Origin of the sequence: Bacillus sp. A01H (genome assembly GCF_045277205.1) — a bacterium.
Classification (GTDB): domain Bacteria; phylum Bacillota; class Bacilli; order Bacillales; family Bacillaceae_G; genus Bacillus_A; species Bacillus_A paranthracis.
On sequence record NZ_CP117702.1, the window covers coordinates 4228335 to 4286005 of the forward strand.

64 protein-coding genes (2 of these 64 cut by a window edge) are annotated in these 57671 nt (G+C 36.4%); 9 read left to right on the forward strand and 55 right to left on the reverse strand.

What is annotated here, in order from left to right; translation table 11 throughout:
• The 3 genes from PSR14_RS22385 to PSR14_RS22395 all read right to left on the reverse strand — a co-directional run.
• A protein-coding gene (locus PSR14_RS22385; RefSeq protein ID WP_000613823.1) for a metal ABC transporter permease crosses the window boundary here: on the reverse strand, window positions 1-810 show its 5' portion. It extends 24 nt beyond the left edge of the window; the window shows 810 of its 834 coding nt (coding positions 1-810); the start codon lies at window positions 808-810; its stop codon lies off the left edge, out of view.
• Entirely contained in the window at window positions 810-1580 is a 771-nt protein-coding gene (locus PSR14_RS22390) for a metal ABC transporter ATP-binding protein (protein ID WP_001059652.1), read from the reverse strand. The genes PSR14_RS22385 and PSR14_RS22390 overlap by 1 nt, the downstream gene beginning before the upstream one ends.
• A gap of 180 nt (window positions 1581-1760) precedes the next feature.
• Complete coding sequence (locus PSR14_RS22395) at window positions 1761-2639, reverse strand: YitT family protein (RefSeq protein ID WP_000435966.1); 879 nt, start codon at window positions 2637-2639, stop codon at window positions 1761-1763.
• A 150-nt stretch (window positions 2640-2789) separates the two neighbouring features.
• Between PSR14_RS22395 and PSR14_RS22400 the strand changes: the two genes are divergently transcribed.
• Window positions 2790-3044 (forward strand): DUF2624 domain-containing protein, encoded by a 255-nt coding sequence (locus PSR14_RS22400; protein ID WP_001048963.1) that lies wholly within the window; start codon window positions 2790-2792, stop codon window positions 3042-3044.
• Window positions 3045-3070: 26 nt separating this feature from the next.
• Here PSR14_RS22400 and PSR14_RS22405 read toward each other — a convergent pair whose 3' ends face one another.
• Entirely contained in the window at window positions 3071-3967 is an 897-nt protein-coding gene (locus tag PSR14_RS22405) for a deoxyribonuclease IV (RefSeq protein WP_000912469.1), read from the reverse strand.
• Window positions 3968-4197: 230 nt separating this feature from the next.
• The gene (locus PSR14_RS22410; protein ID WP_098487085.1) at window positions 4198-5508 is read right to left on the reverse strand and encodes a DEAD/DEAH box helicase; all 1311 of its coding nucleotides are present in this window, start codon (window positions 5506-5508) and stop codon (window positions 4198-4200) included.
• Window positions 5509-5688: 180 nt separating this feature from the next.
• Here PSR14_RS22410 and vrrA point away from each other — a divergent pair, with 180 nt between their 5' ends.
• Together vrrA and PSR14_RS22420 are read left to right on the forward strand one after the other, a co-directional pair.
• Entirely contained in the window at window positions 5689-6426 is a 738-nt protein-coding gene (gene vrrA / locus PSR14_RS22415; RefSeq protein WP_000484140.1) for a VrrA/YqfQ family protein, read from the forward strand.
• A gap of 89 nt (window positions 6427-6515) precedes the next feature.
• On the forward strand, window positions 6516-7466 hold the full coding sequence (locus PSR14_RS22420; protein ID WP_000706669.1) for a 4-hydroxy-3-methylbut-2-enyl diphosphate reductase: 951 nt from the start codon (window positions 6516-6518) through the stop codon (window positions 7464-7466).
• Between the two features lie 41 nt (window positions 7467-7507).
• Here PSR14_RS22420 and PSR14_RS22425 read toward each other — a convergent pair whose 3' ends face one another.
• The 31 genes from PSR14_RS22425 to gpr all read right to left on the reverse strand — a co-directional run bounded on the left by PSR14_RS22425 (window position 7508) and on the right by gpr (window position 38654).
• Window positions 7508-8629 (reverse strand): Nif3-like dinuclear metal center hexameric protein, encoded by a 1122-nt coding sequence (locus tag PSR14_RS22425; RefSeq protein ID WP_000036211.1) that lies wholly within the window; start codon window positions 8627-8629, stop codon window positions 7508-7510.
• On the reverse strand, window positions 8626-9333 hold the full coding sequence (locus tag PSR14_RS22430) for a tRNA (adenine(22)-N(1))-methyltransferase TrmK (RefSeq protein WP_001006536.1): 708 nt from the start codon (window positions 9331-9333) through the stop codon (window positions 8626-8628). Before PSR14_RS22430 ends, PSR14_RS22425 begins: the two co-directional genes overlap by 4 nt.
• 165 nt (window positions 9334-9498) lie before the next feature.
• Complete coding sequence (cccA, locus tag PSR14_RS22435; protein ID WP_000828145.1) at window positions 9499-9855, reverse strand: cytochrome c550; 357 nt, start codon at window positions 9853-9855, stop codon at window positions 9499-9501.
• Window positions 9856-10240: 385 nt separating this feature from the next.
• Window positions 10241-11368, reverse strand: a complete 1128-nt coding sequence (gene rpoD, locus PSR14_RS22440) for an RNA polymerase sigma factor RpoD (protein ID WP_000764060.1) — start codon at window positions 11366-11368, stop codon at window positions 10241-10243.
• A 59-nt stretch (window positions 11369-11427) separates the two neighbouring features.
• Window positions 11428-13224, reverse strand: a complete 1797-nt coding sequence (dnaG, locus tag PSR14_RS22445; protein ID WP_000528216.1) for a DNA primase — start codon at window positions 13222-13224, stop codon at window positions 11428-11430.
• Window positions 13225-14075: 851 nt separating this feature from the next.
• The gene (locus tag PSR14_RS22450) at window positions 14076-14888 is read right to left on the reverse strand and encodes a pyruvate, water dikinase regulatory protein (RefSeq protein WP_000368943.1); all 813 of its coding nucleotides are present in this window, start codon (window positions 14886-14888) and stop codon (window positions 14076-14078) included.
• A 29-nt stretch (window positions 14889-14917) separates the two neighbouring features.
• The gene (locus PSR14_RS22455) at window positions 14918-15550 is read right to left on the reverse strand and encodes a helix-turn-helix transcriptional regulator (RefSeq protein ID WP_000583759.1); all 633 of its coding nucleotides are present in this window, start codon (window positions 15548-15550) and stop codon (window positions 14918-14920) included.
• Between the two features lie 107 nt (window positions 15551-15657).
• Entirely contained in the window at window positions 15658-16404 is a 747-nt protein-coding gene (recO, locus tag PSR14_RS22460) for a DNA repair protein RecO (protein ID WP_000487010.1), read from the reverse strand.
• A 33-nt stretch (window positions 16405-16437) separates the two neighbouring features.
• Window positions 16438-16581: a YqzL family protein gene (locus PSR14_RS22465; protein WP_000883924.1), complete on the reverse strand. Its 144-nt coding sequence runs from the start codon at window positions 16579-16581 to the stop codon at window positions 16438-16440.
• Between the two features lie 176 nt (window positions 16582-16757).
• On the reverse strand, window positions 16758-17663 hold the full coding sequence (gene era, locus PSR14_RS22470; RefSeq protein ID WP_001080241.1) for a GTPase Era: 906 nt from the start codon (window positions 17661-17663) through the stop codon (window positions 16758-16760).
• A complete protein-coding gene (locus tag PSR14_RS22475; protein WP_001014347.1) occupies window positions 17656-18054 on the reverse strand; it encodes a cytidine deaminase in 399 nt (132 codons plus the stop codon). Before PSR14_RS22475 ends, era begins: the two co-directional genes overlap by 8 nt.
• A gap of 99 nt (window positions 18055-18153) precedes the next feature.
• Window positions 18154-18507 carry a diacylglycerol kinase family protein gene (locus PSR14_RS22480; protein WP_000715482.1) on the reverse strand — a complete coding sequence of 118 codons (354 nt, stop codon included), beginning with the start codon at window positions 18505-18507 and terminating at the stop codon, window positions 18154-18156.
• Complete coding sequence (ybeY, locus tag PSR14_RS22485; protein ID WP_000054692.1) at window positions 18504-18974, reverse strand: rRNA maturation RNase YbeY; 471 nt, start codon at window positions 18972-18974, stop codon at window positions 18504-18506. Before ybeY ends, PSR14_RS22480 begins: the two co-directional genes overlap by 4 nt.
• Entirely contained in the window at window positions 18971-21115 is a 2145-nt protein-coding gene (locus PSR14_RS22490) for an HD family phosphohydrolase (protein ID WP_000946450.1), read from the reverse strand. The genes ybeY and PSR14_RS22490 overlap by 4 nt, the downstream gene beginning before the upstream one ends.
• A gap of 193 nt (window positions 21116-21308) precedes the next feature.
• On the reverse strand, window positions 21309-22268 hold the full coding sequence (locus PSR14_RS22495) for a PhoH family protein (protein ID WP_000840516.1): 960 nt from the start codon (window positions 22266-22268) through the stop codon (window positions 21309-21311).
• Between the two features lie 3 nt (window positions 22269-22271).
• Complete coding sequence (gene yqfD / locus PSR14_RS22500) at window positions 22272-23471, reverse strand: sporulation protein YqfD (protein WP_000792485.1); 1200 nt, start codon at window positions 23469-23471, stop codon at window positions 22272-22274.
• Window positions 23472-23767: 296 nt separating this feature from the next.
• Window positions 23768-24061 carry a sporulation protein YqfC gene (yqfC, locus tag PSR14_RS22505; protein WP_000732266.1) on the reverse strand — a complete coding sequence of 98 codons (294 nt, stop codon included), beginning with the start codon at window positions 24059-24061 and terminating at the stop codon, window positions 23768-23770.
• 107 nt (window positions 24062-24168) lie between these two features.
• Window positions 24169-24612 carry a GatB/YqeY domain-containing protein gene (locus PSR14_RS22510; protein WP_000054571.1) on the reverse strand — a complete coding sequence of 148 codons (444 nt, stop codon included), beginning with the start codon at window positions 24610-24612 and terminating at the stop codon, window positions 24169-24171.
• 15 nt (window positions 24613-24627) lie between these two features.
• Window positions 24628-24801, reverse strand: coding sequence for a 30S ribosomal protein S21 (gene rpsU, locus PSR14_RS22515; RefSeq protein WP_000048061.1), 174 nt, complete (start codon window positions 24799-24801; stop codon window positions 24628-24630).
• Between the two features lie 394 nt (window positions 24802-25195).
• On the reverse strand, window positions 25196-26548 hold the full coding sequence (mtaB, locus tag PSR14_RS22520; protein ID WP_000108677.1) for a tRNA (N(6)-L-threonylcarbamoyladenosine(37)-C(2))-methylthiotransferase MtaB: 1353 nt from the start codon (window positions 26546-26548) through the stop codon (window positions 25196-25198).
• 6 nt (window positions 26549-26554) lie between these two features.
• The gene (locus PSR14_RS22525; RefSeq protein ID WP_074540577.1) at window positions 26555-27304 is read right to left on the reverse strand and encodes a 16S rRNA (uracil(1498)-N(3))-methyltransferase; all 750 of its coding nucleotides are present in this window, start codon (window positions 27302-27304) and stop codon (window positions 26555-26557) included.
• A gap of 144 nt (window positions 27305-27448) precedes the next feature.
• The gene (gene prmA / locus PSR14_RS22530) at window positions 27449-28387 is read right to left on the reverse strand and encodes a 50S ribosomal protein L11 methyltransferase (RefSeq protein ID WP_000872108.1); all 939 of its coding nucleotides are present in this window, start codon (window positions 28385-28387) and stop codon (window positions 27449-27451) included.
• Between the two features lie 28 nt (window positions 28388-28415).
• Window positions 28416-29540, reverse strand: coding sequence for a chaperone protein DnaJ (gene dnaJ, locus PSR14_RS22535; RefSeq protein WP_169509384.1), 1125 nt, complete (start codon window positions 29538-29540; stop codon window positions 28416-28418).
• Between the two features lie 204 nt (window positions 29541-29744).
• Window positions 29745-31580, reverse strand: coding sequence for a chaperone protein DnaK (gene dnaK, locus PSR14_RS22540; protein WP_000034690.1), 1836 nt, complete (start codon window positions 31578-31580; stop codon window positions 29745-29747).
• 26 nt (window positions 31581-31606) lie between these two features.
• The gene (grpE, locus tag PSR14_RS22545; RefSeq protein ID WP_000392720.1) at window positions 31607-32185 is read right to left on the reverse strand and encodes a nucleotide exchange factor GrpE; all 579 of its coding nucleotides are present in this window, start codon (window positions 32183-32185) and stop codon (window positions 31607-31609) included.
• A 121-nt stretch (window positions 32186-32306) separates the two neighbouring features.
• Entirely contained in the window at window positions 32307-33323 is a 1017-nt protein-coding gene (hrcA, locus tag PSR14_RS22550) for a heat-inducible transcriptional repressor HrcA (RefSeq protein ID WP_098487086.1), read from the reverse strand.
• Window positions 33324-33456: 133 nt separating this feature from the next.
• Window positions 33457-34596, reverse strand: a complete 1140-nt coding sequence (hemW, locus tag PSR14_RS22555; RefSeq protein ID WP_025991619.1) for a radical SAM family heme chaperone HemW — start codon at window positions 34594-34596, stop codon at window positions 33457-33459.
• Between the two features lie 52 nt (window positions 34597-34648).
• Entirely contained in the window at window positions 34649-35023 is a 375-nt protein-coding gene (locus PSR14_RS22560) for a helix-turn-helix domain-containing protein (protein WP_001293546.1), read from the reverse strand.
• Window positions 35024-35154: 131 nt separating this feature from the next.
• Entirely contained in the window at window positions 35155-36978 is a 1824-nt protein-coding gene (gene lepA / locus PSR14_RS22565; protein WP_001030957.1) for an elongation factor 4, read from the reverse strand.
• Between the two features lie 210 nt (window positions 36979-37188).
• Window positions 37189-37551, reverse strand: coding sequence for a YqxA family protein (locus PSR14_RS22570; RefSeq protein WP_000534316.1), 363 nt, complete (start codon window positions 37549-37551; stop codon window positions 37189-37191).
• Window positions 37551-38654 (reverse strand): GPR endopeptidase, encoded by a 1104-nt coding sequence (gene gpr / locus PSR14_RS22575; protein ID WP_000662638.1) that lies wholly within the window; start codon window positions 38652-38654, stop codon window positions 37551-37553. Before gpr ends, PSR14_RS22570 begins: the two co-directional genes overlap by 1 nt.
• 181 nt (window positions 38655-38835) lie before the next feature.
• Between gpr and rpsT the strand changes: the two genes are divergently transcribed.
• A complete protein-coding gene (rpsT, locus tag PSR14_RS22580) occupies window positions 38836-39093 on the forward strand; it encodes a 30S ribosomal protein S20 (RefSeq protein WP_001274011.1) in 258 nt (85 codons plus the stop codon).
• 84 nt (window positions 39094-39177) lie between these two features.
• On the opposite strand, the gene holA is transcribed toward rpsT, so the two are convergent.
• Window positions 39178-40188 (reverse strand): DNA polymerase III subunit delta, encoded by a 1011-nt coding sequence (gene holA / locus PSR14_RS22585; RefSeq protein WP_001279919.1) that lies wholly within the window; start codon window positions 40186-40188, stop codon window positions 39178-39180.
• A gap of 345 nt (window positions 40189-40533) precedes the next feature.
• Here holA and PSR14_RS22590 point away from each other — a divergent pair, with 345 nt between their 5' ends.
• On the forward strand, window positions 40534-40668 hold the full coding sequence (locus PSR14_RS22590) for a YqzM family protein (protein ID WP_000997609.1): 135 nt from the start codon (window positions 40534-40536) through the stop codon (window positions 40666-40668).
• A 26-nt stretch (window positions 40669-40694) separates the two neighbouring features.
• Here PSR14_RS22590 and PSR14_RS22595 read toward each other — a convergent pair whose 3' ends face one another.
• The 3 genes from PSR14_RS22595 to PSR14_RS22605 form a co-directional block, all read right to left on the reverse strand.
• Complete coding sequence (locus PSR14_RS22595; protein WP_061185414.1) at window positions 40695-43016, reverse strand: DNA internalization-related competence protein ComEC/Rec2; 2322 nt, start codon at window positions 43014-43016, stop codon at window positions 40695-40697.
• A 14-nt stretch (window positions 43017-43030) separates the two neighbouring features.
• Window positions 43031-43588, reverse strand: a complete 558-nt coding sequence (locus PSR14_RS22600) for a ComE operon protein 2 (RefSeq protein ID WP_000439783.1) — start codon at window positions 43586-43588, stop codon at window positions 43031-43033.
• A gap of 63 nt (window positions 43589-43651) precedes the next feature.
• Window positions 43652-44251 (reverse strand): helix-hairpin-helix domain-containing protein, encoded by a 600-nt coding sequence (locus PSR14_RS22605; RefSeq protein ID WP_000989939.1) that lies wholly within the window; start codon window positions 44249-44251, stop codon window positions 43652-43654.
• Between the two features lie 77 nt (window positions 44252-44328).
• On the opposite strand from PSR14_RS22605, the gene comER reads away from it, so the two are divergent.
• Window positions 44329-45156 carry a late competence protein ComER gene (gene comER, locus PSR14_RS22610; RefSeq protein ID WP_001020541.1) on the forward strand — a complete coding sequence of 276 codons (828 nt, stop codon included), beginning with the start codon at window positions 44329-44331 and terminating at the stop codon, window positions 45154-45156.
• 171 nt (window positions 45157-45327) lie between these two features.
• Here the strand turns inward: comER and PSR14_RS22615 are convergent, their stop codons facing one another.
• From PSR14_RS22615 to PSR14_RS22650, 8 genes are all read right to left on the reverse strand, one after another.
• On the reverse strand, window positions 45328-46077 hold the full coding sequence (locus PSR14_RS22615) for a class I SAM-dependent methyltransferase (protein ID WP_001105567.1): 750 nt from the start codon (window positions 46075-46077) through the stop codon (window positions 45328-45330).
• Entirely contained in the window at window positions 46074-46430 is a 357-nt protein-coding gene (gene rsfS / locus PSR14_RS22620) for a ribosome silencing factor (RefSeq protein ID WP_000653200.1), read from the reverse strand. Before rsfS ends, PSR14_RS22615 begins: the two co-directional genes overlap by 4 nt.
• Window positions 46427-46996, reverse strand: a complete 570-nt coding sequence (gene yqeK / locus PSR14_RS22625; protein WP_001078246.1) for a bis(5'-nucleosyl)-tetraphosphatase (symmetrical) YqeK — start codon at window positions 46994-46996, stop codon at window positions 46427-46429. The genes rsfS and yqeK overlap by 4 nt, the downstream gene beginning before the upstream one ends.
• Complete coding sequence (gene nadD, locus PSR14_RS22630; protein ID WP_001226058.1) at window positions 46986-47555, reverse strand: nicotinate-nucleotide adenylyltransferase; 570 nt, start codon at window positions 47553-47555, stop codon at window positions 46986-46988. Before nadD ends, yqeK begins: the two co-directional genes overlap by 11 nt.
• Window positions 47556-47686: 131 nt before the next feature.
• Complete coding sequence (yhbY, locus tag PSR14_RS22635; RefSeq protein WP_000955224.1) at window positions 47687-47980, reverse strand: ribosome assembly RNA-binding protein YhbY; 294 nt, start codon at window positions 47978-47980, stop codon at window positions 47687-47689.
• Window positions 47981-47985: 5 nt separating this feature from the next.
• Window positions 47986-48819, reverse strand: coding sequence for a shikimate dehydrogenase (gene aroE, locus PSR14_RS22640; protein ID WP_000812102.1), 834 nt, complete (start codon window positions 48817-48819; stop codon window positions 47986-47988).
• A 15-nt stretch (window positions 48820-48834) separates the two neighbouring features.
• Window positions 48835-49941, reverse strand: coding sequence for a ribosome biogenesis GTPase YqeH (gene yqeH / locus PSR14_RS22645; RefSeq protein WP_000140795.1), 1107 nt, complete (start codon window positions 49939-49941; stop codon window positions 48835-48837).
• Between the two features lie 3 nt (window positions 49942-49944).
• Window positions 49945-50457 (reverse strand): YqeG family HAD IIIA-type phosphatase, encoded by a 513-nt coding sequence (locus PSR14_RS22650; RefSeq protein WP_000765311.1) that lies wholly within the window; start codon window positions 50455-50457, stop codon window positions 49945-49947.
• A gap of 247 nt (window positions 50458-50704) precedes the next feature.
• Here PSR14_RS22650 and PSR14_RS22655 point away from each other — a divergent pair, with 247 nt between their 5' ends.
• Window positions 50705-50860: a sporulation histidine kinase inhibitor Sda gene (locus PSR14_RS22655; RefSeq protein ID WP_000850094.1), complete on the forward strand. Its 156-nt coding sequence runs from the start codon at window positions 50705-50707 to the stop codon at window positions 50858-50860.
• Between the two features lie 146 nt (window positions 50861-51006).
• Here the strand turns inward: PSR14_RS22655 and PSR14_RS22660 are convergent, their stop codons facing one another.
• Window positions 51007-51795, reverse strand: coding sequence for a phosphatidylserine decarboxylase (locus PSR14_RS22660; protein ID WP_001254995.1), 789 nt, complete (start codon window positions 51793-51795; stop codon window positions 51007-51009).
• Window positions 51796-52085: 290 nt separating this feature from the next.
• The gene (gene sigK / locus PSR14_RS22665; RefSeq protein ID WP_000051382.1) at window positions 52086-52799 is read right to left on the reverse strand and encodes an RNA polymerase sporulation sigma factor SigK; all 714 of its coding nucleotides are present in this window, start codon (window positions 52797-52799) and stop codon (window positions 52086-52088) included.
• A gap of 258 nt (window positions 52800-53057) precedes the next feature.
• On the opposite strand from sigK, the gene PSR14_RS22670 reads away from it, so the two are divergent.
• Window positions 53058-53288 (forward strand): hypothetical protein, encoded by a 231-nt coding sequence (locus PSR14_RS22670; RefSeq protein ID WP_000667454.1) that lies wholly within the window; start codon window positions 53058-53060, stop codon window positions 53286-53288.
• Between the two features lie 54 nt (window positions 53289-53342).
• On the opposite strand, the gene PSR14_RS22675 is transcribed toward PSR14_RS22670, so the two are convergent.
• From PSR14_RS22675 to PSR14_RS22685, 3 genes are all read right to left on the reverse strand, one after another.
• Window positions 53343-54836, reverse strand: coding sequence for a YcdB/YcdC domain-containing protein (locus PSR14_RS22675; protein ID WP_098487087.1), 1494 nt, complete (start codon window positions 54834-54836; stop codon window positions 53343-53345).
• 87 nt (window positions 54837-54923) lie between these two features.
• On the reverse strand, window positions 54924-55073 hold the full coding sequence (gene rpmG / locus PSR14_RS22680) for a 50S ribosomal protein L33 (RefSeq protein ID WP_001265617.1): 150 nt from the start codon (window positions 55071-55073) through the stop codon (window positions 54924-54926).
• 144 nt (window positions 55074-55217) lie between these two features.
• Window positions 55218-55841, reverse strand: a complete 624-nt coding sequence (locus PSR14_RS22685) for a nitroreductase family protein (RefSeq protein ID WP_001008505.1) — start codon at window positions 55839-55841, stop codon at window positions 55218-55220.
• A gap of 352 nt (window positions 55842-56193) precedes the next feature.
• On the opposite strand from PSR14_RS22685, the gene PSR14_RS22690 reads away from it, so the two are divergent.
• A complete protein-coding gene (locus PSR14_RS22690) occupies window positions 56194-56844 on the forward strand; it encodes a GTP pyrophosphokinase family protein (RefSeq protein ID WP_000456216.1) in 651 nt (216 codons plus the stop codon).
• Between the two features lie 54 nt (window positions 56845-56898).
• Here the strand turns inward: PSR14_RS22690 and PSR14_RS22695 are convergent, their stop codons facing one another.
• Together PSR14_RS22695 and PSR14_RS22700 are read right to left on the reverse strand one after the other, a co-directional pair.
• The gene (locus PSR14_RS22695) at window positions 56899-57363 is read right to left on the reverse strand and encodes a hypothetical protein (RefSeq protein ID WP_048557582.1); all 465 of its coding nucleotides are present in this window, start codon (window positions 57361-57363) and stop codon (window positions 56899-56901) included.
• A 54-nt stretch (window positions 57364-57417) separates the two neighbouring features.
• Window positions 57418-57671, reverse strand: partial view of an alkaline phosphatase gene (locus PSR14_RS22700; protein WP_000714927.1) — the final stretch only. It continues 1132 nt past the right edge of the window; 254 of the gene's 1386 nt are visible here — the last part of the coding sequence; its start codon lies off the right edge, out of view; its stop codon occupies window positions 57418-57420.

Below are 57671 nucleotides of genomic sequence, written 5' to 3' on the forward strand. Positions count from 1 at the left end.
TAAAATCGCACCAATTAAAATAAGAACCGCTATCATAACAATTGTACCACCTGGTGCTAAATCAAGTTGATACGAAGCAAACATTCCACCAATTACTGCAATTTCACCAAATAAAATGGAGAAGAAAATTGTTTGTTTAAATCCATTTGCAATACGAATACTTGCTGCAACTGGTAATGTCATTAATGATGATACGAGAAGAACCCCTACTACACGCATTGATACTGCAATGACAAGCGCAACCAATATAATGAAAATAAAATGAATCCACTTTGCACTCAAACCGGTTGATACAGCGTATTCTTCATCAAACGATAGTAAAAATAACTCTTTGTATAATAAAGTAATCGTTACGATAACAACAATTGCTACAATGCCGATAATTATTAAATCCGTACTTGTTACAGCACTTACACTACCAAATAAATAACTAAATAAATCTGTGTTAAACCCATTTGCAAGTGAAATAAAAATAACGCCAATCCCCATTCCTGCTGAAAGAATAATTGGAATTGCTAATTCTTGATAATGTTTATATACAGTACGTAGTTTTTCAATAAGTAACGCCCCACCAATAGAAAAAATCATCCCCATATATAACGGATTTAAAAATCCCCCTGTGAAAATTGTTTTTTCTAGTAGTAAACTTGCAGCAATACCCGATAATGTCACGTGGCTTAATGCATCCGCAATAAGCGACATGCGGCGAATGACAACAAATACACCGATAAGCGGCGCAACAAGTCCTATTAAAATTCCTGCATATAAAGAGTTACGTAAAAAGTCATATTGTAAAAAATCTTGTATCATTATATCCTCCCGTGATGCTCATGCTCGTGTTCTAAACGATGAACATGGTGTCCATATAAGACGGACATTTCTGCATCTTCTAACTCTCGGAACTTTTCTACATTTCCATGGAAATGTAAATGTTTGTTTAAGCATGCAACATGTGTTACTTTCTCGGTAACAGCTCCCATATCATGCGTAACGAGAATTAATGTGATTCCTAGCCTTTTGTTTAAATCCTCTAATATCTCATAAAAACTTTCTACATTCTTCACATCAATTCCAACAGTGGGCTCGTCCAAAATAAGTAATTCAGGATCACTAACGAGCGCACGAGCAATAAATACGCGCTGTTGTTGTCCACCAGAAAGTTCTCCAATATTACGCCCTTGAAACTCACTCATTCCTACATCAGCAATCGCTTTTTCTACCTTTTTCTTATCGTTTTTCGTAAAAAAGCGAAACAGCCCTTTTTTCGAAACGAGTCCCATTGACACAACTTCAAACACAGTTGCCGGAAAACCAGAATTAAAGCTATTTGCCTTTTGCGACACATAACCAACTTTGTTCCATTCTTTAAACTTCTTACTATCAACACCAAACAAACGAATGCTTCCCTGTTTTGGCTTTAAAACGCCTAATAAACATTTTAGCAAAGTGGATTTCCCTGAACCATTTGGCCCAACTAAACCTAAAAAAGCTCCCTTCGGAACTTGCAAATTTATATCTTCTAACACATTTCGATCTTCATATCGAAATGACAATCCTTCTATTTCTAATATATTGTTCATAGCATCTCACCTATTTTAATTCAGAATGATTCCGATTTATATCTATTTGAATTATAGTACAGCTTATTATAGTTGTAAACCAATCTGCCTAAAATATATCTACTTTTTCAAGAAACCTTACTATTATAACAAAAAGCAGAGAAAAATTCTCTGCTTTCAAAAGATATTATAATTAATTTTTTAGTGAATAGCCGATTTAAACTTACCACCATTTGTCTCTTGTGTACTCATAATCGTAACAAACGCATTCGCATCAATTTCATACACAATTGATTTTAACTTTGTCACTTCTAGACGTGTTACCACTGCATAAATAACTTCTTTTTCTTTATCCGTGTAACCGCCTTTCGCTACAAGCTTTGTAGTTCCACGACCAAGACGATGCAAAATCGCATTTGATACTTCCTCATATTGATCTGATACAATTAAAACAGCTTTCGTTTCATCTAAACCTTGAATGACTGTATCAATTGTTTTGAATGCAATGTAGTACGTCATAACAGAATACATCGCTTGTTCCACACCAAATACAAATGCTGCCCATGCAAAAATGAATAAGTTCACAAACATTACAAATTCGCCTACGGAGAAAGGTAATTTTTTCGTTAATAAAATACCCATAATTTCTGTTCCGTCCATTGATCCACCATGACGAATAACAAGCCCTACACCAAGCCCTAAAATAAGACCACCAAACACTGTCGCTAAAATTGGCTCTGTTGTAAATGGCGGAACAGCATGTAACGTTGATTCAATAAACGCTAAAGCTACAATACCGAACGCCGAAGATAACATGAACGTTTTTCCAATTTGCTTATAACCCGAATACATAAATGGGATATTGAGAATAACGACTAAAGTAGAGAAACTTAACCACCAAATATTAGGAGTAAGATAATCTAATATAAGAGAAATACCAATAATTCCACCATCAATAATTTTATTTGGCATTAAAAATAATTCAATCGCTACCGCTGCGCATGCTGCTCCAAAAATAATCATAACTAAACGATACATAAGATGGATAACACTTTCTTTTCGATGTTGCTTCTGCTCCATAAGTCCTCCCTTATACTCTTTTTCTATAGTTTTGTCCTTATATTATAACATACGCTTCTTTTTCTCATGAAAAAAGAAGCTCTATATGAATATGTACAAGCTACGTACTCATATATTTCGATAGAAGAACGTGTGAAGGAGGATAACTCGATGAACCTCATTAAACAACTTGTAAATAAAAAATTAAATCATATTTCTACAAAGGAATTATTGAAATATAGTAAAGAATATGATGTTCCAATTACGACTGCACAAGCTGATCAAATTGTTGGACTTATGAAAGGAAAGAATATTAACATTTACGATAATGACGAACGACTAGCGCTCTTAAAACAAATAGCTCAAGTAACCTCGCCCGCTACTGCCCAACAAGTAAATACTTTATTTCAACAACTACTAAAATAAGGAGGGGATATTCCCCTCCTTATTGCCTATTGCGCTTTAATTTTCTCAAGAAGTCCTTCATCAAAAGTACCATTTTTCAGCATTTCGATTTCCAATTTATATGGCGGCTTCTTGTCCTTTTTATCTTCACCTACATATGGTGTTTCCAGAATTTTTGGTACGTGCATTAATTGCGGATGATGCACAATATGATGCAATGCTTTATAACCGATATGACCGAAACCGATATTTTCATGACGGTCCTTTCCTGCGCCGCGTACATTTTTACTATCATTAATATGAAGTACTTGTAAACGATCGATACCAACAATCTTATCAAATTCGTTTAATACACCGTCAAAGTCATTTACAATGTCATATCCTGCATCGTGCGTATGACACGTGTCAAAGCATACCGATAGTTTTTCATTATATGTTACACCATCAATAATTTTTGCAATTTCTTCAAAGCTACGGCCGCATTCTGTTCCTTTTCCTGCCATCGTTTCTAACGCAATGTTCACCGTCTGATCTGGCGTTAATACTTCATTCAGCCCTTTAATAATTTGTTGAATACCAGCGTCTGCCCCTGCACCAACGTGCGCACCTGGGTGAAGAACGATTTGTTTTGCCACACCTAATGCTGATGTTCTTTCAATTTCCATACGAAGGAAATCTACACCTAATTGGAATGTTTCTGGCTTCGTCGTATTTCCAACATTAATAATATATGGCGCATGTACGATAATCTCTTCGATACCGTTTTGTTCCATATGTTTTCTTCCTGCTTCTATATTCAATTCTTCAATTGGTTTTCTTCTCGTATTTTGCGGTGCACCTGTATAAATCATAAACGTCGTTGCACCGTATGAAACAGCCTCTTCACTTGCTGCTAATAACATTTTCTTACCACTCATAGAAACATGAGATCCAATCTTTAACATACAATCACCTCTTCAATATACAATAGATATAATGATAGCATAATTTGTAGAAATATGTAGTGAATTGTTTGTTCACAAAAAACGCACTACATAAATTTATACGACTATTTAAACAGACTATACTCTTCATTTACATTATCTAGATGAAGCGAAACTTTAATCAATATTTTCTATCCATATTGATTACGGCTCTCACAAATAGCTGGATAAAAAAAGATAAGGGAAATCCCTTATCTTTTTTTATTGCTATATTTTCTTTTCACTTTGTCACGTTCTGTTGCAAGTTTACGTTTATAGTTTGGTTTTACTTTTTTCGGTTTTTTAACAACTTTCGTTGCCATAACATCAAGTTCATCATTTGGTTTTTTACGGCTCTTACGACGACGACGTTCACCTAAATCCGCCCACTCATCTCCGCGTAAATCTACATGTTTAAACTCGATATGACGTTGTTTTTCTAAACTATCTAACGCTTCTTCGTTTGCTGGATCATAAATCGTCACTGCAATACCTGAATAGCCTGCACGTGCTGTTCTTCCCACTCGGTGAACGAAGAAATCTAAATCTGCTGGAAGTTCGTAGTTAATAACATGACTAATTCCTTCAATATCAATACCACGAGCTGCTAAATCAGTTGCAACAATATATTGGAATTCAAGGTCACGAATTTGTTTCATCATTTTTTTACGATCACGAGGTGATAAATCTCCGTGAATTCGTCCAACTTTTAAGCCGCGTTCCGTTAATCCGTCAGCAACTTGATCTGCCATTTTCTTCGTATTCGTGAAAACAACTGCTAAATACGGCTTAAATTGTAGCAACATTCTTTTCACTAAATCAATTTTGTTACGATGTTTAGAAGGCACTAAATAATGCTCGATATTTCCAGCCGCAACTTGTTTTGGATTGATATGAATATGCTCTGGATTCTCCATGTATTTCTTCAGAAACGGTTTTAGTTTTTGAGGAATTGTTGCAGAGAAAACTAACATTTGCAAGTTTTTAGGCATGCGTGCTGCAATCTTATCTACATCATGAATGAATCCCATATCAAGCATTAAGTCTGCTTCATCGACAATAATTGTATTTGCTTTATGAACAAACAGTGCTTGTTCTTCTACTAAGTCTTTAATACGTCCTGGTGTTCCAACTACAATATGAGGTTGTTTTTTCAACTTTTCAATTGATCGTTGTTTATCAGTTCCACCAATTAAACAACGTGCTGTAATCATTTGATCTTCCGCACAGAACTTTGTTAATTTCACGATTTCTTCGTAAATTTGTTGTGCTAACTCACGAGTAGGCGCTGTAATAACAAGTTGTACTTCTTCACGACCTGGGTTAATTCTGTTCAATGTAGGAAGTAAGTATGCATGTGTTTTCCCAGAACCTGTTTGGGATTGTCCAATTACACTTACACCTTTTTTCACGACCGGGAAAATTTTCTGTTGAATTCCTGTCGGCTCTGTAAAGCGTAGTTCACGAACTGCATCTATTAAAAATGGTTTAAAATCATACTGTGTAAAAGTTTGTTGTGTCATAAGTTACACCTTCTTTCTAAATTTCTACTGCGCGCACAAATCAGTCAAGTCTACATTATATCGAAATCTACAAGTAAAATCCATCTTTAGTTTAGGTTTTTACTTCAAAAACTAACCTTCTTCCCTCTTATTGCATATTGTATGTGTATATACCTAACTGAAGAAAGGAGGATTTCTCACATGTTTCCAAAATCCCCCATGAGGCAAATGTATCCAAATCCAGGGCAGCAACCTTATACACCATATCCAATTCCACAACTACCACCGATGGCACAAAAAAAGAAAGGATTTCTTGCTAAACTCTTTAAAAAACACGATCCAACCGAAGCTTTCATGCAAATGGTTCCGCCTTATCGACAAATGGAAGGACCGCCAATGATGCACCAGCAACCGCCACCTCAATATCGACAGCAATATCAGCAACAATACCAACACCAATACCCGCAACAATATCAACAGCAATATCAACCATACATGCAGCAACATCCCGAGCAAATGATCCCTCCTCAAATGTATGAATCAAACGACACGCGCGGCGGTGCAGCAAATACAGACACATCAAGTAGCGGCATCGGTAGTTTTTTTTCGAATTTAATTTCGAATCCAACTAATATGATAAATAATATCGAAAAAGTATCACAAGTCGTTCAATCTGTAAGCCCTGTCGTCGAACAGTACGGTCCCATTATGCGTAACCTACCAAGCATTGTTAAAATTCTAACCTCTGGAAAAAGTACGGAAGAAAATCCAACCGAAGATCAAACTGAAGACGTAACAGAAAAGGTTGAGGTAGCAACTCCACATCCTCCATCCAAAAAAAGAAAAAGAAAAAAAATGGTGATTGAGCCAGTCATAGAAAAAGAAGTACGAGAGGAGCCTGTTCAAAAAATAGCAACAAAACCAAAACTATATGTGTAACAATCCTTTGTTTTCTATCCACTCCTCCTTTATAATGTAAAAGACTATGCACAAAAGTATCCCTTGTTTAGAAGGAGAGGATTACTCGTATGAAAATTGTTAAAATTTCCCCTCGTGGTTATTGCTACGGTGTTGTGGACGCGATGGTTATTGCACGTAACGCCGCATTAGATACATCATTACCAAGACCTATTTATATTTTAGGTATGATTGTTCACAACAAACATGTAACAGATGCGTTCGAAGAAGATGGCATCATCACACTAGATGGTCCAAGTCGATTAGACATTTTAGATAAAATCGATTCTGGTACTGTTATTTTCACTGCACACGGTGTTTCTCCAGAAGTTAAACAACGTGCAAAAGAAAAAGGTTTAACAACAATCGATGCCACTTGCCCAGATGTTACAAAAACACATGACCTTATTGAAGCAAAGAAAGCTGAAGGTTACCATGTCATTTATATTGGCAAAAAAAATCATCCAGAACCAGAAGGCGCAGTTGGTATCGCACCTGACATCGTTCATCTTATCGAAAGAGCCGATGATTTAAAAACATTAGAAATTCCAACGGATAAAATTTTAGTTACAAATCAAACAACGATGAGTCAATGGGATGTTCAACATTTAATGGAGGACATTCAGAAGAAATTCCCAACAGCAGAGTTCCATAAGGAAATTTGTTTAGCAACTCAAGTTCGCCAAGAAGCGGTTGCCAAACAAGCTGATGTTGCAGACTTAACAATTGTTGTTGGTGACCCGAAAAGTAATAACTCAAACCGTTTAGCACAAGTATCGCAAGAAATCGCTGGTACGAAAGCATACCGCGTTGCGGACGTAAGTGAAATCAAATTAGAATGGCTACAAGGTGTCGAGAACGTAGCTGTTACAGCAGGCGCTTCTACTCCAACACCAATTACAAAAGAGGTTATCGCTTTCTTAGAGCAATATGACCCAATGAATCCTGCTACATGGGAAAGAGTTCGAAAAGTACCGTTACAAAAAATATTACCTCGTGTAAAAGTGAAAAAAGAACAATAATAAAAACCGTTGCCTATATGAGCAACGGTTTTTTATTTTTCTTATACAAATGTAAATGGATCTGTATGTAACTGCGAAGCATGAATATGTACATTCAGTTTCTTTGCATCTGCTTTTTCTTGTAATTGCTTTTGTACACCTTGCTTCATTACCTTTTCAACGTTATGTCCTGGGTCGACGATATTTAAACCGAGCATCATCGCATCATGGGCAACATGATAATACATGTCACCTGTTACATATACATCCGCACCTTTAAATTTAGCTTGATTGATGTATTTGTTACCATCGCCACCAAGTACAGCTACTTTGCGCACTTTATCATCTAATTTCCCAACAACTCGCGCACCCTTTACATCTAACGATTGCTTTACATGTTCCGCAAACTGTCCAAGTGTCATTTCTTCTTGTAAATACCCTATTTTTCCAAGCCCTAACGTTTCACCTTTGTTATCAAGTGGATACACATCATAGGCTACTTCTTCATATGGATGTGCTGTTACCATTGCTTTAATCACTTTTCGTTGTAGTGAAGCTGGAATAATCGTTTCGATCCGCACTTCTTCTACGCGCTCTAACTGTCCAGTTTCCCCGATATAAGGATTTGTCCCCTCTTGAGGTACAAACGTACCTGTACCCTCGCTATTAAACGTACAGTGACTATAATTGCCGATATGACCAGCACCTGCGTCTCCTAATGCTTTTCGTACTTCTTCTGCATGAGTTTCAGGCACAAACACAACAATTTTTTTCATTTCTTCTGCATATGTCGGTGCCAAAACTTCTGTATTTTGCAATCCTAACGCCTCAGCAAGTAAATCATTTACCCCGCCCTTAGCAACATCCACATTTGTATGTGCGGCATAGATTGCAATATCATTTTTAATACACTTTTCAATAATTTTCCCATATGCCTTATCTGTATGAATCGCTTTTAGCGGGTTAAAAATTAAAGGATGATGCGCAATAATGACATTCGCTCCTAATTGAATTGCTTCATCCACAACTTCTTCCGTTACATCTAACGCAATTAATACGTGCTGCACGGGTTTATTAAGCGCTCCAATCTGCAAGCCAATCTTATCTCCTTCCATCGCCAAATGCTTCGGATACATACTTTCAAATAACGAAATAATTTCATGGCCATTTGGAATTTTACTCATGATAAAACCTCCCCTATCATTTTCATTTTCGCTTCTACTTCCGCACGCTTCGCTTTTGTTTCTTCAGAATCAGCCGCACGTTCTAACTGCTTTAAAATATTTTGGAAGTTTTTTAATTCTCCTTCCCACTTTTCAACGAAAGCTTCACTTTTTTCTTTCATTAAAAATGGTCCCATAAATAATTCAGCCTGTTTATTTTCAGAGTAAGGAACCGTGATATTTCCTCGCTCCCCTACTAAAATCTCGTAAATTTTCCCATCTTCTTTTACGATTTTTTCATGGATAAGCTCCCATCCATTCGCAATAAACCATTCACGAATGTGATGCGCTGCAATATTCGGCTGTAAGATTAAACGTGTTACACCTTCTAATTTTTCTTTACCACTTTCTAAAATATCACGAATTAACGCTCCGCCCATTCCGGCAACCGTAATTACATCTACTTCTCCTGGCGCGATAACAGCTAATCCATTCCCTTTACGCACATCTACTTTATCTTGTAAGCCACTTTCAGCTACAGTTGCCTGCGCAGAGCGAAATGGTCCATCTACAACCTCTCCAGCAACTGCTTTAGTAGCAATATTATTTATAATTGTATAACACGGTAAATACGCATGATCCGATCCAATATCGGCAACTGTAGATCCTACTGGTATTTCACGCACAACTTCTTCTAATCGTTTTGAAAGCTTTACTTCATTCATGTATTTCCATTACTCCTTCTCTTGTCAGTCTGTCTCCATGATAATGAATTTATAGTAGTTGTTGCAAGCCTATAACAACAATTCACTTCTCTATCATTCATCGTATTTTAGAAAATATAGAAAAACAAGCCTTTTGCTTAAGCAAAAGGCTTGTCATACGGAACTTTATTTTTTCTTCGATAACCAATCAGCTACTTTAGCGGCTTGATCAGCTGGAACTATATTCGGTGGCATATTTCCTTTTCCTTTCGAAAGAATTTCTTTAATTTCATCCTTTGAAAGTTTCCCACCAATTTTTTGTAAATTAGGTCCTACCGCCCCTTGTAACTGATCACCGTGGCAGCTCGTACAGCTTTGCTTCACAATATCCTCTGGCTTGGATGCTGTTTGTGCTGGCTTCCCGCCATTTTTTGCATCAGCTAACTCTTTAGATTTATTTAGCCCCTGAAATGAAAATACAAACATAACGATAATACCCAATGCTGCAATAAGAGCGAACGGAATCAGCGGATTACGTTTCATATCTCTTCTCCCCCCTCTATACCCCTAAATAGTTAGATGATTCAGTCATTTCCATTGTACTTGAAAACGCTCTATCAGAAAAGAGTAAACTACTAATCGTTAAAAATATTCCATAAATTCAGTTTATTGTTTTTTATTGTTATATCGCTTATTATTTCGATAATTATTAACGTTTCTCATCATATTTTTCACTTTTCTACATATATTTTTGTATAGAATAAACAAAATTAATCGAAAAATCGAAAAATGAGCATTTGCAAATCAAAAGACAATTCTGTAAAATAAATTACAAGAAATTGTAATCGTTGCTGACAGCTAAAGTTTAACAAAAATTAACAAAATAAAAAAGTTTACTTCACAAAAGTGAAGTAAACTTAAAGGTAGCCTATTCTAAGAAATCCTTAAGACGCTTACTACGGCTTGGATGTCTCAATTTACGAAGTGCTTTTGCTTCAATTTGACGGATACGTTCTCTCGTTACGCCGAATACTTTCCCAACTTCTTCAAGCGTACGAGTTCGTCCATCATCTAAACCAAAACGAAGACGTAGAACATTTTCTTCACGATCTGTTAGTGTATCTAACACATCTTCTAATTGTTCTTTTAGCAATTCATACGCTGCATGGTCCGCAGGCGATGTTGCTTCTTGGTCTTCAATGAAATCACCTAAATGGGAGTCATCTTCTTCACCAATCGGTGTTTCAAGAGAAACTGGCTCCTGTGCAATTTTCAAGATTTCACGTACTTTTTCTGGAGCAAGATCCATTTCTTCACCAATCTCTTCAGGAGATGGTTCACGTCCTAAATCTTGTAATAATTGACGTTGTACACGAATTAACTTATTAATCGTTTCAACCATATGAACTGGGATACGAATTGTTCTTGCTTGGTCTGCAATCGCACGTGTAATTGCTTGGCGAATCCACCAAGTTGCATACGTACTAAATTTGAAACCTTTACGATAATCGAACTTTTCAACCGCTTTAATTAGACCCATATTCCCTTCTTGGATTAAGTCTAAGAAAAGCATACCACGGCCCACGTAGCGCTTTGCAATACTTACTACAAGACGTAAGTTTGCTTCTGCAAGACGACGTTTCGCTTCTTCATCGCCTTCTTCAATACGCGTTGCAAGTCGAATTTCTTCTTCTGCAGATAGTAAATCTACACGACCAATTTCTTTTAAATACATACGAACAGGATCGTTGATTTTAACCCCTGGTGGTACACTTAAATCATTGAGGTCGAATTCTTCTTCCGATTTTGCTATTTGGCGATTATTAGGGCCTTCGTCGTTGTCATTGTCGCCAACTAAGTCAATCCCTTGTTCACCTAAATATTCATAGTATTCATCCATTTGATCGGATTCAATTTCAAATCCATTCATGCGTTCTGCAATCTCTTCATATGTAAGAACGCCACGTTTTTTTCCGAGCTCAGTGAGTTGTTCTTTCACTTGCTCAAGGGTCATTTCAGTTTCAATTTGTTTAGAACGAGCTGGTTTGTCAGCCATCTGTTCCCCTCCTTACGCGAGATACAAACATTCATTATACTAAAAATTTATCAAAAAAGCTATTTTCTCGCTTTTTGATTTTGTAAATATGCTACATAATATTTAGCAGCCTCTACAGGATCTGTTTTTTCCATTTGTTTTATCTTGAAGATGATTTCCATCTTTTCAAGTTTTTCTTGATGACGTCTAAGCGTCTCCAAATGGCCTTGTAACACTTCTTCTGTGTATTCTGGATTAATAAATTCATCCGTCGAAATATCAGTAATAATATTTTTCAACTTTTCATCAGAGAGCCAACTTAAAAATGTTCCGACTGAAGGTTCATTTCCCTTTTCATAATATGCGTATAGTTCATATAAAATCCCTTTATGTTCTTCTGTATGAAAATCTTCTATGTGGGATTCCATACGAACGGCCACTTCTGGACTTTGCAACATATGGTAAATAATTTCTCTTTCTGCCCTTTCAAAACCTGTTAACTTCGGTTTTGTTTGAACAATTTGAGACGGCTTAGAAACCTGCTTTACTTGTTTTTGCTGTACCTTTTGTTCTTTGCGATATTGGTGCAATTGATTCAAAAGTGTTTCCATTGAATACGAAAATTCTTGCGATAATGACTTCAAATATGATTCTGCCTGCATCGCATCCTGTAACAACGATAACTCTTTTAAAACACTTTTCACATACTCTTCTTTGCCCGACTCATCTTGCAAATTTTTCCCTAAACGCAAATAATTTATTTTAAAACCAACAAAACTTATACTTGATTTCACAAGATTTTCAAAAGCAGTTGTCCCATATTGTTGCACATATTCATCAGGATCAAGCTTATCTGGCAAGGATGTAACTTTCACTTGGCAACCAACTTGCAACAATAATTGCCCTGCTTTCATCGTCGCTTCTCGCCCTGCTTTATCACCATCATAGCAAAGAACAACAGTTTCAACGTTACGTCGCAGAAGTTTTGCTTGTTCTTCAGTTAAAGCTGTTCCCATTGTCGCAACAGCTTCTTCCACACCACTTTTTACCGCAGCTAGTACGTCAGCATACCCTTCAAAAAGGACCACTTGCCCACGTTTTCTAATAAACGGCCTCGCTTGGTGGAAGTTATACAACAATTTACTTTTGTGAAAAATTGGTGTTTCTGGGCTATTTAAATATTTCGGAGTGTCATCTCCTAATGCCCTTCCACTAAACGCTATCACTTTACCTTGTAACGTATAGATTGGAAACATAACTCTTCCACGGAAGCGATCATAATGACTACCATCCTTCTCGCTTCTTATGAGAAGACCAGCTTGTTCCATACTTGATAGCGATAAACCTCTTTTTTGTAAGATTTTCGTTGCTGCATCCCAAGCAGGTGACGCATAACCAATTTCAAACTTCTCAATCATCTCTTTTGTAATACCACGTTTTAACAAATACGAAAGTGCTTCATTTCCTTCTTCTGTATTTACTAATAAATGATGATAATACTTTTTCAAAAGTTCATGAGCCTGTTGCATGATGACAGTGTCATCAGATATGTCTTCTTGTTGTCCTTGCCCTGATGTATACTCTGCAACCGCAATTCCATTTCTTTCACCTAGCTTTTGAACAGCTTCGGTAAAAGCCAGTCCTTCCATTTTCATTAGAAAGGAAAATACATTTCCACCTTCTCCACATCCGAAGCAATGAAAAATTTGCTTGTCAGATGAAACAGAGAATGAAGGAGAATTCTCACCATGAAACGGACAAAGGCCGAAATAGTTACGTCCCTGTTTTCTAAGTTGAACGTATTCACCAATCACTTCGACAATATCGGATGATGTCCGAATTTGTTCAACAACTTCTTCAGGAATTCTGTTCCCCATAACTCCATCTCCGTGTCGTATTTTGTATTCGATATAAATTAAAAAATTCCTTTATAATTCGACAATATTTTTTCTAAACTTATTAGAAAATGTTGTCGATCACGTTATCAAGCGATTTTGCAGACCCTTTTCTGCGTAACTTCGCAGATACGTACCTACTATATAAAATTGTATCCATTTGCTCATCTATTACAAATGTACCTCATGGAGACAATACATATGCACTTTTTCATAAGAAGACTAGCAAGCATCATATCCTATGTGATCACGAGATCTGTTTTTTGCATGTTGATACATATAAAGAAATCAACTTTTGCTTATTCAGCATCTACATAGATCCAAATTCCCTCGCTACTTCCTTAAACGATGAGCATACGATGTGACAAACAAAATTTTGACATGAACTTTCGTTCCAGCTCGCACAATTGTCAGCCTTCACAGTATATGCATCTGCATCAACTCATACCATATTGATGTTTTGCATATTTCTGTATTCTACATCCCTTCTGCGAATCCTTCCATAATGTGCGTTTTCTTGTATAGATTTTGTCGATTTAACGTAATTACATGTCATTTCTTAAATCCTATCCCTAGTTTATTCTGAAAAATTAAAGTCTAAACGTAAAATATAGGTTTTTATCACAATTTTTTATTATAATATATTTTCTTCAACTACGCTACATATCCCTTTATTTTTTCATCTTCTATTTCAGGATAGCGAAACCCTACCTTTAGCATAATAAAAAGACCGAAAAATATAAGCATAACCACTTCGCTATCATCTATTACGAAATCAGCAGGCACTGTGTTTCTCACGAGCGAAAAAAGCACATTCACCTTTGGTAAATGTGCTAAAACATTTTTTGGTTTTGCACTGCATTCACAATAATGTTAGCTGTTTCTTCAATCGCTTTGTTCGATACATCAATTACTTGACAATTTATTTTACTAACTACATTCTCAAAGTGATCAATCTCTTCTTTAATACGATTAATATTGGCATATGTTGCTCCATCACTTAGTCCAAGTGATTTCAATCGCTCTTTTCGAATATGATTTAACTTCTCTGGCGTAATTTTCAAACCAAAGCATTTTTCTTTAGCCACTTGATATAATTCTTCAGGCGGATCTACTTCTGGTACTAGTGGTACGTTGGCAACTTTCAAACGTTTGTTATGAGCTAAATATTGAGAAAGTGGTGTTTTTGATGTGCGCGAAATCCCAATTAACACGATATCTGCTTTTAAAATACCACGTGCATCTCTACCATCATCATACTTCACAGCAAACTCAATCGCTTCAATCTTTTTAAAGTATTCTTCATCTAACCTACGAACAACACCAGGCTCATATCTAGGCACTTGCCCGGTAATTTCTTCAATTTGATCGATTAGAGGACCAATAATATCATATGCCTCTACACCTTCTTTTGCAGCCTCTGTCACTAAATATTGGCGCATGTCAGGCTTTACTAACGTAAAACAAATAAGTGCTTGATTGCTCTTAGCAATCGAAATCACTTCTTTTAATGTCCCTGTATCTTCTACATACGGCACACGTCTAATATCAGGAGCAAATGGGAATTGCCCCATTGCTGCTCGAACAACCAAATCAGCCGTTTCTCCTACAGAGTCAGATACGACATATACGATTTTATTATCCATTACATTACCTCACTTTAAACAAATTACACTTATTCGTTATTTACTAAGTTTACAAACGCACGTGTAATATTTGTTTTTGTAATTCGTCCAACCACTTCTAAACCTTGTTTCGTATCTTTTACAACTGGCATCGCATCAATCTGTCTTTCTATTAATTCCATCGCAATATCATATAAAGAATCTTCTCTACGACACATCGCAATGTTTGGCATCCTTGTCATGATAATATTAACCGGAAGTGAGGTTAAATCCTGCTTCCCTAAGCTAGCTCGTAATAAATCTTTACGAGATACAACGCCTACTAATAGAGTCGATTGATCTACAACGAATAATGTACCTACATCCTCTAAAAACATAGTACAAATCGCATCGTATACCGATACATTTTTATCAATTACAACCGGTCTAGATTGATAATCTTGTACTTTAATTTTCTTAACAGCTTCAGATAATAACTGCCCCCCAGTTTTACCCGTATAAAAATAACCTACGCGTGGACGTGCTTCTAAATAACCAGCCATCGTTAAAATTGCTAAGTCTGGTCTTAGCGTTGCACGTGTTAATCCCAATTGCGCAGCAATTGACTCCCCTGTAATAGGACCGTGATCTTTTACAATCTGAATGATATGTTCTTGCCGTTTATTCAGCTCTATGATAATCACCACCTTTAATGCACAACGAAAAAAGTTATACTATCTCTTAAATATTATATACTAAATATGCTATTCGAAAAAGAAAGGATGTAAAAAGGACCGTATACGGCCCCAAATTATATTTGAAACTTATCAAGTTGTTCTAAGAAACGTCTTGATTTCAAATAAATCCCGCAATATTCATCATAATATGTATTCAATACTAAACGCATTTGTTTTTTTGTGCTATCCTTCACTGATACATTGCCAAGTCTATGTAAATCGAAGTGGTAGAAAAGACGTAATAATTTATGAACGGCTTCCCCCACTGGTATACGATACTGATCTTGCTCAGCATGACGTGAGCACAGAAAACCGCCCTCCCTAACAGAGAAGGCGACAAAATCTGTTTCTTGATGACAAATCGCACATGTATCAAAGTACGGGCGCATCCCTAATACCGGAAGCATTTTCGTTTGATAAATTAATGATAATACTTCTGGATCAACACCCTCACACATATAATGCAACGTTTGATATAACATTTCAAATAAATATGGATTATGTTTTTTATCTTCTGTTGCTTTATCAGTTAACTCAACAATAAATGATGCATAAGCAGTTAAAAATATATCCTCGCGAATTTCTTTCATAGTTGAAATAATCTCGCCTTGTTGCAAAGTTCCAAGTCCAGATCCCATTTGAATAAGAAAATGACCATGTGTCATAAGTTGCGAAACAGATGCTAACCGGCTTTTCGGTTTTTTCGCTCCTCTTGCCATTGCACTTACCTTACCCAATTCTCTTGAGAATATTGTAACAATCTTGTTCGTTTCTCCGTAATCTGTCGTACGGATAACGATGCCCTCAACTTTTTGAAACATGTTCGTCACCATCCAAGGTTTGAACAAAACGGGTCAAGAAATTGGAGAGTCTAGATGCGCTAGCTCCTCTTCATGTTGATCCATCTCATCGTTTACGTCTTTTTCCATTTCTTTCAAAAGCAAATACGTCTCAATGCTTCCTGTTTTGGAGAAAAACTTCCAGGTAAAATCTAGCATAAGAATCCACCTTTCTCAATAAGCGTAGCCTATAAACCAATTTCCTTTGTTGTTATTAAATTGACCCATTTTGTCCATTTTCATGTGAGAAAAATTTTTCCTAATTTATCAAAACTCGTAAAAACCAATAATCAGCGGATGAACAAAACATCCGCTGATTACAGCTTTACTCTATTTTAATACTCGTCTTCGCGGAAACCAAGGTCACGAAGCTGAGACATTTTATTACGCCAATCTTTTTGCACTTTTACCCATACTTCTAAAAATACTTTAGAACCAAGTAATGCTTCAATATCAAAACGAGCTCGCTTACCGACTTCTTTTAACATCTTCCCTTGTTTTCCGATAATAATCCCTTTTTGCGACGGACGTTCCACAACAATCGTTGCATTAATATAAACTGCCCCGCCCTCACGTTTTTGAATTGCATCGATAACAACAGCTACAGAATGCGGCACTTCTTCACGTGTTAAATGTAGTACTTTCTCACGAATAAGCTCTGCAATAATAAATCTCTCCGGATGATCCGTTACTTGATTATCTGGGTAGTATTGTGGTCCTTCCGGTAAATACTTTTTAATTGTACCAATTAGGGCCTCTACGTTATTACCGTCTAATGCAGAAATTGGTACGATTTCTGCAAAGTCATGTAATTTGCGATATTGATCAATTAGCTCTAATAATTGTTCTGGGTGAACTTGGTCAATTTTATTAATAACTAAAAATACTGGTTGTTTCGTTTCTTTTAACTTCTCGATGATGAATTCTTCACCACGACCAAAGCCTTCAACAGCATTCACCATAAATAGAACGATATCAACTTCTTTTAATGTCGTTTGCGCCATCTTCACCATGAAGTCGCCTAGTTTATGTTTCGGTTTATGTATTCCTGGTGTATCAATAAAAATTACTTGTGAATCATTTTCTGTATATACACCTTGAATTTTATTACGAGTTGTTTGTGGCTTGTCACTCATAATAGCAATTTTTTGACCAATAATACGATTTAAAAATGTAGATTTCCCAACATTCGGTCTGCCAATAATAGAGACAAAACCTGATTTATAACCTTTTCTATTCATGTAAATCCTCCGCTAAAAATGCTCCTGGTAACAATTCCCCGACTGTTGTCTCTTGAACGTCACCATGTAAATTTGATAGGTATACTTTCGTATCCTGTTTACATAATTCTACCATAACTTGTCGACATGCTCCACAAGGAGGTACTGGACGCTTCGTATCCGCCACAATTGCGATAGCTACAAACTCTTTATCTCCTTCAGAAACCGCCTTAAATAAAGCTGTTCTTTCTGCACAGTTACATAAGCCATATGAAGCATTCTCAACATTACATCCACGATATACTTTTCCATCCTGCGTTAATAATGCTGCACCTACTTGAAATTTAGAATATGGTACGTACGCTTGTTTACGCGCTTCGATTGCTTCTTGAATTAATTGTTGACCATTCATATTCCCGCATCCTTCCTGTTCACAGCTGTGAATAGATACACTCTCTTATTAAAGGCCTTTACGGCACCTTCAAAGCTTAAGAAAAGCTTTGGAATGCAACTATACCACATACGGTAAAAAGATAATAGCACCAATTATAACGGCTATTATCGCAAACAATAAAACCGCTCCCGCCGCGACATCCTTTGCGACTTTCGCAAACGGATGTATATCGGTAGTCGCTAAATCTACTGTTTTTTCCACAGCCGTATTTACCATCTCTAAACTCATTACAATTCCTATTACAATAAGTAATACCATCCATTCTACTTTTGTAATATGGAAATAAAAGCCGCAGCATATAACAACAACTGCGGCTAAATAATGAATTTTCATATTTCGTTCATGACGAAGACAAAAGAATATACCGACTATAGCATACCCAAAACTATCTATAAGTTTTCCTTTTTTCATCGTCCTAATCCAAATGCTTCTAAAATTTCTTTTTGTCTTCCGAACATTTCTTTTTCATCCTCTTCTGTCATGTGGTCATAACCAAGTAAATGTAAAAAGCCATGTAACGCTAAAAAGCCAAGTTCACGATCAAAAGAATGTCCATACTCTTCAGCTTGTTCTTTCGCTCTCGGAATAGAAATAATAAGATCACCTAACATACGCGGCATCTCTACACCTACAATTTCCATTTCTCCTTCTCCCATTTCTTCCATAGCAAAAGAAATGACATCAGTAGGCTGATCCTTATCTCGGTAATCACGATTAATCTCGCGAATGCGTTCGTTATCTACAAATGTTACTGATAACTCTGCACCATCCTCTATTTTTTCCATTTGAGCTGCTTTTCCTAATATCTCACGAATTAAATTCACATACTCTTCTTTCACTTCTTCTGTTTCATCAATGAAATCAATTAATAAACTCATTCTTTCTCCTTATCTTCCGGTGGTTCCGGATATGTAATACGCGAATGGAAAATACCATTTAACGTTTCACATAACGTTTTTCCAACGATTTGTAGTTCCTTAAATGTCAAATCACATTCACTAAATTGCCCATCCTGCAGGCGATCTTTAATAATACTTTGTACTAAATTATTAATTTGATCTGGCGTTGGGTGATTCATAGAACGTACCGCTGCCTCAACACTATCCGCAATACCAACGATTGCCGATTCTTTAGAAGTTGCTTTTGATCCCGGATAACGGAACATCTCTTCTGTATATTTTTCTTTATCTTCTTTAATCGCCTTATAATAAAAATATTTCAGGAGCGTTGTACCATGGTGTTGTCCAGCAATATCGATAATTTCTTGCGGAATATGGTATTCTTCGAGCATCTTTACTCCATCGGTTACATGAGCAATGATAATATCTTTACTCGTCACAGGATCTAATTTATCATGCGGATTTTCAATTCCCATCTGGTTTTCAATAAAGAATTGTGGTTGTACTGTTTTTCCTACATCATGATAGTAAGCCCCTACACGCGCTAATACACCATTTGCTCCAACTGCTTCACAAGCCGCCTCAGAAAGATTCGCTACCATTACACTATGGTGATATGTCCCTGGCGCTTCTAATAAAATTCTACGCAACAGCGGATGATTCGGACTTGATAATTCCATAAGCTTCATACTTGATACAATTCCAAGTCCACTTTCTAAATATGGTAATATCCCCATAGCCAAAACGGATGAGATAATTCCTGAAAGGGAAGCCATTAATAATTGGGTACCAATTTCAAGAGGCGAAAAATTCCCATTACGTAATAATAATAACGCCGCCAAGACGACTACATTTAAGATTGAAACGAGTATACCAGCTTGTAAAATCATCGTACGACGATTTTTTTCTCTTAAGAAAATGCTCACTGATAATGAACTTAATAACACATAAATGCCTACACTATAATTTAGTGTACTTGTTACTCCTTCATTAAACATAATACTTCCGCACACAGAAAAAATCATACTTGTTAAAAATACAAATCGATCGCCAATCATTAGTTTTACAAGTATCGTTCCCATCGCAACTGGGACAACATACGCAATTCCTGCATATTCAAGCTTTTGAAACAAACTAATAATTTTCATTAAAACAATCGTGATAGACAAAATTGTAATATACGCTAAAATGTACGGTTTGTCTTCTCTTTTCCGCTGTAAAAATACTTCAAACTGTTTATGCATAAAGTATAGTAACACACCAATGAGCACCGCTAATCCAACATAAGGCTGAAAACTATTACCTTTTTCTAATAAACCGACTAATTTCAACTGATTATACATATCACTTGAAATTGTTTCACCTTCTCTAACAATAACTTGTCCTTGAAGAATATAAACAGGTGGAACTAAATCTTCTTCTGCTTTCTTCTTCTCTTTCGTTACAGCCGGGTCATAGAAATAATTTGCTGTAATCGCATATGATCCTAGCGCATTCACAGCTTCTTTCAATCCGCTATTCACATTCAGGCTTTTCATTTCATTAACAAATCGCTCTTTCGCTGCCATTTCTTCGGACATTTTAATATTTCCACCCATGATAACGCTAACAGACGTTAAAGCCGCATTCTTTGCTAATTCTAATTGATCCGGTTCTGCATTAATAAAGTATAATAAATTCTCATCCGATAATTCCTTCGTTAAATTAGATGGCAACTTCTTCTTCAACTTTTCTAATTTATTCGCATCGGTCATCTTTTTTTGCTCTTCAGGTCCAGCAGCTTTCATCTCCTGAATTACTTCATTCACCTTAGCAAAAACATCATTTACAATATCTACTCTATTTTGTTTATATTCACTTCTATATGTATATTGATCCCCGACTTTTTGAGCGGCCTCTTGTTTTTTTCTTTCCGTTATAACCTTATCTTCAATTTTAATAGGAGAATGAATTGTTTTTTTCGCAATAGAATACATATCAACATCTAATTGCTCTGGTTTCACATTATTCATAAGTGCGAAAAACAGCACTGCTCCTAATAAAACGTAAGAAATCCAACTTAGTTTTTTCGAATGTTGTAAATTACGAAACCACTTAGAAATTTCTTGAGATCTTAACATGATTTCAATACCTTCTCCTCTCTAGAAATAAAGTGAAACTATTTATAGCTTTCATTTCTTCTAGCCAACGATACTTTTAGGTAACATTTTTATACACCAGTACCTATAGTTTATTTCTCTTATCTTTTATGATAGTAAAAAATATGCCGTTCGCCAACCTTAATACAAAAAGAAATGATCCTGACAAATAGGATCATTCCATTTTATCATATGCCTCAATAATACGTTGTACCAGTGGATGCCTTACAACGTCCGTTTGTTCTAACGTAATGAATGAAAGACCTGATACACCAGATAAAATGTTAGCGGCTAGCGTAAGCCCTGATTTTACCCCCTTTGGTAAGTCTACTTGTGAAGGGTCCCCCGTAATAACCATTTTAGAACTAAAACCTAATCTAGTTAAAAACATTTTTATTTGTGCACCCGTTGTATTTTGCGCTTCATCTAAAATAACAAATGAATCATCGAGCGTACGTCCTCTCATATAAGCAAGAGGCGCGATTTCAATTACACCTCTCTCCATCATACGCTGCGTATATTCTTGTCCAAGAATATCGTGCAGAGCATCATACAATGGACGTAAGTACGGATCTACCTTCTCTTTCAAATCACCTGGTAAAAATCCTAAACTTTCTCCAGCTTCTACAGCCGGTCTCGTTAAAATGATTTTCTTTACATACCCTTGCTTTAAAGCTCTTACAGCCATTACTACAGCTAAGTATGTTTTCCCAGTCCCGGCAGGTCCTATTCCAAATACAATATCATTTTTCTTCATTGCATGAATATATCTTCTTTGTCCCATCGTTTTTACACGAATGGATTTACCTTTTGCCGTTTTAAAGATTTCTTCTTCATATAACTCTTCAAATTGAGCAATTTTCCCTTGTTGTGCGAGCTGAATTGCATACGCAACATCTCTTTCTGTAATTGACACACCTTTTCGAATAACAACAAGTAGTTGTTGTAAGATTTTTTCTACGAGTGTCACAGTTTCAACTGCTCCAGATGCATGAACAGTTTCACCTCTAGTTACGATTGATACATTCAGTTCCCGTTCAATTACTTTCAAATGAGCATCATTGACTCCAAAAAGAGCGATTGCTTCGTTAGTATTTTCCAATTGTTGGTTCATTTCTACTAATTGTTCTGCCATTACTCAGTCTCCTTGAATATCGGATTCGGATATTGGTTGTGGCTCTGCAATATTTTCAATCACAGTATAATGCAAAGTGACTTTTAGTTGATCCGCCTCAACCTCTTTACTCAAAATCTTATCACTTACAATCATAGCATGTTCATCCAATTTTTTCTTTAGTTCTTTTTCGGCCATTTCTTTCGCTACTTTCATTGCCTGTTTTTCTGTATATTCTCGGTTCGCCTCTTCCTCTTCTCGCACTACATCTTTTTCATATGCAATCGGCAGTGTAAAACCAAATAATTTCACATCATGTTTTACACTTTCCGTACGAGAACGTTTATACTTATCATGCTGAAATCCCCATATTTTTATTTTTGTACTCCCAAATGTAAGGTAATGCTCATTATACGTATTACCAGTATATACTTGAAATTGCGTCTTGAGTGGTACATTCACCTCAGAGGTGTACCACGTTTCTCCATATACAATACCTTTCGCCGAAACAATGGTTGGACTCTCCTCATTACCGTATATCCCTGATACGAGAAGCTGCCCTTTTTCTACATGATCATTTTTTAAAACGACTGGTTTTCCAACTTCAACAAATGTTTTTGTAACAATCGCTTCTTTTTTTGCCACTAAATTTTGCGGCCTTTGTTCTTTTTCTTTTTTCGGCTCATTTTTTTCAACAATTTTAAAATGGTACGTCGTTCCCCTTACTTCTAGTCCTGCCCAAGTAATCGCATTAATATTGTCCGTCAAATGACGTTGTACATCTTCTACACTAGGCATTTGGAATTGTAATTTTCCTTTTTTAATACCCATTTTGTCCAATTCTTTCATCAATATATATTCTGTTTCAGGTTTCGCTCCCGTAATTTCAATTTTCCAAACCATATTCGATAATGCAATCATACCAAAGAAGAAAATTAAAAAACCAATTAAGAATCCACTATTTTTAATTAAGCGCTTATTCCAAAATGGAAAACCGTAACGCCCAATAAAATATAGTTTACACTCATTTTTTCTATAAATCGGCTTTATTTTTTTCACATCTCGTAATAGCATACAAAAGACTAACGTTTCATCGGCGATTTTCTTAACGTCCCAAACTAATAATTTTCTACGCACACATTCGTTAACAAACCGCTCCGCTCCTCTACCTTCAATTCGTACCTTCACATATCCAAGCCACTTTATAAACCATTTATTTTTCATCTACTACCTTCACTACCTTTCCAAAAGTAGACACACTACTTTTCACTTTAATTAGCAAAATAGCTCGTACGAAAATGAAATAAAGAGTTTTATTTTCCATAAATAGCGGGATAAAGTGAGACTTTAATCAGCCCTCACCAATTGGACTTTAATGGATAGCCCGACCCCCACCTAACTTCTTTGCTTTCGCTGAATTTTGAGGCGGGGGCTTACTGCCCATTAAAGCGGGATAAACTTAAATAGTAGGGACAAATCATTAGAATAAAGAAGAAAAACTTCACATACGGAAGTTTCCCTTACTTCTCTTTCTGTTCGTCTTCTAAAAACGTCACTTGCTCAATTATCCCTTCAAGCAAAAGTTCTTCCGGAAGGATTGTTTTAATAACAAAGGACTGCCCCTTAATTAATAACTGACCATGCTTTAACAACAACCTTACTTCTTTATCTGAAAACACTAATAAACCTCGATGATTTTCTATATAGATATGCACTTGCCCAACAAGCGTGATCCGAGGTAGATCCATTAGCACATCCACTGGTAGGTCTATTTGCTTCGTTAACCAATTCTTCATTTGTTCTAATTTTTTCATCCCAAAAGACCCCCTCTCATCCCATATGTATGAAAAAAGAGCTTGTAATATCACGTCCAAACTGAAAAAAGCATAAAAAAACGTCTCATACGAAATGAGACGTTTTTTTATGCTAATAGCTGGATAACCAGCTTATTCACAAGCGATCCATCTGTTTTACCTTTTACTTTCGGCATAACAGCAGTCATCACCTTACCCATATCTGCTTTAGACGTCGCACCAACCTCAGAAATAACTTGCTTGATTATATCAACTAGCTCTTCTTCCGTTAATTGCTCCGGCAAATATGCGCTTAAAATCTGAATTTCACTTTGCAGTTTATTAACAAGGTCTTCACGACCAGCTTTTTTAAATTCAAGGAGGGAGTCCTTATGCTGTTTTACTTCACGAGCTAAAACTGTTAGTTCCTCTTCTTCAGTAAGAGTATGCTGTAGTTTAATACCTTCATTTTGTAAAGCAGCCTTAACCATACGAATGACGGTTAATTTTTCTTTTTGTTTATTCTTCATCGCTTGTTTCATATCATCGTTTAAACGACCGAGAAGACTCATAACTTACACCCTCTCTTAGAATTTACGCTTTCTTGCCGCTTCAGATTTCTTCTTACGTTTTACACTTGGTTTTTCATAAAACTCGCGCTTTCTTGCTTCAGCAAGTGTACCAGTTTTAGAAACCGATCTTTTAAAACGGCGAAGTGCATCCTCCAAAGACTCGTTTTTACGAACGACTGTTTTTGACATTCTCTTTCCCTCCCTCCGAAACATCACACTTACATACTAACTCCAGCATGCAAAAAGAAACACTTCTTCAGCATGTCTTTTACGATTATAATACATTTTATCACTTCAGGTCAACTATTTGACAGAATAAAAGAAGAATAGATGCTCTTCCTTTTTCAAAAACTATGCAGATAGCTGTTATCTTTTCCCCTGAAGGCAACTATATTTTTGTCATTATACCTTTTTTCATGCAGAAACGTACGGAAAAACTACTCATTTCGTACATTTTCAGTACTTAACTTCTCCACTAAAAAAGAAAGCATGCAAATCGTTTCCGTTTGCATGCTTTTTTATCCCGATTGGTGCGGGCTAATAATGAGCGGGGAATGAATCCCACGCTCATTAAAGTTTCACTTTATGCGCTTGCTGATTCCTTTTTCACATCATCTTCAAGGACACGAACAAATTGCGCTTCGTTATATGGATAACCAGCTTTTGTGATTTTTACTTTCACTAATTTACCGATTAATTCTTCTGATCCTTCAAATACAATTTTCAAGTAGTTATCTGTATAACCTACATATAGGCCTTCACGGTCGCCCTCTTTAAATTGTTCTTCTGGAATAATTTCAAGTACTTCTCCTTCAAACTGTGATGCATACTCTTTCGCTAATTGATTAGATAGTTCAATTAAACGGTGAACACGATCATTCTTCACATCTTCAGGAACTTGATCTTCCATACGCGCTGCAGGTGTTCCTGTACGTTTTGAGTACGGGAATACGTGCAACTCAGAGAAGCGATTCTCTTTAATGAAATTGTATGTTTCCATGAATTCTTCTTCTGTTTCACCTGGGAAACCAACGATTACGTCTGATGTAATCGCAAGACCTGGTAACGCTTCTTTCAAACGATCTAAGCGCTCCTGGAAAAATTCCATCGTATATTTACGACGCATACGCTTTAATACAGTATTAGATCCAGATTGCAACGGAATGTGTAAGTGACGTACAACTACTTCAGACTTATCTAACACTTCAATTACTTCATCTGAAATCTGACTCGCTTCAATAGAAGAAATACGAAGACGTTTTAATCCGTCTACTTCCGCTTCCATATCACGAAGTAATCCAGCTAAGTTATAATCTTTAATATCTTCACCGTATCCACCTGTATGAATACCTGTTAATACGATTTCCTTATAGCCTGCATCTACTAATTGCTGCGCTTGTTTAATAACTTCTTTCCCATCGCGAGAACGCATTAAACCACGCGCCCAAGGAATAATACAGAATGTACAGAAGTTATTACAACCTTCTTGTATTTTTAAAGATGCACGTGTACGATCCGTGAAGTAAGGTACATCCAGTTCTTCGTATACACGTGTTTTCATAATGTTGCGGACAGCATTAATTGGCTGACGCTCTTTACGGAATTCTTCGATGTATCCTAACATCTTTTCACGATCTTGTGTACCAACTACAATATCTACACCTGGAATCGCCATAATTTCCGCTGGAGATGTTTGTGCATAACATCCCGTTACACAAATAACCGCATCTGGGTTTTGACGAACAGCACGTCTAATAACTTGACGACTTTTCTTATCTCCCGTATTTGTTACTGTACATGTATTGATAACATATACATCAGCTTTCTTTTCATATTCAGTTCTTTCATATCCACCTTGTTTAAACAATTGCCAAATGGCTTCTGTTTCATAGTGGTTTACTTTACAACCTAACGTATGGAACGCAACAGTTGACATTGATCATCACCCCATCAATTCAAAATGATACGAAGCAGCACTTAACGCGTATAAAGGCGCCGTTTCTGTTCTTAAAATTCTTGGTCCTAAACTACATGGTACAAATTTATGTTCACGAAGCGCTGTAATCTCTTCCTCAGCTAAACCGCCTTCTGGGCCAAATACAATCAATAGCTTTTGACCTGGTTTCATCATCGTTAAAGCTTTCGCAAAATTAGATTTCTCGCCTTGTTTCGCTTCCTCTTCGTAAGCAACAAGGCAAACATCATACTCACCACTCATTGACAGCAATTGTTTAAACGATGCTGGGGCGTGTACTTCTGGAATTTCACTTCTATGTGATTGTTCCGCAGCTTCTTTCACAATTTTTCTTAAACGCTCAACTTTTTTATCAGCTTTTTTCGCATCCCATTTTACGATAGAGCGAGATGCTTGAAATGGTAAGAATGCAGCTGCCCCAAGCTCAGTTCCTTTTTGAAAAATTAACTCTAGCTTGTCTCCTTTCGGCAGTCCACTTGCAATCGTCACGAAAACAGGAAGTTCACTTGACGTCTCTACCCATTCTACAATAGCCGTATGAATAAATTCACTGGTAATTTCATCAATTGAACATACGGCTGTTTTTCCGTTTACACAGCAATAAATGTGATCACCAGCTGACATACGCATCACTCTTGCTATATGATGTACGTCATCACCTACAATGCGAATACTTGTCTCATTTACATATTTCTCTTCTACAAAATAACGTTGCATATAATCACCTTAGTAGAGTTTCGTTCCTTTCGTAAGCCAATACTTACGAAAAGAACGAAACGTTATCATTTTTCATATAACAAACGGCAAGTCCCTCACCTTATAGTGAGAGACTCCCCTTTTCATTATAGACTAAAATCTATATTACGCATTTCGTGCAATAATTGCTACCCAATCTTCCATTCGCAACACTTCTTCAATTGTAAATCCAGCTTTTTCTAGCGCTTCAGAAATTACTTTTTCCTTTGCAGCAATAATGCCCGATGTAATAAATAATCCGCCTGACTTCACAACTCTTGCTGCATCTTCAGGGAATAAAAGAATAATTTCTGCTAATAAGTTAGCTACGATTAAATCAACAGGACCTTCAATACCCTCTAAAAGACTATTTTGTCCAACAGTCACGATATCATCTGTTTTATTTAAACGTACATTCATTTCTGCACTTTCAACCGCAACCGGATCTAAATCATATGCTTGAACAGAAGACGCACCTAGTTTTGCTGCTGCAATACTCAGCACACCAGAACCTGTTCCTACATCAATGATTGTGTTACCTGGCTGTACTGTTTTTTCTAAAGCACGGATACACATCGTTGTTGTTGGATGAGTTCCTGTCCCAAACGCCATACCTGGATCTAATTCAATAATTTTTTCTTCCGGAGAAGATGGTGTATATTCTTCCCAAGTCGGTACAATTGTGAATGTATCAGAAATTTGTACTGGATGGTAATATTTTTTCCAAGCAGTAGCCCAATCTTCTTCATTGACTTCGTTAACGGTAATATTTCCAGTACCAATTTCGATGTCGTAAGATGGAAGCACATCAATAGATGATTTTACACCTGCAATTGTTTCATGTAAAGAATCCGTTTGCGGGAAATATGCTTTTATTAACACACCTTCTGCCGGATACTCATCTGGGTTCAATGCATAAATTTCACCATATTGTTGCTCGCGCTCTTTCGTCAACTCCGCTGGGTCCTCAATCGCAACTCCACTAGCACCAGCTTCATGTAAAATATGAGAGACAGCTTCTACTGCTTCTTCTGTTGTATGAATACTAATTTCTGACCATTTCACAATTTACCAACTCCATTTTTTATTTCCATTATTCCCCTTTGAAAGCACGTTTAAGCTTTCCGAATAAACTATCATCCTGCTCTTCTTGTCCTGCAAATTCACGCAATAAATCTTTTTGCTGTGAAGTTAATTTCGTCGGTACAACAACACGCACGACTACATATTGATCTCCTTGACCGTATCCACGTACGTTCGGAGCACCCTTTCCTTTTAGGCGGAATTCTGTTCCTGTTTGTGTTCCTGCTGGAATTTTCAGCTTCACTTTACCATGAACAGTAGGAACTTCTACTTCATCACCAAGTGCCATTTGCGCAAATGTTAATGGCATTTCGCAAATAATGTGATCTCCTTCGCGCTCAAAGAATTCATGATTTCTTACATGAACAACAACATATAAATCTCCTGCTGGGCCGCCATTTACGCCCGCTTCACCTTTTCCAGATACGCGGATTTGTTGACCATTATCGATACCTGCTGGAATTTTAACATTGATTTTTTTACGTTTACGAACTTTACCAGAACCGTGGCATGTCGTACATTTTTCTTTAATGATTTGCCCAGTTCCTGAACAATGACCGCAAGCTTGACGGTTTACGATACGACCAAATGGTGTATTTTGTTCTACACTTACTTGCCCTGATCCTGAGCAATGTTTACATGTTTCTTTTGAAGTTCCTGGTTTTGCCCCGCTACCTTTACAAGTATCACATGGATCTTCTACTGGAATCTCAACATTTAACTCTTTACCAAAAATAGCTTCTTCAAAATCTAAAGTGACTTGATATTGTAAGTCAGCACCTTGGCGCGGAGCATTTGGATCACGACGTCTGCCGCCACCGCCGCCAAAGAATGAACTAAAGATATCTTCAAAACCGAAGCCACCACCGAAGTCTCCTCCGCCGCCAAAGCCACCGAAGCCACCGAAGCCTTGATTAGCACCAGCATGACCAAATTGATCATATTGCGCACGCTTTTGATCGTCGCTTAATACTTCGTATGCTTCTTGTACTTCTTTAAACTTTTCAATTGCATTTTCTTCTTTACTTACGTCTGGATGGTATTTTTTAGCCAAACGACGATACGCTTTTTTTATTTCATCTTTTGAAGCACCCTTGCTAAGTCCAAGGACCTCATAATAATCTCGTTTACTCATAAATTTACAACCCCCGAATCTTTCACATAAACGTAATTTTAACACCGAAAGAAAGTGCTTTGCAACAAAGTTTCCTCACTTACAGTATGCAAAGTAAAAAACTTAAGACCCTCACACATTCCTTCTCATTCGTGAAAAAAGCCAAAGCCAAGGCACGCTTGACTTTGACTTTTTGTCATCTTACTTATTATGTTTAAAGTTGAATTACTTGTCTTCTTTTACTTCTTCAAACTCAGCGTCTACTACATTGTCTTTCTTCGCGCCAGCATCTTGTGCTCCTTGTGCACCTTCTGCTTGCCCTGCAGCTGCTTGAGCTTGCTCATATAGTTTAACAGTTAGTTGTTGTACGATTTCTTGTAAAGCGTCTTTTTTCGCACGGATTTCCTCAAGCTCGTTCTTCTCAATCGCAGCTTGTAATGCTTCTTTCGCTTCTGTTGCTTTTGCAACTTCAGCTGCATCTACTTTACCTTCTAAATCTTTTACAACTTTATCTGTTTGGAATACAAGTTGGTCAGCTTCGTTACGAAGTTCAACTTCTTCCTTACGTTTTTGGTCAGCGTCAGCGTTTGCTTCTGCTTCTTTTACCATACGATCTACTTCTTCATCAGAAAGACCTGAAGAAGATTGGATTGTAATAGCTTGTTCTTTGCTTGTTCCTAAATCTTTTGCACGTACGTTAACGATACCGTTCGCATCAATATCGAATGTTACTTCGATTTGTGGAATACCACGTGGTGCTGGTGGGATATCCGTTAATTGGAAACGTCCTAACGTTTTGTTGTCAGCTGACATTGGACGCTCACCTTGTAATACGTGAATGTCTACTGCTGGTTGGTTATCAGCAGCTGTTGAGAATACTTGTGATTTACTCGTTGGAATTGTAGTGTTACGCTCGATTAATTTCGTGAACACACCACCCATAGTTTCAATACCTAAAGAAAGTGGAGTTACATCTAATAATAGTACGCCTTCTACATCACCAGTAAGTACGCCACCTTGAACTGCAGCACCTAATGCTACAACTTCATCCGGGTTTACACCTTTATATGGTTCTTTACCAGTTTCACGTTTAATAGCTTCTTGTACAGCTGGGATACGAGTAGAACCACCTACAAGGATAACGCGATCTAATTCACTTGCAGATAGACCAGCATCTTTTAAAGCACGACGAGTTGGTTCTAATGTTCTTTCAACAAGGTTTGCTGAAAGCTCTTCGAATTTCGCTCTTGTTAATGTTAATTCTAAGTGTAATGGACCAGCAGCTCCAGCACTAATGAATGGCAATGAAATTTGTGTTTGTGTTACACCTGAAAGATCTTTTTTCGCTTTTTCAGCTGCATCTTTCAAACGTTGAAGTGCCATTTTATCTTGGCTTAAATCAATGTTATTTTCTTTTTTGAACTCAGCTACTAAGTGATCAATGATAACTTGGTCAAAGTCATCTCCACCAAGACGGTTGTCACCAGCAGTTGAAATAACTTCAAATGTTCCATCTGCTAACTCAAGGATAGATACGTCAAATGTACCGCCACCTAAGTCATATACTAAGATTTTTTGCTCTTCATCTTGTTTTTCTAAACCGTAAGCAAGCGCTGCTGCTGTTGGTTCGTTAATGATACGCTCAACTTCTAAACCAGCGATACGACCAGCATCTTTCGTTGCTTGACGCTCTGCATCGTTGAAGTATGCAGGTACTGTAATAACAGCTTTCGTTACTGTTTCACCTAAATATGCTTCAGCAGAAGCTTTTAAGTTTTGTAAAATGATTGCAGAAATTTCTTGAGGTGTATATTCTTTACCTTCGATTTCTACTTTGTAGTCTGTACCCATATGACGTTTAACAGACATGATTGTATTTGGGTTTGTAATTGCTTGACGCTTTGCTACTTCCCCAACTTGACGTTCTTCATTTTTGAAAGCTACAACAGAAGGTGTTGTACGGTTTCCTTCTGGATTTGGGATAACCTTTGGTTCTCCACCTTCCATAACAGCTACACAAGAGTTTGTTGTACCTAAGTCAATACCGATAATTTTACTCATGGCGAATCCTCCTACTTTTATGTAAATTATTGATTTACTTTTACCATCGATGGACGAATTACACGGTCTTTTAATTTATAACCTTTTTGGAATTCTTCCACAACCGCATTTGATTCAAATTCGCTGTCTTCTACTTGCATAACAGCTTGGTGTTCATGAGGATCAAACTGTTTACCAACAGCTTCAATCGCTTCTACACCTTCTTTTGTCATCGCTTCTAACAATTGACGATATACCATTTCCATCCCTTGTAATAAGGACTTCATTTGCTCATCAGTTGCTTCCACTTGCATCGCTCTTTCAAAATTATCAAGAGCTGGCAAAATATCTGAAACAAGACTTTGTGCTCTATATTTTTCAGCAGCCTGTTTATCCATTTGAACACGACGCTTATAATTTTCAAAATCAGCTTGTAGACGTAGCATACGGCCTTCCGTTTCCGTCAGTTTCGCTTGCAATTCATCTACTTTTTCTTGTAAAAGAGCAGCCTCACTTTTTTCTTCAACAGTTTCTTCGCTGTCTTCAGATGTTACGGCTTCTTCAACTTGTGCTTCTTTTACTTCTTCTTTCACTTCTTCTACAACTTGTTCGTTACGCTCTTCCACAATTTTCACCTCCTTAAAAGGTATTAGGTATCATGCATAGCATGATTACCTAAGTATAGTTATATATTACACACAGTGATGTATTGCTTATCACTTGAGCGAATGTATTCTTCTTTATTCTTTATTTTTTTAGTCCAGCTGTAATTTGCCTTGTAAATAACTGCAACAAACTAATTACACGAGAGTATTGCATTCTCGTTGGACCTAAAATTGCAATTGTTCCAAGTTGTTCTTCTCCAATCGAATATGTTGCAGAAATCAAACTACAATCTTCCATGGCTGTCGCAGAGTTTTCCCTACCAATTTTCACTTGAATACCAACTTGTTTATGACGCAAAATATCATAAAACTCAGCTTCGTTATCAATCATGGTAAGTAAAGATCTAACTTTTTGAATGTCATGAAACTCTGGTTGCGAAAGCATATTTGCCTTCCCTCCAAAGTATATCTTTTCCGATAACGGAACTTGAAATGTACCATCCAATATTTTTATTGCACTATCGTAATTATGAACATACCCACGCAATACCGTAACAATCTCCTTAAAGATTTTATTATGGAGTTCCGACATTGGTACGCCCGATAGCTTTTCATTTAAAATATTAACCATTTTTTCTAAATCTGATAAATCAACAGATTCCGGAACGGTAATCGTTTTGCTTTGTACATGCCCTGTATCTGTTACAATAATAGCGACTGCGGTTTGACGATCAAGCGGAACAATTTGTACGTTTTTAAGTTTATTTGTGCTTAACTTCGGTCCAAGAACAATGGCCGTATAATTTGTAAGCTCTGATAAAATTTGAGCTGATTGTTGTGCAATCTTTTCCGCTTCAAAAATTCTTTCAGCAAATAAATCTTTAATTTGTACAATTTCATCGTTCGGTAAATTTTGCGGCGCTAAAAGATGGTCTACATAAAATCGGTATCCTTTTTCAGAAGGAACACGTCCAGAAGAACTGTGCGTTTTCTCAATAAATCCTAGTTCCTCTAAATCAGCCATTTCATTTCGTATAGTAGCTGAACTAAATGTAATTTCATCTTTTTTAGCCAACGTCCTTGACCCAACAGGTTGCGCTGATCCAATAAAGTCATCAATAATTGTTTGTAAAATTAAGAGCTGACGTTCCGTAAGCATCTCATCATCACCTCTGTTAGCACTCTTTGTCTTCGAGTGCTAAATCTATTAATAACTTACCAAAATTGACATTCAATTGTCAACGGAAACGTCACGAAATAATGAAACTTTTTCACGTTAATGGAACATTTAATTAGTCAATCAAAAATGATTGGAATACTTCATTCCCTAATAATTTTCCTTTTCGCGTTAAACGAACATATCCATCGCTCTCTTCAAGCAATCCTTGTTCTTGGTTGTTTTGTAACTGCTTCGCGAAAACTTGATCCATTTCCATATTAAATTTCTTTTGAAACGCTATTTTAGATACACCTTTTGTTTTTCGGAGTCCTAAGAACAATTCTTCTTCCATTTTTTCTTTCTCCGTCACCACGTGAACATCTAAATACGGAAATCCGGTTTCATCGATTTTATTGAAATATTGCTTGAGCGGCCCTACATTTTGGATACGTTCTCCATTTACATAACTATGCGCTCCAGCTCCAAATCCATAATACTCTTCATTATTCCAGTATGTGAGATTATGTCTACTTTCATTATTCCCTTTTGAAAAATTACTAATTTCATACTGGGTATAGCCATGTTTCTCCATTTCATCCATTACCATTTCGTACATTTTCGCTTCATGGTCTTCACCTGGAAGTCTTAATTTCCCTTTATTCATTAAGTTATAAAATACTGTTTTCGGTTCCACAATTAATGAATATGCCGAGAAATGTTGTACACCAAGCGTAAAAGCAATGTCTAATGTTTCTTTTACATCTTCTATCGTCTGTCCTGGCAGAGCATAAATAATATCTACATTTATATTTTTAAAGCCTACTTCTTGCGCTTCTCTAATTGCTACAAACGCATCTTCTCTCGTATGCTTACGTCCAATTTTCTCAAGCAATTCATCTCGAAATGTTTGCACCCCAAAACTAATTCGGTTCACTCCACCTTCTAGCAATACATTTAATTTCTCTTTCGGCAAATCACCTGGATTCGCTTCAAATGTTAATTCACAATTCGGGGCAAACGGACGTAAACGACGATTTATAATATTTAATAATTTCTTTGTCTGTTCCATATTTAATGCTGTTGGAGTTCCCCCGCCAACAAAAATCGTTTTCATACTATCAAACGGTACCTTTTGAACTGTATTTATTATTTCTTTCTCTAAATACTCTAAATATTGATCGACCGGCTGGCGTTCAATAAACACTTTATTAAAATCACAATAGTGACAAATATGCTGACAAAACGGAATATGAATATATGCAGCTTGCACCAAAACTAACTCCTACCTTTCTAAAAAGAAAACCTCCACGCTCGGGAGGCTTCTTTTACTTCTCTAACGTATTACGAATTTGTTCCATTCGCATTTTTCCCCAATCATACATCATTTCAACGATTGGTAAAAGCGACATGCCTAATTCCGTCATATAATATTCCACTCGCGGTGGAATTTCTGGGTATACTGTTCGATCAACAATCCCATCTTCCATTAACTCTTTTAATTGGTTTGATAAAACTTTATGAGAAATGCTCGGAAATAATCGCTGTAATTCACTAAAACGATGAGGCCCTTCCACACCAAGATGCCACAATATCACAACTTTCCACTTTCCACTAATAATAGAAAGCGTCAATTCCTTTTCACAATTAAAATTGCCATTTTGTATTTTTTCTTGAATATCTTTTCGAATATTTTCGGACATTAACAAACTCCTAACTTTATATGAACTAAAAAGCTCTCTCACTATTGTAAATGAGAGCTACTCAGATGTCTAAAAAGTAATTATACGTAAAAAAGAAGCCGCATAAACGACTTCTTTTTTCATTCCAACTATTAGTTATCATCCATTTTCAGTACAGCCATGAATGCTTCTTGCGGTACTTCTACAGAACCAACAGACTTCATACGTTTTTTACCTTCTTTTTGCTTATCAAGAAGTTTACGCTTACGAGAAATGTCACCACCGTAACATTTCGCAAGTACGTTTTTACGCATCGCTTTAATTGTAGAACGCGCTACAACTTTGTTTCCGATCGTCGCTTGAATTGGCACTTCGAACTGCTGTCTTGGAATTAATTCTTTTAATTTTTCTACGATTACTTTACCACGGTCATATGCTGAATCACGGTGTACGATAAATGATAGAGCATCGACTTGCTCAGAATTTAAAAGAATATCCATTTTCACAAGTTTAGATGGCTTGTAACCAATTAATTCATAATCAAATGATGCATATCCTTTCGTATTTGATTTCAACTGATCGAAGAAGTCATATACGATTTCTGATAATGGGATTTCATATGTCAAAGTAACACGCGTTTCATCTAAATATTGCATATCAATAAACGTTCCGCGTTTACCTTGGCAGATTTCCATTACAGCTCCAACATAGTCATTCGGAACCATAATTGCTGCTTTAACAAATGGCTCTTCAACACGATCAATTGTCTGTGGATCCGGCATATTAGACGGGTTATCGACAATCATGTCTTCACCATTCGTTAAGAATACTTTATAAATAACACTTGGCGCTGTTGTAATTAAATCAATTTTAAATTCACGTTCAATACGCTCTTGAATGATTTCCATATGAAGAAGTCCTAAGAATCCACAACGGAAACCAAATCCTAGCGCTTGAGATGTTTCTGGCTCAAACTCAAGAGCAGAATCGTTTAATTCTAATTTCTCTAGCGCATCACGTAAGTCGTTGTAACGTGCAGAGTCAATCGGGTACAGACCACAGAATACCATTGGATTTAATTTACGGTAACCAGGTAATGGCTCAGCTGCTGGACGTTTCGCATGTGTAATCGTATCACCAACGCGTGTGTCACCAACATTTTTAATCGATGCCGCTAAGAAACCTACATCACCTACTGTTAACTCATCACGTTGCGTAGTTTTCGGTGTAAACACACCTACTTCTGTTACTTCAAATTCTTTTCCAGTTGCCATCATACGTACTTTATCGCCAACTTTTACCGTTCCATTTACAACACGGATATACGCAATTACACCGCGGTATGGATCATATAAAGAGTCAAAGATCATACATTGTAACGGTTCTTCTGAATCACCTGTTGGTGCTGGCACTTTTTCAACGATTTGTTCTAAAATCTCTTCGATACCAATCCCAGCTTTTGCCGAAGCAAGTACAGCTTCTGATGCATCTAACCCAATTACATCTTCCACCTCTTGGCGTACACGCTCTGGGTCTGCACTTGGTAAATCGATTTTATTAATAACCGGTAAAATTTCTAAATTGTTATCAAGCGCTAAGTATACGTTCGCTAACGTTTGCGCTTCAATACCTTGCGCTGCATCTACTACAAGAATTGCACCTTCACAAGCCGCTAAACTACGAGATACTTCGTACGTAAAGTCGACGTGTCCTGGTGTATCAATTAGGTGAAGAATATATTCTTCGCCGTCTTTTGCTTTATAGTTTAATTGTACTGCGTTTAATTTAATTGTAATACCACGCTCACGCTCTAAATCCATAGAGTCAAGCAACTGAGCTTTCATTTCACGTTGTGTTAACGCGTTTGTTTTCTCTAAAATACGGTCTGCTAACGTTGACTTTCCGTGGTCAATATGAGCAATGATAGAGAAATTACGAATTTTGGACTGTCTTTTTGCTCTTTCTTCTTTGTTCATCTATGTTCTCAACTCCTAATAGTCTCGCCAATATACACTAGCACTGATTATATCAATAGAGCAGCAAAGATTCAATGAAAACTCGTGCTGCTTACAATACAAATCATTCTATTTATATCTTATGCGAACAAACCATAAGAGACAAACCTTTTTCAAATTAAAGAACGGCTGTCTTACAAACCTGTAAAACAACCGTCCTCCGTTTGACTCTTAACTAAAAATCCCTTTTACTTTCCCAACAACTATATCTGTTCCAAACTTTGTTATTTCATAGGCAACGCTTGCTATCGCCATACCCATTCCTTCTACAATATTAAAACTTTTTAAGCTTTCTAATTGTTTTTGTTTTTCAGTAGCGGAAAACGAACCTTCCAAAGTTTCTGATTCAGTGGCCTCACCTTTTGTTCCTGTCATATGAGCGATTTGTTCATACGACATTTGCTGATAACCTTTCATACTTTTCAACCCATGATTTGCAAGTGCCACCCCTGCTATTACCATAAGTAAGCATATAGCCACACTACATATACATAAAAGCGAAAAGCGGCTTACATGATTATCGTCACTTCCCATCAATGTGTATATGCTCCTGTATTATCTTGGTCAATTTGATGATGCAGCGCTGCATTTAAACCACTTGCTATTACATTTGCCATATCCTCTATGAAAGCATCCACTTCTTTCGGAGTCACCATTAAATTATGACCAAGAGGAGATAACACTTCATAAATTAATTTTCTCTTCTCTTCATCTTCCAGTGTACCTACAGCACCTAAAAACATATTCCGGCTCTTTTCATCCGGCATATCCTCTTCTGTTAATTTTTTCTTTTCTCCAAATGTAAAACCAGCTGGCAACAAAGATCGGGAAGGTTTGTTTCCCTCTTTCATCTCTCGGCCAAAATGTTTCAAAATAAAATCAATTGTATCGCTTGTAATCGAAACGGCATCCACCACAGTCGGAACACCAATTGCGATAACAGGAATACCTAATGTTTCTTTACTGAGTTCCTTACGTTTATTCCCAACACCCGATCCAGGATGAATTCCTGTATCAGAAATTTGTATCGTACTATTTACCCTTTCAATAGAACGAGCAGCTAATGCATCAATTGCAATGACAAAGTCTGGCTTTGTCTTCTCAATGATTCCATAAATGACATCGCTCGTTTCAATTCCTGTAATCCCCATTACCCCGGGCCGAATTGCACTAACAGGCCTAAAGCCTTCTTCTACACTTTCAGGCTGCAATTGAAATAAATGTCTCGTTACCAATACATTTTCTACAACTATCGGTCCAAGCGCATCTGGTGTTACATTCCAATTCCCAAGACCAACAATTAAACAGCTCGCTTCTTTCGTAACGCCAACCTCTTCTAAGAAATACGAAAATTCTTTTGCAAAAATACGCTCTACTTTTTGTTGCAGCTCCGTATCTTGTTGACGTATACCTTGTACTTCAAGCGTTAAATAATTTCCAGGTTTTTTACCCATCGATTCCGAGGCAACTTCATCAATCGTTACTTTTGTAATGGTAATACCTTCTTCTTCCCTCTCTTTTACAACAACTCCTTGTATCCCTTGTTGCTCTTCTTGGCGCTCTTGCAGCATTTGATGTGCCTCTACAGCAAGGTCCGTTCTAACACTATATTTACTTAAATCTAATGGTTCTTTCATCGTATCTCCTCCGTCATTCATAGTAAATATCGTTAGATTTCCCAAAGTTATATAAGGTCATTCTTTCCTTTACGTGAAATTTCATGGATATACTATTGCAATTCTCTTCACCGTTTGATAGAATATCACTTGTTCTATGTTAAGAATCGAGTCATTCGATTGCACCAGGGAGGTGAAAAGTATGGCAAACATCAAATCTGCTATCAAACGCGCTAAACTTAGCGAAGAGCGTCGTGCACATAACGCTTCTATCAAGTCTGACATGCGTTCTGCTGTTAAAACTGTAGAAGCTTTAGTTACTAATAACGATCTTGAAAATGCTAAAGAAGCTTTCAAAACTGCTTCTAAAAAACTTGACAAAGCAGCTCGTAAAGGTCTTATCCACCAAAACGCTGCAGCTCGTCAAAAATCTCGCTTAGCGAAACAAGTAAACGCGTAAGGCGTTTAAAAAACGATCCATTCGGATCGTTTTTTTATATACAAAAAAGTTCACGCTCTTAGCACGTGAACTTTTTTTGTTTCATCACATATGATTTAACCGCATTAAGAAAAACTCGAGCACAAGTTTTTTATCCATTTTTCCCGTTTTCATACTATAATCAGCTTCCGCTAATTCCATTATCACTTTTTTTAATGCTTCAAAAGAGAAAAACTTCGTTTGATTCATCGCTAATTTTACACGATATGGATGCACACCAATATGAGACGCGATTTGATTTTGGCCGTAACCACGCTGCTGTAACTCTTTCACTTGATGCAGTAAACGGAATTGACTTACTAATAACGCAAGCAATTTAATAGGTTCCTCCTGCTGCGTAAATAATCCATCCAAAATTTGCATCGCACCCGCGATATCTTTTTTCACCACTTTTTCTGTCAAAGCAAACACATTTTGTTCAACTGATTTTGGTACAAGCTCTGCAACGAGTTTTGGTGTAATCTCTCCGCCCATACCGACGTATAACGTTAACTTGTCCATTTCCTTCGCCAACATTGTTACATTACTTCCCACAAGCTCTAACAACAAACTAACAGCCGCATGATCAATATGCACATGTACTTCATCCGCCCGAGCAACAATCCACTTCTGAACATCCTGCACTTGCATTGCATTCGCTTCTACTACATCCGCTGTTTTCTTTAATAGTTTTGTAATTTTTTTTCGTTCATCCAGCTTTTCGTAAGGCGCAACAAAAACAAGAATAGAAAAGGGAGAAGGTTCCCCGATATATTCTTCTAAAATTTTTATATTTTGTTCCAATTTTTCTTTTTGTGAAGTTAAAAAGAGTGGTGATTTTATTAATAACACTTTACGTTCTCCGAAAAAAGGAAGTGTACGTGCATCTTCAACCACATCTTCTAAATACGCTTCTTCTAAATCATATGTAACAACATTAAACTCGCGATCTTCCTCTTCAAGCGCTTCTGTTGTAATAAGCTTTATCGTTTCATTTATAAAAAACGCTTCCGTTCCATACAGTAAATATAACGGAGCAAACTGCTTCTTTTTAATCTTTTTATGTATATCACTCATACTTTTTCCTACTCCCTAACTTGGCAATATATATTTATACTAATGCCCTAGCTTTTGTTTTACAAGTACAAAGGAACAGGCAATATAACCCGTCCCTTTATTTATATTAAACGCCACGCAATAAGCCCCGGGTTTCTTATTGGTGTGCGGTAATCACCTTCCCTTTATTATTCGCAATAAAAATTCGAGTATAAGTGCCAACTGTTAACATGCTTGGAAACAAAAATTCACATTACTTCATGATCTAAAAGTAGTAAAAACGCTCTATTTCTCCTCACATGGAAATTGTAGATTTTTTTCTGACAATATTTTATACTAAAGTGGAATGTTGGGGAGGGATTCTAAATGAATGATTTTGAACAAAACGTTCAAAGTAAACGCAATGACGCTATTGATTCAGGGGTAGGATTTATCGTCTCATTTGGTTTTTTCGCAACACTTTTCATCATTGCAACTGTTATTAAATTTATCGGTTCTTAAAGACTGCTGCTTACTGGCAGTCTTTTTTATCTATTATGTGTTTCATCATATGTGATTTTGCTGCGAAAGGTTCCGTTTTCCCCTTTAAAAACATAGGAGATAGCCCCTTGCTTATCCGTACGCCATATTTCAATCCCCCTCTTCTCAAAACGCTCTATAACGTCCTTATGTGGGTGCCCATACCTATTACGCTCACCGGCAGAAATAACGGCTATATTAGGCTGTACGACGCTCAGAAAAGTTGTTGTAGATGAAGTATTACTCCCATGATGAGCAACCTTTAAAACATCCGCTCGCAACTCTGGATACGTAGCTACTAAAAACTTCTCACCTTCTTCTTCTAAATCACCTGTAAACAACCACGTTAGTCCTCCTAATTTTGCCAACATTACAATTGAAGCGTTATTTTCACTGCTCTTCTTCCCTGTTGGCGCTAATACGAAAAATTCCGCTCCATTTATGCTCCAACTTTCTCCTTCTCTCACTTCTCTTATTTTCACTTCCTTTTCTAAAGCCTGTTTCTTTACTATTTTTTCTAATTCCGCATCTTGTTCCTTTCGGCCAAATACAACTTCTTTTACGGTTATATTTGATAACAACTCTTGTGCAGCACCTATATGATCCGCATCTCCATGCGTTATAATTAATTTATCGATCTTTTTAATCCCTTCCTTTTGTAAATAAGGAATCAAAATATCATTTCCGACAGAAAATTCATGCTTTTTACGTTGCCATTCTTCCTTGTTTGGACGAATTGTTCCACCAGTATCAATAAGGTAAATCTCTTGATCATACGGGAGGCGAATTAATATTGCATCTCCCTGTCCAACATCGAGAAAGGTAACACTCCCACTTTCTCGAAAATACGGATATACATAATGGCATGTACTAATAAAAAGAAATACACCCGCAGATATAAACAGAATCCCCTTCGTCATTCGCCTTTCCCAAACCATCAATATACTAATAATACTCACGCAATATAGGGCTACAAGAAGTATAGGTGTTTGTCCGAAATTAAGACGGGTAAATGGTAAGTTTTCGCAATAACTTAAAAAATCATTAGAAAGATTCAAACCTATTGATAATACATTCCCAAGCCTTTTTGCCAGAAACGGAATGATCGGTATACATATCAAAATAACAATACTGCACGGCAATACAACGAGAGATAAAAACGGAACGTATAGGATATTTAAGAAAATACTATATGGAGAAAAATAACCGAAGTGATATAACAAAATCGGAGTACTAACGAGCTGTGAAATAAGAGAAATATAAATAGAATTTCGAATTACTCCATTACCACTCTCTAGTAAAAGCGGGGCAGATAAAAGTAAAGCAAAACTACCGACGAAAGAAAACTGAAAACCAATATTAAACACGAGATATGGATCAAATATAAGCATACATATAGCTGTTATACTTAAAGCATCTAAGCTAGATAAACGAATAGAACACATAAAAGCAATTAACATGAAAACTCCTGTTATAGAAGCTCTTATAACAGATGGTGACGCTCCTGCTAAAATCATATATAGAGGAATGCAGAAGATAAGACATACTGTCGCTACCTCCCTTGTCACACCGCTTCTTAGCAAAATAAAATACACGATTACCATTAACAATACGATATGCGATCCTGAAATCGCCAACAAATGCACGAGACCGAATTGTTGATATTGCTCTTCAACTTCAAATGTCATTTGTTGTCTATCACCAAATACTAATGCATTCATAAAAGCACCTGATTGTTCTGGAAACATTTCTGTAACTTCTGAGATTGCTTGTTGCCTCAAAAGAAGAATCCACTGCACGAGTGACAACGATATTTTATGGCATTCAGAAATATATGTAGCGTCCAATATGAAATGAATATTTTGCTTATATAAATAATCACGATAATTAAAACCATGAAAATTCCGAGCTATTTGTGGTTCTTTCCTCTCACCTTCGAATACACATGATACTCCTGCATGTAATTGTCGCATTTGTTTCTTTTCCGAGGCTGATTTCATTTTGTAACTTAACTGCACTATATTTTTATTCTGATCTTCAACTTGAAATGAGAGGCGATCGCCGTTAATAAGAGGTGTAGTATGTATCACTCCTCTTGTAGCTTCATAGGACTCTCTCAGAGGCTTGTTTTGCCCTTGAACATACGCGGTGTACATAGCGCCACTAAAACACGCTATCATACAATAAAAGAAGGTTTTACGCGAAGTACGATATAAACAAAAGAAAACATATACAACGAGACAACAAGTTAGCAATACAACTGAAGAGGAGAAGGCAATTGCAATCCCAATTATAAATGAGATTGCAACATAGCCCCATTGTCCTTGCAACTCATACTCACTCCTTATAGCATCATTTTTGCTTTCGTGAATACATGCTGTAATTCTTCCATTGATAAGTTCTCTTTTTCTAAAGATGCAAATAGTTCTTTTAACTCCATATGACGCTTTTGATCCTCTAATGCTGCAATATCGTATTCTAGCGGAACGTGTTTCACCGTTACATTCGCTTTTTCAAATAACTCTACGGCATACGGATGATTTTTATAATCCTGTGCATAATAAACTGCTGTAATACCACTTTGAATAATCGCCTTACAACATTGTAAACAAGGAAAATGCGTAACATAAATTTCCGCTTCCTCCGTTTTCACGCCAAATTTTGCACATTGTAACAAAGCATTCATTTCTGCATGAATTGTACGAACACAATGATTATCAATAACGTAGCATCCATCATCTATACAATGTACGCCACCTTTAATTGAACCATTATATCCACCAGCAATAATTCGTTTATCACGAACAATTGTCGCTCCTACTGCAAGCCTTGTACATGTACTACGTAAAGATAACAAATGGCTTTGCGTCATAAAATATTGATCCCATGAAATTCGTTCCATATTCTTCACCTACTTTTTTGTCTACTTGTAGTGTAGCGAATGAAGAAAAACTTCGTCAATCTTTTACGGAATAATAATTTGATCTTTTATTTTCTCCAAAGACTTCACACCAATCCCATCAATCTCTAACAAATCTTCTATTTTTTGAAACGGACCATGTTCCTCTCGATATTTCAAAATACTTTCTGCTTTCCGAGAACCAATACCTGTAATTTTTTCAAGTTGTTCTTTAGAAGCTGCATTTATTTGAACTTTTCCCTCTCCCTTTGAAACAGCAGCTACTTCTTGCACTTGTTCGTTTTTATTCGGTACGTAAAGAATCATTTGGTCTTGTACCATTTGTGCTAAATTTACCTTCATCCTATCTGCCTCAGGCAAAAAACCACCTGCTTTTTCAATAGCATCCTTGACCCGGTCCCCTTCTTTCATTTCATACACCCCCTCTTTAACAACAGCCCCTTTCATATCAATTACAATTATTTTTTTCTGCTGCTTTGTATCCGATATTTTCGGTTTACTTTTCTTCTCTATATCTTTCGCTTGAACATCCGTTGCAATAACTGATCGCTCTGTATGCTCATTCGTTTTCCAGAAAATAAGAAAAAGCACAGTTCCAATAATAGCAACTAATCCTAACCATTTCTTTGGAAAATCCCACATCATTTTTCACCTCTAATCATAAATTTATAACATCATTCATATTGTTTAGGAGAAAGCTGTTACGAAGGAGGGATGAAACATTGAACATAGGAATTATAGGGACAGGAAACATGGGGAATATACTAATCGATGCATTTTTAGAAACCCGTGCTGTCAAACCTTCGTGCCTTACGATCATTAATCGGACGCCCGCCAAAGCATATCATATAAAGGAAAAACACCCTTCTGTTCATATAGCCAAAACTATTGATGAGGTAATCGAACGATCACATCTTATTTTTATTTGCGTAAAGCCGATAGATATATACCCAATCTTGCAAAAATACGCTGAACATTTTTCTGATGAAAAGTGCTTAGTTTCTATCACAAGTCCAATATCTCCATCACAATTAGAGACACTTGTACCTTGCCATGTTGCCCGTATTATTCCGAGCATTACAAACCGCGCCCTATCCGGCGCATCACTATTTACATTTGGAAGTAACTGCTCTGAAGAATGGCAACAAAAACTATTTCGCTTATTCAAAAACATTTCTACTCCCCTTGTAATAGAAGAAGATATAACGCGCGTTTCATCTGATATAGCAAGCTGCGGCCCTGCATTCTTTAGTTATTTATTACAATGTTTCATTAATGCTGCTGTAGATAAAACAAATATTACACATGAAGAAGCCACTACTTTAGTAAGTGAAATGGTCGTTGGAATGGGGAAACTACTCGAAAAAGGAATTTTCACATTGCCTACTTTACAAGAAAAAGTATGTGTGAAAGGCGGCGTTACAGGAGAAGGTATTCGGGTTTTAGAAGAACATGTTGGAGATATGTTTCATAAATTAATCGAGCGGACACACGAGAAATTTGATGAAGATTTAAAATGCGTTGATCAGCAATTCAATAAACACACATAACAAATACGTCATCGTCATTCCAAATCCTTTTTATAAATACTTAATTTTTCACATTACATTTTTACTTAAACTAGCTTTTTCACAATCCACGTATGTCATTTTCTTATTATCCTAGAACTAAAATTACAGCTTCTTCACAAAACAAAAGCAACCTTCTCGGTTGCTTTTGTTTTATCCGTTTTTCTTCGCCATGAAGAAAATACGCTCTGTTTGTTCTGTAACTTCAAGTCGCTCAAAGTCACCAGTTACACGAAGCACTGTAAAACCAGCTTCTTCAAGCCATTTCGTTAACTCTTCAACCGGATATGCACGTTGTACGTGACATTCGTCAAAACGATGGTACACATCTTCTTCTGGGTCTTGAACAAAGAATGTTAAATCATGTTCTACACTGTTTGGATCTTCACCAGGGAAGCAATTCCAAATAAGAGATATTTCTTCTCCATTCACTGTGTATGTTTCATTTTGAAATACATGATGTATTTTATATAAAGAATGTACATCAAATAAAAACAAACCATCTTGACGTAAATGATGAAACACTCTTCGGAATGTTTCTTGCACTCCATCTTCTTGCAATACATAGTTTAATGAATCACAAAAGATCGTTACACAGTCAAACTCACCTGGAACATCAAGCTCCCGCATATCTTGTTGGTAAAAAGGAATAAAATATCCTGCCTCGCCTAGTTTTTGCTGTGCGACTGCTAACATTTCTTCCGAAAGATCGACACCGATTACATCGTAACCCTTTTGTACAAGCGGAAGCGTTACATTACCAGTACCGCATGCTACATCAAGAATCTTCGCCTCTTTCATATCCGCTTGCTGCAAGCTTTCCTCTGTGAATTCCACCCATTTATCATAAGGGACATCATTCATTAGTTCATCGTACAGCAACGCAAATTGTTCGTAGTTCATTGGCCTAACTCTTCTGTAATATCTTCACGTGGCACATCGCCCCATAGACGCTCTAAATTATAGTGATTACGCTCATCTTTATGGAATACATGAGCAACTACATCTCCAAGATCAACTAATACCCAGCGAGCTTCGTCAAAACCTTCCATACGTTGTACGTCGATTTGGAACTCGTGTGCTTTCGCTTTAATTTCACGTGCAATTGCTTGCACTTGCTTATCTGAGTTACCGTGACAAATAATGAAATAATCTGCAATTGGTGAAATACCTTGCATATTTAGGACAACCATATCTTCTGCTCTCTTATCATCAGCTGCTTTTGCTGCTAATACTAATAAATCTTTATCTTTCATTTACTCATTTCCTCCTTGATAACTGCATTGTATGTTTGGAATGTTAATGGATAAATCGTTTGATCTTTTTCCATTAAAAATTGAATTGTTCTCTTTAGCGCAAATAATAAAGCTTGATCTATATCCGTATATGCGAGTTTACGAGCTTCCTCCACCCCTGGAAACTTTCGCCCAGGCTCAATGTAATCAGCTACATAAATTACTTTATCTAACATCGTCATTTTCTCATGACCACTTGTATGATATGTAATAGCTTGCAGGATTTCAGGATCTGTAATACCTACTTCTTTTTCTACTAAGTATGCCCCAACAGGTGCATGCCATAACTCTTTGTTATAACAAAGTAAATCTTTCGGCAAACCTTCACTTTTAATGATCTCTTCCATCTCTGAAATCGCTCTACACTTCGCATAATCATGGAATATAGCTGCAACTTCAGCCTTTTTTTCATCCACACCGTATAATTTAGCAAGTTCAATTGCCGTCTCCATTACACCAATTGTGTGTATATAACGTTTTTCATGCATTTGTTGTTTCACAATATGAAGTGCTTCCTCACGATTCATACAACCCATTCCTCTCGATATATACCTGTACTTTTTCAGGAAGTAAATATTTGCATGTTTTCTTCTCTTTATATCTCTCACGTAATAAAGATGAAGAAACTGCAAACTCCGGAATTTCCACAGTGGTGATAGGATAAGGTGTATGCAATGTATAACCCGGTCTTGCAACCCCAACAAACGTTACAAGATCAAGTAACGCTTCAATGTTATACCACTTCGGTAAATACTCAACCATATCTCCACCAATAATAAAGTGAAACTGCACATCCGGATGCTTCTTCGTTAATTGTAGCATAGTGTCATACGTATAAGATGGGCCCTTCCTGCTTAGCTCTTCTAAACAAATAGAAAAATGTTCCTCTTCCTCAGTCGCAAGTTCTAACATTTGTAAGCGACTTTCTACACTTGTAATATTCCGCCCTTGTTTATGCGGCGGAATTTGGTTCGGTAAGAACCATACTTCTTCTAAATTCAAAGCATGATATACTTCATTTGCAATGAGCAAATGTCCATAATGTGGCGGATCAAATGTACCACCAATGATGCCAATTTTTCTCAAAAGAAACGCCCCTTCCTTTTACATACAGCAACTCTCTTCATTTCCATCCGAAGAGAGTTTACTGTTAATAAAAGTTCAATTGGTTTCGATCTCTACACCATTACTAGTGATAAAAATAACATATGCTATTTTTATCGAGGAAGTTTAATTTGCTTGTTTTCTCTTGATTCTTTGTATAAAACAATTGTACTTCCAATTACTTGAACGATTTCCGCACGTGCACCTTTTGCAAGCTCTTCTGCAACTTCACGGCGATCGAATTCACAGTTTTGTAGCACACTTACTTTAAATAACTCACGAGCTTCTAAAGTATCTGCAATTTGTTTAATCATATTTTCATTTACTCCGCCTTTTCCTACTTGAAAAATTGGTGTTAAATGATGTGCTTGTGCACGTAAAAATCTTTTTTGTTTTCCTGTTAACATATATGTTAGCCTCCAAGCTTTCTTATAACTAATTGTTTCATTCGTTCAATATTCGGTACGCAACCTGTCCACATTTCAAATGCAAGCGCTCCTTGATAAACAAACATATCAATACCATTTTGAATGATTGCACCTTGCTCTTTCGCCTCACATAAAATTTTCGTTTCAAATGGATTATAAATTATATCTGATACAATCGTTCCCTTTTTCAACGAAGAAATTTGTAACGGCGTATGTTCGACACGTGGATGCATACCTATCGTTGTCGTCTGAATGATAATATCATAATTCTCTTGTTCTTCTGTTGCTTCCTCTAACGATAAAGCAACAGAATGAACAGTAGCCGTACATGCAGTAATAAGTTCTTTCGCCTTATCTACTGTACGATTCGCTACATCAATCTCTTTTACACCTACATCAGCAAGTGAAAAATAAATAGCTCGACTAGCACCACCTGCGCCAAGCAATAAAATACGTTTCTCTTGAAGTGGTTCACTACTAATTGACTGTAGCGCTTTGACAAAACCAATTCCATCTGTATTGTAGCCAATCAATTTCCCATCCTTATGAACCACCGTATTTACTGCACCAATTTGTTTTGCTAGCGGGTCAATCTCATCCAAATAATCCATAATCGCAACTTTGTGCGGAGTTGTTACATTAAATCCTGAAATACCTAACGCTTTTAAACCTCTTACTGCTTCCCCTAGCACTTCCTCTTTAACAAGAAAGGCATGATAATAGGCATCCATATTCAAGTGTTCAAATGCATCGTTATGCATAACGGGTGATAATGAATGTCCAATTGGATTTCCGATTACACCATATAATTGTTTCATAAATCCCTCTCCATATTAAATTAAAGATTTACGCAATGAAACACTTACTCCTTTTGGTACGTGTGCAACAATTTTTGCTCCCGGTTCGTTCACAGTAACCCATCCTAATCCAGAGAATACAACATCCGTTTTTGGTTCACGAATATTAAACTCGTATTTCACTAACTCTGGCATATTTTCTAATTCTTCTGGTGTTGGCGGGCTTAGTAAATCCCCTGCATGATTTTTATACAATTCATCTGCTTTCTCAAGCTTTGTACGATGGATTGTTAAACGATTTGAGAAGTGACAAGTAAATGCGCGACGACCGCCACTTACGTAATCAAAACGTGCCAATCCGCTAAAGAACAATGTTTGTTCTTCATTTAATTGGAATACCATTGGCTTAATTTCTTTTGTTGGTGTAATAAGCTTTAAGCTTTGTTTTCCAACATAATGAGCCATTTGATGGTGGTTAATAATACCTGGCGTATCATATAAAGAAGATTCTTCGTCTAACGGGATATCAATTAAATCAAGCGTTGTTCCTGGGAAATGAGATGTTGTAATTACATTTTCAGTCTCATCACTAAATTCTTTAATCATACGATTAATGAATGTTGATTTCCCTACATTTGTACATCCAACAACGTAAACATCTTTTCCGCCGCGGTAATACTCAATCGCATCTGCCAGCTCAGCAATCCCTTGTCCTTTCGCTGCACTAATTAAAAAGACATCTTCTGGCTTTAATCCTAGCTGCTTTGCACTATAGCGCATCCAATGCTTTACTTTATCATGTTTTACTGACTTAGGAATTAAATCCGCTTTATTCCCAACAAGTAATACTTTATTATTTCCCACGAAACGATGTAAGCCAGGTAACCAGCTACCATTAAAGTCGAAAATATCTACAATTTTAACTACTAACGCATCCGATTTTCCAATACCGTTTAGAATACGTAGGAAATCATCATCTGTTAATGAGACATCTTGAATTTCGTTATAATGTTTCAATCGAAAACAGCGTTGACAAATGACTTGTTCTTTTTCTAAAGATGAGGCAGGAGCATATCCCACTTCATTTTTATCTTCTGTTTGAATTTCTACACCGCAACCAATACATTTAATTGTTTCAGTCAAACTTTATTCCTCCCAGTTAATTAAACCTTTTTTCTTCATGTTTCTCATAATTCTTCGTTCAATTTTTCGATTAAAGCGCGTTACTAATCCGTCTGTTTGTGCTACTGGTACAACTAAAATTGTATGCAGTCCAACTCGGTTTCCACCTAGCACATCTGTCAGTAACTGATCCCCAATTACTACAACTTCATCTGGTTGCAACTGCATCTCTCGTATCGCACGCTTAAACGCACGAACAAATGGCTTACGCGCACTATGAATAAATGGAATGCCTAATGGATCAGCAAAATCTTTCACTCGTTGCTCATTATTATTTGAAACGACCGTTACTTGAATGCCTTGCTCTTTCATTTTCAAAAACCATTCTTCAAGTTGTGGCGTTGCATTTGGACGATCCCATTCAATTAAAGTGTTATCTAAATCAGTAATAACACCTTTAATTCCACGTTTCTTCAAATCTTCTGGTTGAACATGATATACATTTTTCACATATTCATTTGGTAAAAATAGTTTCAATTTCTTTCACCTCTTTGAGGAGTTTTCATAAAAATTTTTCGACAACATATTTCGATATATGGCCTGTGGATAAAATTGTACACATTTTCCACATTAATTTTTCGGTTAATTTGGAATTTACTAACAATCTATACACATTTTATCCACCTAGGTATGTGGATAACCACCCGTTTGTGACTGTCATATTTTTTTGGTACATTAAATGCAACAACGAATCAATCCTTATATTATTAGGAGGTGACTCACCTTGAAAACAAAACATATGGAACAGTTATCTACTGAGTTACTCACTGAGTCTTATTATAAAGCAAAAGAACTAAAATTAAATCCCGACTTCATTTTACTTATAAAACAAGAAATTATTAGACGCTCATTAGAGGACAAGCTCGTCAAATCGTCTTGATTACATATAAAGTGAAATTTTAAGTAACTAACTTGTAAAAAGAGCCATCCTGCGATGGCTCTCGAATAAACAAGTACTCCCATCTAGGGAATTTCATCATTACGCATCTTTGTCCATAAATCTTACTTACAGTTATAAAATCTTTTTTACTTATGAGCCAATCGAGTAGCAATCTTTTCACCAAGGCGAAGCTCTTGTCCACTCTTCAATTCTTGCACTACTTCTATCATATCTTTTTCAAACAATAACACAACTGTTGAACCGAATGTAAAGTATGCCATTTCTTCACCTTTTTGAACAGTGTCTCTTTCATGCAGCAGCTCAATACTATTTACAAACATAGCTCCTACTTTTACAAGCGCCATATGTTCACCGTCACTATTCACTTCTGTAACGGAGCGATAGTTTTTTGACAATGGTTCTTTCCCGTATTCCATACCAGCTGCATTTACCGGATATGATTTTCTACCGAGTACAAATCTTTCAATCACAGCACCAGAAAGCGGACTATGAATACGATGATAATGACTTGGGCTTAAATAAATAACCATATATGTACCACCTGCATATCGCTGTGCACGTTCTTCATTACCTAGCATATCCACAATCGAATAACGCTTGCCTTTAATATCAAATGTTTTTGTGTCCTCAATAGGACCGTGATCAGCAAAAACACCATCAACAGGACTAACGATACTCGATGCATCTGTATCAATACTACGCTTTCCTTCTTTTAGCTTACGTGTAAATAATTCATGCAATGTTCTATATTCCTTCAAACCCTTTTCCATCTCATCTTGATTAATTTGAAATACTTTCGCATACGATGGAATAATGATAGAGCTCAAACGAGATTGTGCAAATTTACGTAATATATAAGAAGTAAAACGACCATTTGTAAGTTCGATCATAAGTCGATATAATGTACGTCGCAAATTGCGGAACCTCCTAATCAGTCTATAACTTTAGCTTCCCCTTCTTTTCCTTCTATATCATATGTAAAATTAGTTCTTATTCCCACATATCATATAGAACCGCCATATTATACATGCAGAAAACTAAGTACGGTATCATTCTTAAATTGTTTAGCACCTTCTAATATTACAGATAGAATCCGTCATTTTCAACAGTGAACATGGATTTCTTCTGAACACAACTCTTTTTCTTTCCTTATTTCCAAAAAGAAAAGCAGCCCATTTTAAAATACAGCTGCTTGTAATGTACATTATTCTTTTGCTTTTTTCTCTTTCTCTGCTCTTACAAATTCATGGAACATTTTCATTAAAGCGCGCTTTTCAATTCTTGATACGTAGCTTCTGGAAATACCAAGTGCCTTCGCAATCTCTCGTTGCGTCTTCTCCTTATCAAGCCCCAGTCCAAAACGCTTCACGATTACTTCTTTCTCTCGTTCGTCTAAAATATCGATATACTCTTTAATCTTTTCTAACTCCATACTAAGCTGGATCATATCAATTACATCTTCAGACTCTGATTTTAATATATCAATAAGCGATATTTCATTCCCCTCTTTATCTTGCCCGATTGGATCATGAAGTGAAACGTCCTTTTTCGTTTTCTTTAATACACGTAAATGCATCAAAATTTCATTTTCAATACAGCGTGCTGCGTACGTCGCAAGTTTTGTACCTTTTCCTGCCGAATAGCTCTCGATTGCTTTAATGAGCCCGATTGTACCAATTGAAATTAAATCTTCTGCATCTTCCCCTGTATTTTCAAATTTTTTAACGATATGAGCTACAAGCCGTAAATTATGTTCAATTAACAGATTCCTCGCTTGAGCATCACCTTGCTCCATTAACTCTAAGTACTTTCTCTCATCGTCTGATGATAATGGCTGCGGAAACGCATTGTTCTTCACATAAGAAACAAAAACAAACACTTCTCGAACCATATATCCAATTGCGGCGAATAGACTCAAACCTTTCACCTCCGCCAAAATAGTGGTCTTTACTAAGTGTATGTGGGCATGAGGTTGTTTGTGTCTGTACGATATCATTCCCGTATGTTTTTAAGCATAATAATTGTCTCATAAAGCTTCACTACGTATACTTAAACAAAAGATTGGAGAGTGGAATATGAAATATTTCATTTCCCTCTTGTACCTGAGTAGCTTGTAAGAGATGAACTCCTTGTACGCTCTTGCAAGCTACTTGTACTACAAGGAGGGATTACAAATATGAAATTTGAAAGAACACGTGCTTATACAAGACACCAACGTCAACGTACAATGCGTCGAAAAATGAATATTGCAAAACACACATGGGGATATACTCCTGAAATTGCCGGTATTTTTGCAAAAGGAAAAGTTCACTGTTCTTGTGGAATGTGTACAATAAAGTGGAGAACAGAAGGACCGCCTGCTAGTGTACAGAAGTGGTTATATAAAATTGATACATACGAAGAATAATCGTTCTTTCTAAAAAAGGTCTTCTCTCGAAGACCTTTTTCCCTATTTAAAAGTTTATTTACTCCAAATTTTCTCCCCAGTATGCGCATCAATATAACGAATTTCTCGACTACAGTCGAAGGATTCTTTATGATTTTCATCCGTTGTTTGTTTATACAATAGTTCGTAAATTGTTTCCTCTACCTCATTTTCTAAAAACCATTCTAAATGAACTCGCATGGCCCCTCTGTATATTTCTAACGCTTTTTCCTTTGTTACTTTTGGTGTTGTTTCGTATGTGAGCAATTCTTTTATAAAATTGCTAGACTCTCCAGAGTAGTGCATCACAGCACCATTCTCTGTATTAATATTAATCATAATATATTTTCCCTCTACTTGAATGTCATTTACATATATTGAAAAGGAAAATCTCTCAATTCCATCTTCCTTTTCATAATTATCCCAAAGTTGAACATAATTGGTTGCATCCGGAATAATATGCTCCAAAAATTGAAGTGCTTTGTCTAAACATTGGTCTCTAGATAAGAGCGTTTTCCTTTCTCGCTCATCCTTCCACATTAAACAGGAAAGTAATTGATTTGTTTCTTTATCTAAAGTAATTACAACGAAGTTATCATGTTTCAATATCGGGGAATACTTTTTATAGAATTCCTCCATTGAATATGCATCTTTCTCTTTTCTTTCTTTTTGTAATTCTTTCTCCAGTACAAATCTCATCTGAATTTCATACCTATCCTCTTTTTCATCTACTTTTATAAATTTTTCTTTATCCCAATCTAATAAATCGAGCACATCTTTTCTTTCACTGTTTTTTATCGCTTTAACAACCGGTACTGTAGAAGCTATTCTATAGTGATCTGGCCCAAACAAATCTTTGCCTGTACTTGCTTTAATAAACGCATGGCTAGGATCTGGTTCATATACAAGATGGTACCCTTTTACTTCTTCTCCATTTTCATACTCACATGAGGAGTGTGTTAAATCTACAAATGCAAGTCTCATATCTTGTCTAGCCTTCAAATTTTCTAAGACGACGTTCTCCTCAACAATATCACTTGGCCATAACGGTTTTTTCTCGATAGCTTTTTGTCCATTATAATAAAAATGCATCACATCACCTAATGGATGTACTAGCACAACACACCCCGTATTCGGCAATGGATAGCCATTCACTTCTTGCATATAATTTACTTCTTTCCAACCACGCCTGTCGTCCTTAACAGTTACATATGTATAAAATTCATATCCTTCTTTTGTATATTTTGTTAAAAATATATTTGCAATCTCTCTCGCTTGATTTTCCTCTAGAGCTTCCTTATCGTCCGAAAAAGAATTTTCATCATCTATACTAAATTCAATTAAATTACCAGTATGTCTATTCAGCGTAATTTGTATCATTCTCTCTTCATCCTCTTTATGCTCCCACCATAATAGATGATACGGGTCATCTACGCCTTCTTGATCGTCTACAACAAGTCTATAATCATCTGGAATGTTGATCATATGAGCCACTTGCTCTTTTCTTTCTATATCTTTTTGATTCATCATACCGCCCCCTTGTTACAATTTAAGGTAATTATAACAAACAAAACCAAAGGATAATAAACAAAAAAGACTAGAGATATCTCTAGTCTTCTACTTCGTTTCACGATGTAACGTTACCCGTTTTAATCGTGGACAATATTTTTTTAGTTCGATACGCTCTGGATTGTTTCGTTTATTCTTTTTAGAAATATAATTACGATCACCGCACTCCGTACAAGCTAGTGTAATATTTACACGCATATGTAATTCTCCTTTCTTTTAAAGATCGCAAACTAAATCGTAATGATTACGATTTATATATTATATAACTTCATTCTATTTGTCAATTGCAAAATAAAAGGGATCTAAATAGAACCCTTTTATTTAAGTAATCTATACCTTGTATTAAAATGTCTCATATGTAACAAACTCACTAATTGGTTTTCTATATCCTCGTGGGCGAATTTTAGTAGTATCACTTTTTCCTATCGTAATCATTAAAACAGGTACTACATGCTCTGGCATATTCAATTCACCTTGTACTGCTTTCTCATCAAAACCGATCATTGGACACGTATCATATCCATAATACTTAGCTGCGTACATAAAAGTCATCGCACTTAGCGAAGCATTTCTAATCGCTTCCTCTTCCATGAAGCGTTCTCCTTTTCCTTCATATAACCCTTTCGTTTGCTTAATTGTATCTTCATACTCACATTCATCAATCATCTTTAAAACCTTCATACCGAAATAAATATTTTCGACATTTTGGTATGCTCTCTTGTCACCACAAACAAGTATTACCGCAGATGCACTCGATACTTTATATTGTCCGAAGGCTAACTCTTTTAATCTTTCTTTGCGCTCTTGATCACGAATTACAACATAATGTGTATGTTGCAAATTGTAACAAGATGGAGAAAGCTTTGTGAGCTCAAATATTTTTTTAAAGTCCTCATCTGGGATTTCTATTCCTTGTACAAATTTCATTGCAGAACGTCTAGCAATTGCTAATTCTTCAAAGTTCACCGTATAGCCTCCTTAATAACTATAAATTCAAATATACATTAATTTATACAAATGAATAAATCAAATAAAAACACTTTAAATTATCGAGAATAATGATGATTTGCAAAAAAAGACAAAAAGCTGAAACAATTAGTTCATACGAAATTCACACGAATCTATTACTATAGAAATTGTACATAGTGAATTTATTAACAATCACGTTTATTCATATAGAATTTTTAATCGAAAGGAGTTGAAAGTATGAAAACTAAATATCGTTTTATGATCTCATCATTTGCTGCTTGCGCCTACATGATTTGGTGTTTAGTATAATAACAACCTCACTTGTAAATAGGAAAAGGTGTGTATATAAATGGAATATAATCAATCAACAGTTAACTACTGGAAAGCTTTTGTACTACCATATACATTTGCTTTAGAAGAGTTAAAAACTAAATTTGAAATTATGAACCGGGAAGCCCAATTTTTAGAGGATTACAACCCGTTTGAACATATAAAAACAAGATTAAAACAACCTGAAAGTATTATTAAAAAACTTGAGCGTAAAAATTTATTACCGACAGTTGAAAATGCGCAAACGCATTTACAAGACATCATTGGCATTCGTATTACATGTTGCTTCGTAGAAGATATCTATCATTTGAAAGAAGTCATTCAAAAGCGTGAAGATATGGAAATCATAGAGGTAAAAGATTATATCGCTAATCCAAAACAAAATGGATATAAAAGTTTACACATGATTATTAAATATCCTTTATCACTGAATTCTGGTACAAAAGAAGTCTTTGCAGAAATTCAGTTACGTACGCTCGCAATGGACTTTTGGGCAAGTTTAGAACATAAACTTTATTATAAATATGAAGGGAAAATACCTGATTATTTAAAAGATGAACTACATGATGCCGCAATGAAAGCTGAGGATCTTGATAATAAAATGGCAACCATTCGCCAAGATATTGATGATATCGAAGCATGCTCAGATCAAATTATGTTACCACTATAAAAAAAGGTTCTCGCCAATGAGAACCTTTTTGCGCTATTTACGGAAAATTTCACTTTATTTCTTCTCTATCGTGCGAACCTCTTCAATTTTCCAGCCATCCTCTTCTTTTCCAAGTGCATACTGTACTTTTTTCTGAAGAGTGATTTCTCCATCTATTTCCTTTTCTTTTGTTTCAACAACAACATACCCTGCTTTACTAGCTTTTATGTCTATATGTTCCAATTCAATTTTCTTATTTCCCTTTTGAAAAGCTGCTTCTTTTTGCGTTTTTAAGTCTTCAGCACTAGGCATGTTCTTTGAAAATAACTCCATATGTTCAGTAAGATTTTTTTCATTTGTCGTCCGTACAAATTTCTCTATCACACCTTGAATCGTTTTCTCTTCTTCTTTCGTTATTTGTACCTTTCCTTCAGCTTTTGTAGTAGCTTTTTGTTCTATCTGATTCTCTTTGGATTGACATCCAACTAGCAATAATACACCTATTAGAAAGAGTCCTATCCCCCTGAAAAAAGCTCTCATCTTCCCATCTCCTAAAAAGAAAAGTGAGGCATTTCGCCTCACTTTCGTTTATAATTAGCGTCTTCCTTTATTCGGGTCGCCACCGCCAACAATATCAAAGACACGTTTCGCGATATTTGTATTCTCTTGAACGCCAGAGAACAAGTATTTACCAGGGCCAAATGCATATACGTTTACATCTTCTCCTGTATGTCCACCTGTTGTCCATCCTGTAACCGAACGCTTATTGAAAATATCTTCAATCGCATTATCAATCTTTGTTACATCTTTTGAAGGAGCAATATCATTTACCGCTTTAATTTCTTCAG

Coding starts and splice junctions, on each gene's coding strand:
- holA (WP_001279919.1), bottom strand. CDS start 40,188: ATGAGTGATATACATAAAAAGATTAAAAAGAAGCAGTTTGCTCCGTTA.
- PSR14_RS22510 (WP_000054571.1), bottom strand. CDS start 24,612: ATGAGTCTTCTCGGTCGTTTAAACGATGATATGAAACAAGCGATGAAG.
- PSR14_RS22390 (WP_001059652.1), bottom strand. CDS start 1,580: ATGAACAATATATTAGAAATAGAAGGATTGTCATTTCGATATGAAGAT.
- PSR14_RS22525 (WP_074540577.1), bottom strand. CDS start 27,304: ATGCAACGTTATTTTGTAGAAGAGAAATATGTAAATGAGACAAGTATT.
- PSR14_RS22450 (WP_000368943.1), bottom strand. CDS start 14,888: ATGGATAATAAAATCGTATATGTCGTATCTGACTCTGTAGGAGAAACG.
- yqfC (WP_000732266.1), bottom strand. CDS start 24,061: ATGAAAAAATTAGAACAAATGAAGAATTGGTTAACGAAGCAAATAGAC.
- vrrA (WP_000484140.1), top strand. CDS start 5,689: ATGTTTCCAAAATCCCCCATGAGGCAAATGTATCCAAATCCAGGGCAG.
- PSR14_RS22675 (WP_098487087.1), bottom strand. CDS start 54,836: ATGATGAATCAAAAAGATATAGAAAGAAAAGAGCAAGTGGCTCATATG.
- gpr (WP_000662638.1), bottom strand. CDS start 38,654: ATGAAAGAACCATTAGATTTAAGTAAATATAGTGTTAGAACGGACCTT.
- yqeK (WP_001078246.1), bottom strand. CDS start 46,996: ATGAATCGTGAGGAAGCACTTCATATTGTGAAACAACAAATGCATGAA.
- rpmG (WP_001265617.1), bottom strand. CDS start 55,073: ATGCGTGTAAATATTACACTAGCTTGTACGGAGTGCGGTGATCGTAAT.
- PSR14_RS22395 (WP_000435966.1), bottom strand. CDS start 2,639: ATGGAGCAGAAGCAACATCGAAAAGAAAGTGTTATCCATCTTATGTAT.
- ybeY (WP_000054692.1), bottom strand. CDS start 18,974: ATGAGTTTATTAATTGATTTCATTGATGAAACAGAAGAAGTGAAAGAA.
- PSR14_RS22670 (WP_000667454.1), top strand. CDS start 53,058: ATGAAATTTGAAAGAACACGTGCTTATACAAGACACCAACGTCAACGT.
- PSR14_RS22400 (WP_001048963.1), top strand. CDS start 2,790: ATGAACCTCATTAAACAACTTGTAAATAAAAAATTAAATCATATTTCT.
- mtaB (WP_000108677.1), bottom strand. CDS start 26,548: ATGTCAACTGTTGCGTTCCATACGTTAGGTTGTAAAGTAAACCACTAT.
- cccA (WP_000828145.1), bottom strand. CDS start 9,855: ATGAAACGTAATCCGCTGATTCCGTTCGCTCTTATTGCAGCATTGGGT.
- era (WP_001080241.1), bottom strand. CDS start 17,663: ATGAATAGAAAAGGTTATAAATCAGGTTTTGTCTCTATTATTGGCAGA.
- PSR14_RS22570 (WP_000534316.1), bottom strand. CDS start 37,551: ATGGGAAGTGACGATAATCATGTAAGCCGCTTTTCGCTTTTATGTATA.
- rpsU (WP_000048061.1), bottom strand. CDS start 24,801: ATGTCAAAAACAGTCGTTCGTAAAAACGAGTCTTTGGAGGATGCACTT.
- PSR14_RS22600 (WP_000439783.1), bottom strand. CDS start 43,588: ATGGAACGAATTTCATGGGATCAATATTTTATGACGCAAAGCCATTTG.
- dnaK (WP_000034690.1), bottom strand. CDS start 31,580: ATGAGTAAAATTATCGGTATTGACTTAGGTACAACAAACTCTTGTGTA.
- dnaJ (WP_169509384.1), bottom strand. CDS start 29,540: ATGAGTAAACGAGATTATTATGAGGTCCTTGGACTTAGCAAGGGTGCT.
- hrcA (WP_098487086.1), bottom strand. CDS start 33,323: ATGCTTACGGAACGTCAGCTCTTAATTTTACAAACAATTATTGATGAC.
- lepA (WP_001030957.1), bottom strand. CDS start 36,978: ATGAACAAAGAAGAAAGAGCAAAAAGACAGTCCAAAATTCGTAATTTC.
- rsfS (WP_000653200.1), bottom strand. CDS start 46,430: ATGAAAGATAAAGATTTATTAGTATTAGCAGCAAAAGCAGCTGATGAT.
- dnaG (WP_000528216.1), bottom strand. CDS start 13,224: ATGGGGAACAGAATTCCTGAAGAAGTTGTTGAACAAATTCGGACATCA.
- PSR14_RS22590 (WP_000997609.1), top strand. CDS start 40,534: ATGAATGATTTTGAACAAAACGTTCAAAGTAAACGCAATGACGCTATT.
- yhbY (WP_000955224.1), bottom strand. CDS start 47,980: ATGTTAACAGGAAAACAAAAAAGATTTTTACGTGCACAAGCACATCAT.
- yqfD (WP_000792485.1), bottom strand. CDS start 23,471: ATGAAAAATAAATGGTTTATAAAGTGGCTTGGATATGTGAAGGTACGA.
- PSR14_RS22695 (WP_048557582.1), bottom strand. CDS start 57,363: ATGAGAGCTTTTTTCAGGGGGATAGGACTCTTTCTAATAGGTGTATTA.
- PSR14_RS22430 (WP_001006536.1), bottom strand. CDS start 9,333: ATGAATGAAGTAAAGCTTTCAAAACGATTAGAAGAAGTTGTGCGTGAA.
- rpsT (WP_001274011.1), top strand. CDS start 38,836: ATGGCAAACATCAAATCTGCTATCAAACGCGCTAAACTTAGCGAAGAG.
- PSR14_RS22405 (WP_000912469.1), bottom strand. CDS start 3,967: ATGTTAAAGATTGGATCTCATGTTTCTATGAGTGGTAAGAAAATGTTA.
- PSR14_RS22495 (WP_000840516.1), bottom strand. CDS start 22,268: ATGGCAGAACAATTAGTAGAAATGAACCAACAATTGGAAAATACTAAC.
- PSR14_RS22425 (WP_000036211.1), bottom strand. CDS start 8,629: ATGAGTAAAATTCCAAATGGCCATGAAATTATTTCGTTATTTGAAAGT.
- PSR14_RS22690 (WP_000456216.1), top strand. CDS start 56,194: ATGGAATATAATCAATCAACAGTTAACTACTGGAAAGCTTTTGTACTA.
- PSR14_RS22480 (WP_000715482.1), bottom strand. CDS start 18,507: ATGAAAAAAGGAAAACTTATAGATAGTTTTGGGTATGCTATAGTCGGT.
- PSR14_RS22490 (WP_000946450.1), bottom strand. CDS start 21,115: ATGTTAAGATCTCAAGAAATTTCTAAGTGGTTTCGTAATTTACAACAT.
- PSR14_RS22605 (WP_000989939.1), bottom strand. CDS start 44,251: ATGATGTGGGATTTTCCAAAGAAATGGTTAGGATTAGTTGCTATTATT.
- PSR14_RS22475 (WP_001014347.1), bottom strand. CDS start 18,054: ATGAATGGTCAACAATTAATTCAAGAAGCAATCGAAGCGCGTAAACAA.
- PSR14_RS22410 (WP_098487085.1), bottom strand. CDS start 5,508: ATGACACAACAAACTTTTACACAGTATGATTTTAAACCATTTTTAATA.
- rpoD (WP_000764060.1), bottom strand. CDS start 11,368: ATGGCTGACAAACCAGCTCGTTCTAAACAAATTGAAACTGAAATGACC.
- aroE (WP_000812102.1), bottom strand. CDS start 48,819: ATGAAACAATTATATGGTGTAATCGGAAATCCAATTGGACATTCATTA.
- recO (WP_000487010.1), bottom strand. CDS start 16,404: ATGTTTCAAAAAGTTGAGGGCATCGTTATCCGTACGACAGATTACGGA.
- PSR14_RS22560 (WP_001293546.1), bottom strand. CDS start 35,023: ATGTCCGAAAATATTCGAAAAGATATTCAAGAAAAAATACAAAATGGC.
- PSR14_RS22615 (WP_001105567.1), bottom strand. CDS start 46,077: ATGAACTACGAACAATTTGCGTTGCTGTACGATGAACTAATGAATGAT.
- PSR14_RS22465 (WP_000883924.1), bottom strand. CDS start 16,581: ATGCTAGATTTTACCTGGAAGTTTTTCTCCAAAACAGGAAGCATTGAG.
- PSR14_RS22420 (WP_000706669.1), top strand. CDS start 6,516: ATGAAAATTGTTAAAATTTCCCCTCGTGGTTATTGCTACGGTGTTGTG.